Origin of the sequence: Granulicatella sp. 20925_1_28 (assembly GCF_041433575.1) — a bacterium.
Classification (GTDB): Bacteria; Bacillota; Bacilli; order Lactobacillales; family Aerococcaceae; genus Granulicatella.
This window is the reverse complement of sequence record NZ_JAPWBS010000007.1, coordinates 1-56404: the sequence shown is the minus strand read 5'-3', so window position 1 is coordinate 56404 and position 56404 is coordinate 1. Positions and strand designations below refer to the sequence as shown.

Here is a 56404-nt window from a genome sequence, read left to right as displayed (position 1 = left end):
ACATGCCAGCCTTCGTCTTAGCTCCTCTTTCTGGTATTTTAATGGGGGCTGCGACAGCTTCAACGACTGCCGGTTCAACGATTGCGTCTCAAACCTTCTCTGGTCCATTAACAGCAGCAGGTGTTCCAGCCGTTTCTGCAGCAGCGATGATTCACGCAGGGGCAACAGTGCTCGACTCACTTCCACACGGTTCATTCTTCCATGCGACAGGCGGTTCTGTCTTCATGGCGATTGAAGATCGTATGAAATTAATTCCTTATGAAGCCATCGTTGGTTTATCCAGCACGATTGTCGCAACCATCCTTTACTTAATCGGCTTCTAAAAAGAGAGTAGACTCAGTTTAAATGATTTCGGAGAATTCACGGATTCTATAGTAGCAGTAACGTGAATACGTATTAAAACGAGGGAGAAAGACAGAAATGCCATAGATACATTTGTATCTATGGCATTTCGTTTTCTTTCCCCCACAAAGTTGAATAGGAATGAGATAGCTGTTTACAGCGAAACTCATTCCATTCAACCACTGTGCTAAGAGGGCGTAGGATTTGTAATCCGTACGCCCTCTTTGAGGCTTTAGAGGTGAGAGACTTTGGCTCGAACCGGTACAACGTTACAGTTACTATGAAGTAATCCGTGAGGATTCGTAGAAATCATTTATACCGTCTACTCTTCTTTTTTTGATTCGTGCAATAAAAAAAGAGCCCTAAGACTCTTTTTGTTAAAATCCTGGATGTTCTTTGAGGAATGTTTCTTCTTCAGGAGTGGAAGTTCTTCCAAGTACACGATTCCTGTGCGGATAGCGTCCGAATCGTTCAATGATTTCACGGTGCATGAGTTCATACTTCTTACGACGCTCCAGCCCTGGTTCGTCAAACCATTTTGCCGCCCAATCATGCACGGCTAATGACTCCGAATGCATGAACGGCATCACGACAAAGCTACGTTCTTGAACAGAAAACTCATCCCAATCAGACAATGCCTCTTTGGCCAGTTCGACTGCGAATGCATCCGAAGCAAACGCCTTTGCATCATCCCTGAACATATTTCTAGAAAATTGGTCTAGCACGATAATTTCTGCTAGGCGGCCTTTTGCACTACGACGCCACTCGGCAGTTTCCCCTGCAACAATCGCTTCGTAAGTTTCTAGAAAACGCGAGCGAATTTCGTTATCGAATTCCTCTGATTTCTTAAACCAATCGGCAGTCTCACATTCCACAAACCAGAAATCGAGAACCTCTTGAGGAGTTACTATCATTATTCTACCGCTGCTTTCTTTGTCTTTTCGTCGAGTTGGTCATTCATACGGCCGTATTTATACCCTTGAAGATCCACTGTTACAAATAAGAATCCCAAGTCTTGCATCATCGCGTTAATTTCTTCATGATTTTTCACGAGCTTTTCAATTTGGTCTGCGCCGACTTCGATACGCGCCAAGTCTTGATGCACGCGTACACGTACTGGTTCGAAACCACGCTTCGTAAAGTATTCTTCTGCCTTGAAGACTGCTTCTACTTTTTCAGGAGTGATGCGTGTTCCGTATGGGAAACGAGACGCTAAGCTGCATGAAGGAGTTTTATTCCAATTGGTAACACCTGCGCGTTTGGCTAATTCACGAATTTCTGATTTATATAATCCCGCTTCTTGTAAGAGACTACGCACACCTTCTTCATTACGCGCCTTCACACCTGGGCGATAATCATTGATGTCGTCCATAATCAATCCGTCTGAAAGCACGGTAAATCCTTCGCCTTCGACATTCTTTTTAATCGTTTGGTAGAGCATTTTCTTACTATAGTACCAGCTGTTTGGTGTATTTGAGGCGATATGTGGATCAGAGAGTTCTTCCATTTCAAGCCCTAGCACACGCGCGCCCATTTCCGTTCCAAGGTCAATCGCTTCACTAAATTCACGGTCTGAGAACAACTCAGAGTTCACTACTGCTGCGATGACATTGTCACGGCCAAGTGTATCCACGGCGATTTTTAATAGGTAGCTACTATCAATCCCGCCAGAATATGGGACAACGATTTTCCCAACTTCCTTCAGCAATTCGCGTAATCGTGCTTCTTTTTCATCCATTCTCGATTCCTTCTTTCTTTATTAAAAGCTTTCGCGTCCTGTAAATTCTTCTAAATAAGCTTTGTCTAATACCACTAGTTTTTGGTTGTGGATTTTAACCACGCCTTCTTCTTTAAGATCATGAATAATGCGGTTCACGCTATTACGAGTAGAGATTCCACAAAATCCTGCGATATCCTCATTCGTAACGTTGAAATCAATCAAGATGCCGCCTTCTGCTTCTACCCCAAATTGATTGACTAATTTATATAGGAAAGAACATACTGCTCCTTTTTTCCCGTTCATTGTCATATATTGCAACGACTCGATGGTTTCAGATAATTTATTACGGTAATATTCACGCACGTAATCTTGCAACTTTTGGTCGTTTTTCACGTATTCCCAAAACTTAATACGAGGGATACGGTAGAACGTTGCTTCATCGCTTTCGATACGGACGTTAAACGGTGCAGATGTGTAGTTGGACACTTCATCACGTACCAATGAAACAATATCAACGGGAGTCACATAATCTAAATTAAACTCACGGCCATCATTCATAATGATACTTGTCTTTACAACTCCATCGATTAACACATACGTATATGCTTGTTCCAAACCACGGTAAGCCAAGTACATATGTTTTTTCTTCTTTATAATAGGGGTATTTTCTTTTTCTAAAAAATTGATTAAATATTCTTCGCTGTTCAAATTGAACACTCCTCTAACGCAAATTCCTATACACACTATTATCATCTTATCACAGAAAATGACGTTAACAAATGTTACTAACGTTTGAGACTTCCGAGTGCACTTTTTTATGTATACTTATAATCGTATTAAAATTTTAAGGAGATGTTATCATGGTTGAAATCAAACTACCTTATGACAAAAAATCTATTACTGCTGTAATTCCTGACAAAAACTTTGCTGGATTACTTGAATCAAAAGCTGAAAACTATCACAACCCACTTTCTGAACAAGAAACAGTGGAAAAATCAATGGATAACCCAATTGGTAGCCAAACTTTAGAAGAATTAGCAAAAGGTAAAAAAGATATCGTGTTAATCAGTTCTGACCATACACGTCCAGTTCCTTCACATATCATCACACCAATCATTTTACGTCGTATCCGTAGCGTAAACCCAGACGCTCGTATTCGTATTTTAGTTGCGACTGGTTTCCACCGTCCTTCAACTCGCGAAGAGTTAATTAACAAATACGGTCAAGAAATCGTGGACAACGAAGAAATCGTAATGCACATTTCTACAAACGACGAAGACATGGTTAAAATCGGTCAATTACCTTCAGGTGGTGACTGCATCATCAACCGTATCGCTGCTGAAGCAGACTTATTAATCGCTGAAGGATTTATCGAAAGCCACTTCTTCGCTGGATTCTCTGGTGGACGTAAATCAGTTCTTCCTGGGGTTGCTTCATATAAAACAATTATGGCAAACCACAGTGGTGACTTTATCGATTCAGAAAAATCACGTACTGGTAACTTAGACCACAACCCAATCCACGAAGATATGTTATACGCAGCACGTACTGCAAACTTAGCATTCATCGTAAACGTAGTATTAGATGGTGAAAAACATATCATCGGTTCATTTGCCGGAGACATGGTTGAAGCCCATAAAGTAGGTTGCGAATTCGTTCGTGAATTAGCTCATGTTACTAAAATCCCTTGCGACATCGCCGTTTCAACAAATGGTGGTTTCCCATTAGACCAAAACATCTACCAAGCCGTGAAAGGGATGACTGCTGCTGAAGCAACAAACAAAGAAGGCGGCGTAATCATCATGGTTGCTGGATGTCAAGATGGTCACGGTGGTGAAGGTTTCTACCGTAACTTAGCAGACGTTAAAGACCCTAAAGATTTCTTAGACCAAGCCATTAACACTCCAAGACTTGAAACAGTTCCGGACCAATGGACTTCACAAATCTTAGCACGTATCCTAGTACACCACCATGTAATCTTTGTATCTGACTTAGTTGAACCAAGTCTTATCACAAACATGCATATGGAATTAGCGAAAACATTTGACGAAGCTCTTGCACGTGCCTTCGAACTTCAAGGAGCAGACGCAAAAGTAACAGTTATCCGCGATGGATTATCTGTTATCGTTGAAGATAAATAATATGAAACAAGAAGAAATCCTACAACAAGTTAAAGATGGACGCCTCTCAATCGAAGAAGCGTCCACCCTTCTGAAAGGGATTGAAGACATTGGTTACGCGGCCATTGATCTTTCTCGCCAAAAGCGCAATGGATTTCCAGAAATCATCTATGGTGAAGGAAAAAACATTGAGCAATTAATTGGCATCATCACGGCAATGAATGAGCATAAAACAGCTATTCTTGCAACACGTGTCAACGCTGAAAAAGGTGAAGCTCTCTCCCTTGCTTTCCCTGAAGGGGTCTACGAACCGCTCGGACGTACCTTCGTCTTGAACCCGATTGCCCCAAAACATGAACACTACATCGCAGTCGTTACAGCTGGCACAAGCGACATTCCTGTTGCCGAAGAAGCGGCTGTCACTGCTGAAACATTCGGAAATCACGTCAAACGTATTTACGACGTTGGAGTTGCGGGAATTCACCGCCTTTTCAATCGCCTCGAAGACATCCAAGGCGCTAGCGTCGTGATTGTCATCGCCGGTATGGAAGGTGCTCTTGTCAGTGTCGTTGGCGGTTTAGTAGACGTTCCTGTGATTGCCGTTCCAACCAGCATCGGATATGGAACGAATCTTCAAGGCGTGACCACTCTTCTTAGCATGCTGACTTCTTGCGCAAGCGGTGTTACTGTCGTCAATATCGACAACGGCTTTGGCGCAGCGTATTCAGCAAGCATGATTAACAACATTCGAGGAGGACTCGCATGAGCACATTATATTTAGAACCATTTTCTGGGCTGAGCGGTGATATGCTAAATGCTCTTCTACTCGATTTAGGAGCCGACCGCAAACATCTTGAAGAAGCCCTTAAGACCATTTCCCTCGACGGTTATCATCTTCATGTAGACCGTATCGCGAAAAGCAGTATTTGGGGAACAGACTTCGATGTGCATATGGAACACGGCGAAAAAGACCATGGCATCGCTGGTGACTTTGATCATCACCATCATGAACATGACCACCACGAGCACGAACATCATCATCATGAACATGCTCACTCACACGATCATCATCATGAGCATACACATAGTCATCACCACCATCACGGAGAAGTTCGTGGGTTGAAAGAAATTGAAACGATTATTCTTTCAAGTGGCACAAGTGACTTTGTAAAAGAAAAAAGTTTGGAAGTATTCCGTGACATCGCACAAGCGGAAGCGAACGTACACCAAATGCCAGTGGAGGAAATTCACTTCCACGAGGTCGGCGCAACAGACTCTATCATCGACATCATGAGCTTCTTCATTTTGTGGGAAACACTCGACATCGATGCGGTATACAGCACTGCTGTCACTGAAGGTAGCGGTACGATTACCGTTGCACATGGAGTTATGCCTGTACCGGTTCCTGCCGTAATGCAATTAAGACTCGGAACAAGCATTCCAATCTTACAAGACTTTGACATTCATACAGAGCTTGTGACACCAACCGGTCTTGCTCTCTTTAAGGCCATTCACCCAGTATTTGCACAACCTTCAAACCTAACCGCTACTAAAGTGGGTTACGGTTTTGGAAAACGTGACACTGGTAAATTCAATGCGTTACGCGGAACACTCTTAGAGAAAACAACTCATTCTCATCAAGTCGTGACTTCCAATAACGATGAAATCATTCAAATCGATACAACCATCGATGATCAAAGTGGTGAAGAGCTTGGATACATCATGAGCCTTTTATTAGAAGAAGGCGCGCTTGATGTGCACTACACTTCCGTTTACACAAAGAAAAACCGTCCAGCAACCCATCTCACACTTCTCATTCAAGAAGGAGACCTCGAACGGTTTACAGCCATTTTATTCGAACAAACGTCAACCATTGGCTTTCGTTATCAAAACGTCCAACGTAAAGTCATGACTCGCACTTTCGAGACGAAACAAACGAGCCTTGGAACCGTAAAAGTAAAGAAAAACCAATATGGAACTGTTACAAAATCAACATTAGAATATGAAGACTGCGCCAGAATTGCCAAGGAAATAGGATTATCGATTCAAGCCGTCTATCAACAATTAACAAAAGAATTACATTAAGGAGAATCAACCAATGGATCAAACATCTATGCATTTATTATTGTCAGAATTTATGGGAACAGCCCTCATGATTATCTTCGGGGTCGGCGTACACTGTGATGACGTCTTGAAGAAAACAAAATACGCTGGAACAGGTCACTTATTCGCCATCACAACATGGGCATTCGGTATCACTGTTACTTTATTCATCTTCGGTGGTGTAAGTATCAACCCTGCTATGGCACTTGCTAAAGTAGTTTTAGGAGTACTTCCTGCAGAACAATTCATCCCTATTGCTATCGCTGAATTCTTAGGAGCATTCGCTGGTGCGGTGATCGTATGGTTCATGTACGCAGACCACTTCACAGCTTCTGAAGGTCAAGTAGACGGAATCGCAATCCGTAACATCTTCTCAACAAACCCTAACTTACGTAACTTACCACGTAACTACTTCGTCGAAGCATTCGCAACTTTCATTTTCTTAACAGCTATCTTAGCTACTGAAAATGTAAACAAAGAATTATTACCAATCGTGGTTGGTTTAATCGTATGGGCTGTCGGTATGGGTCTTGGAGGTACAACTGGATTCGCAATGAACCAAGCTCGTGACTTAGGACCTCGTCTTGCTTACCAATTATTACCAATCAAAAACAAAGTGAATAACGACTGGCAATATGGATTATTAGTACCTGGTACTGCTCCATTCATCGGCGCTGTATGTGCTGCATTCTTCGTTCGTTACTACTTAGGTTACTTTATTTAATATTTCAAAAAGAACTATTAAACCCGTGTGGATGTCTTCTACGTCATCCACACGGGTTTTTAATTGTCATCAATACTATTCTGTTTTTTCCTTCTCATACGCTTTTTGCGACGTTGGTTCTATTTTAAATTCTGAGAACACAAATGTATTAGTTTCCACTTTACCAGTGTAATAGCCTTCAGAGTCAATCTTATCAATTGTAATCTTAATATGAAGACCTTTCTTTCCAATATCATACGCTAATGTTGGTGCTAAAAATACTCTTTTCCCATCTTTTTTCATCTGAATATAGAAATTCCCAATCTTATCTGTATCCTTAGAAATCGTAACGGCCCCCTTCGTACGTGACTGTCCTCCAATTAATGTGATAGAAACGCGATCCGTTGCTCCAGTACTATCAGAATCTCGAAATTCACCAATAATAATTTCCTCAATTTCCTTATCCGTGTTATTAATAATCTCATAGCTAAATTCCGCATTGGCATTCTCATTCGTGAAAAAGACACGAACAGCTAGCCATGAACAGACTGCCATTAGCAGAATGATAGCTGCGCTTGTCGCTAATTTCCCTACGGACCATTGTTTTAGATTGTATGCCATCTTTTTTCTCTCCCTTCCAAACTAACTGCTTTCAATTCGAATTATACCTCTCCTTTTTTTAAATACAATCCTCTTTTATTAATATTTTACAAATACAAAAACAGCCGACTATTTCTAGTCAGCTGTGTCTTGTTTGCTTGCATCTATAATTTTCTTGCGGTAATCCTTGTTCCGTCTCAATGTGAAATAGTCTGGAACGGGATCTTGGCCACCTCTTATAAATGGATGGCATCTGCAAATGCGTCCGCATCCCATCAACATGCCTTTTAGCGCGCCATGCTTTTCAACTGCCTGAATCATATAGCTCGAGCAGGTTGGCCTGTAGATACATGAAGGCGGGAATAATGGAGAAATCCACTTTTGATATCCTCGCACGAGTGCAATCATGATTTTTTTCATCTCTATACTGCTTTCTTAATTAAATAATCTGAAGAAGGCTTGTACTCCTTCTGCTGCAATCAGTGTATAAACGTATAATGTGACTGGTTTTGCGATTAAACAAATGGTCACGAATTTCTTAAAGGTCATATGACTAAGTCCTGCGACCATACATAGGAAATCGTCTGGGAATCCAGGAAGAACCAGCGCCCAAAAGAAAATGCGCTCGAAGTGTTTTCCTTTGTCCAAATAACCGATGTATTTATTGTACGTATCATCATCTACGAACGCCTTCGCCAACGTCTCACCGTAGCGACGAGCTAACCAGAAGTTGATACAAGAACCAATCATGATTCCCACAAAATTATAAATCCAGCCGTAAAGAGGCCCGAATACGATATGCCCGATGACACAGGTTAAGCCTCCCGGAATAATCGGGTAGACTACTTGCGTAATTTGAATCAAGATAAAAATCAAAATCCCTACCCAACCAGAGTGGGCGATGCTTTCACGGAACGGTCCGTCTATAGCGAAATAATCATTCTTGGCCACGAGCCATCCTAAAATAATCGTTAAAATAATCCCGATAATCGTTACGATACGAATGATTTTACGATTGAGTTCTATTGCTTTTTGAGTGTCCACGATGTACTCCTTTTTTGTTGTTACATGCATTATAACAGAGATTGCTAAAAGTTCCTTAGCAACTTTCTTAGATTTTGTTTAAGATTCATTCTCTTCCAAATTCCAAGGCTTCACAACCGTGATATGTTCCATCAATGCTTCTTGTCGTCCAAGTTGCTCCAAGCGGGCCTTACGACGTTCTTCGTAGCCACTGCAGATGAATTTCTCTTCGTCGGTTTCTGGAACGATGGCATCCACTGTAAAATCACCTTCGCCTTCGCGAGGAAGTGCCACAAATGTCCAAAAGCTTGTCGCCGCTAAATAGCGTTCCCCGTTCAAGACATCTTCTCCGACCACTTTACAGAAGACTTCCACACTCTTCTTCCCTGTCCCTGAGATATACGTCTCCACGCAGACAGAATGTCCTAATGGAAGTGGTTTTAAATAGTTCATCGCGTCCACCGATGCCGTTACCGCAAGACGACGGCAATGGCGGGATACGGTAATCGACGCACAGTCATCAATAATTCGTGTTAAATTCCCTCCGAATAAGGTGTTATGCATATTCACATCGAATGGGAAAATTCTACGCGCTTGAATCGCACGTGTTTGACTACATGTTTTTGTACTCATTTGATTAGCTCCTTGGATAGTTTACTGTTTCATTCTAACACGAATCTAAAATGCGTTCAAAGACACCTAACTAGTTCTGATTTCCACGAATCTTTTAATAGCTGTAACGTTAGCCTCAAGTAGAAAAAAAGACCCACAATGTGAGTCCGGTTACCCCTGTTATTTTTTCTTTGCGCGTTTGGCTTCGTGGATTAGCTTTAACGCTCTCTTTCTTGTTTTGATATTTGGGCTCTTCATTTGACGATAAGCCGTTGCTAAATCTTGTTTCATTGACCTTACCTCCTTTTACCAGCTTGCTTTTTGAACGCCTGGAATCAATCCTTGATGCGCTAATTCTCTAAACTTAATACGAGACATTCCAAATTTACGCATCACTCCTCTTGGACGACCATCGATTTCATCTCTACGGTTGAGGCGGTTCGGATTGGAATCTTTAGGGAGTTTTCTTAGCCCTTCAATGTCTCCAGCTTGCTTTAATACATAGCGTTTTTCAGCGTAACGTTCGATGAGCGCTTGCTGTTTTTGATACTTTGCAATTTTAGATTTCTTTGCCATTTTCTTCTCTTCTTTCTAAATCGAAATAATTACGTTTTACATTGTATCAATTGTTCCTTTTAAAATCAAGTGGTTTAAACTCTCTTTTTTGACAAAAGAAAAAGCCTAGGCCAAACACCTAGACTTTTCTTCATTGCATTAAGCATTCATTTCTTTTTTCTTTGTCAAAACGATGAGCCCTGCAACTGTACTCATGACCGCTACGACGAGTGCTACAACTCCACTTTCTGTACCTGTATTTGGTAACTCCGGCTGTTTTGGTGTTGGAGGTACCTCTGTTGTGACAGGCGGTTCTTCAGTTGTTGTGACAGGCGGTTCTTCAGTTGTTGTGACAGGCGGTTCTTCAGTTGTTGTAACAGGTGGTTCTTCAGTTGTTGTCGTTGGCGGTGTATACGTATTTTGGAAGGCTTTCTCTTCTGGATACGCTACAGAGGCAACATAAGCATTTCCGTCTTGAGTGACTGTAATCGTCACTTCTTTTTGGGTTGAATCGTATTGAATCGTTTCATCGGTTCCTGCGACTTCCACGACTTTATACTTGTACGTTCCAGCTTTTTCAAATGTTACATCTTTAAATGTAATCGTTCCATTTGCTTGTGCTGTTGTTGTCGCTAGAACTTCTCCATCTCCATTCAACAAGTTGAAAGTGAATTCTCCATCGACGATTGAACGTCCTTCTAATTTCTTCGTGAAAATAAGGTCTACTTTCACTGGATCCACTAGATGGTTCGTAATTGTCGTTTTACCATCTTCCGTCTTCACTTCATTGTAATATCCAGCAGGCACTGAAATTTCATCCACTGTATATTCATACGCTTTACCATTAAGTGATTTTGGTAGTCCTGTAAAGGTATATTTCCAACCATTGGCTGCATTCAATGTCACTGGAGTACCGTAAGCCACTCCATTTTGTTTCAATTGAACCGTAATTGGAGCACGAAGACCTAATTTATCTTCGTTATCATTCCACGTTTTTTCTACAGTATGCTGCGTTTCCGCACGTTTATTCAAGACATAGAATCCTTGAGTCGATTTTTCTTGAGAGCCTTCGTAGTCATCACCGTAGTTTTCTGGTAATTTCTCACGAACTTTCCAATCCTTAATATTTGGATCGATGATGGTATCTTTGCTCGTCTTCTTCAACGTACCTTTCCAGCCGTTTTCTTCGTTTAACTCGATAGTGGCAACGACTTTATCTGGTTCAGACTCACGATACAATTCCATCGTAATACTTGTGACTTCTGAACTGCGATTTTTCCAGTCTTTTTTAACAAGGAAGTACTGAGGTAATTGGTTTTGAACCGTATTCGATACCCCAAAGTTTGTTAAATCTGCCGCGTCACGGTTGACGTAATACGTGTTAGAAGAAATCTTTCCGTTCAACTCTCCACTCTCTTCATAAGCTGGCGATTTCATCGGAACATCGAAGTTGATATCTTCTCCTGGTTCGATAACTTCTGGATTAACCATCACGATTTTCAGCGCGGTTACTTTGCTATAGTCGTCCACGTTTTCTACCCAGCCGTCTGCATTCACACCTTCTGCTGGATTGTCTGGTAAATCGGAACCAGTATTGTAATAGACTTTAAATCCGCTTGGTGCAACGACCGGTCCAGTCACAATATTGGCAAATCCATGAACATCGCCCTTCACTGGCAATTTGTCATAAAGCACAAAGTGACGGAAGGTCTCGTTCGTGTTATTCACCGTACGGAGACGGTACTTGAAGTTTTCTTCATAGTCCATCAATTGAAGCGTCTTGTTCCAAACCGTATCTGTATCTTTTTTGATTAATTTTTCAGAACGAATTTGAGTTGGTACTGTCACAATGGTGTTGGAACGAGCTCCTACAAGACGTTCTGTCTTATCTCCGTTGCCATTGACATCGTACTCATCCACTTCGCCCTTGCTATTTAACTGAATAAAGGTTTTATCATCAATACTTTCCTTATCGGTTACAAAGTAGACGCGGTTTTCATTTTTCTTGAATGTATCTACTGACGAAGGAGTTGCTTCTGCTGTGATACGCGCCTTGAACGTAATTTTTGGATAAGCGAGTTTTGTTGGCTCCACTTTTTCTTTCAATTTGAAAATAACAGCCTGACGATTCGAGTCATTATAGTTGTCAATCACTTCAACGTCTACTGGAATATTTGAGTTTTTCAACTCTTCAAACTTAATTCCTTCTGGTAATAAGTCGATAAAACGAGGATTCTCAAACTCAACAACTGAAGGAAGTGAGAAGAAGTCCGCTGAAATATTGTATTCAACCACTTCATCAACCGCTCCTGTATCGTTGCTTGTTGTTGTTTTTGCTAGTCCAATCTTGATCGCAAGTTCTTCTGCTTGAATCTTCCCGATATGTTCTGAATTAAATGGAATTTCTTTACCTTCTGTCGTCAGAAGCTTTCCTGTAAACTTCGCTGTATTTGGGAAGTCTTTATTTAATAAAGAAGCATTGTCATAAAGGACTCCTGTAGAAACATGCATACGGAAAGTAAAGCCTTCGTTTGGATCAATTTGTTTCCCATCTTTTAGACGGATGATAATTTTCTTAATCGTTTGTTGTGTTTGTGGGGCTTGTTCTTTCGTGATTTCTCCAGATTGTACTTTGGCTGCCGTATCTTTATTTTGTTGAACAGCTGCCTTATCCACCACTTCTTCAGGTGCAATTTCTGTTTCGTTACCATCTTTATCCACTGCAAAGAATTGCACTTTTTCAGCTGGGCCATATAACGCCTTAATGCTGTAGAAGAACAATTGTGGATCAAGATCTTTATCTTCAATCGTTAATTCCGTAATTGGGTATGGTGTTTGGTTGTTCATTTCAATCAAATACGTACCCATACTATTTTTCGTCATGTCGTGGTTTGAACCTTCGCGAATCTTCAACTTGTTCTCTCCACGTTTCACCGTGAAATTCCCTGGAAAAAGATTTGGACGTAGGCGAATCGTTACATCATCTTCTGCTGATTTTTGGTCCGCTGGCGTTTCATTAAATGGATGCCAATCTACTTTCACATGATTCAAGTAGTAGTCCTTATCACCTGTTTTAGCTCCTGGGAATTTTAAATACAATTCTAGTTTTGCTAATTGATTCAGCGCATTGGCTTCTTGCATATTGTCTGCTGTGATGGTATACGAAACCGTACCATCCCCATTATCCGTCCACCCTGGATTTTTAGATGCATCAAATTGTGCCGTTCTCGTATTTCCTTGTTCATCCGTATAGGTTGGAAGTGTATCCGTCACGACAATCTTTTCCATGAGTCGGTTTCTTTGATGCCAAGTTCCTTCATGGTTAAAGTCTGCACGGAATTTGAAAAGAACATATTCCGGATTATCGATATGGCCATTTGCATTCGATGTTCCGCCGTATTGTCTAGTGCCATCATAGGAATAGTAATCATTTCCTGGAAGCTTCAACACGTTCATATCCAATGTTTTCACACGGAAAGTTGCGTCTCCTGTTGCTTCTTTGATCACTGTACCGTCTTGATCTTTCCACGACACATTCGCACTGACTTCATATCCTTTAGGAGTCAATCCTTTTTTGAAGTTCATTGTATAAGAGAACGTTACAGAAGTAGTTGAATCGAGCTCTTTCAAATGCACACGAGCAATTCTGTCATTTCCTTCTGTTAAATATTCGACATCTTTAATAAAGCTAGCATTCCCAACTTTAAAAGTATCGATATATTTCCCTTCATAACGAATATCAATGTATGAATCTGTCAGAGTTCCTGTTAACCCTTGCGCGTCTAATGCAACTTCTCCCACACGCATCGATAGTGGCCAGTCTTCTGCTCCCGTTGAAGTGGAGATTTTAACGGAGTTTTTTCCTACTGCTGAAGTGTCCCGTTTGCCACGGACACGAGCGACTTCTGTTGTATTCGCCGTACCTTCTGGCGCTACCGTCGTTTCAGATACCTGTTCTGTTGATTGCGACGTTTCAGTAGTAGCTTCCGTACTTGCAGTTGTTGTCTCTTGAGAGGTAGTCGATTCTAACTGTTCTACCGCGACTACACTTGCCGGTAGAGCACTTGCAAGGAATAAGTTCATTAACATCACTAAATGAACAATTCTTGTATATGTTTTTTTCATAGTTTTCTCCTTTAAATTTCGCATTTTAACTCGATTCTATTATAACAATAAAGTTAACATTTGTTAATTTATTTTAAGAATTCTTGTATCCACAAGGTTTGAAGCGACACATCTCATTTTCCCCAATTTCGTTTTCAATCTCCAACAACAAAAAAGAGAGCTTTTTCAAAGCTCTCTTTCCTTATCGTTTATTCTAAAATTAGTCAATTCCAACTTCTTTGCGAACAACATCCGCGATACGTGTTACGTAATCGTGAACCAGTTCATCTGTTGGCGCTTCAACCATGACACGAACAAGCGGCTCTGTACCACTTGGACGTACAAGAACGCGGCCGTTTCCTGCCATCTCTGCTTCTACAGCATCGATGACTTCTTTAATCGCTGGAACTTCCATCACACCGTTTTTATCGCTCACACGGATGTTCACTAATTCTTGTGGGTATGTTGGCACTTCACTTGCTAATTCGCTTAATGATTTACCAGTTTGTTTCATTACATTCATTAATTGAATTCCTGAAAGTAAGCCGTCCCCTGTTGTGTTCAAATCAAGGATAACGATATGTCCTGATTGTTCTCCACCGAAGTTGTAGTTGTTTTTACGCATTTCTTCAACAACATAACGGTCACCTACAGCTGTTTGAAGGGCAACCATGCCTTCAGCTTCTACCGCTTTATGGAATCCTAAGTTACTCATCACCGTTGATACGATTGTATCTTTGCTGAGCGTTCCTTGGTTCTTGAAGTGTTTACCAAGGATGAACATGATTTTATCGCCATCAACGATTTCGCCATTTTCATCCACTGCGATACAGCGGTCGCCGTCTCCATCGAAGCTTAATCCAAGGTCTGCGCCTGTTTCTTTCACGAATGCCACTAACGCTTCTGGATGTGTTGATCCAACGCCATCGTTAATGTTCACGCCGTTTGGTTTGTCACCCATTGTGTGGAATTCTGTGTCTAAATCAGCGAATAGACGCGTTAACATTGAAGCCGTTGCTCCATTCGCTCCGTCTAGTGCTACTTTAATTCCAGATAATGAATCCACTGTATTTTGTAGGAATTGGCTGTATTTCAATGTTCCTTCTAAATACTCATCCACTGTTCCTAATGCATCTGTGGAAGGGCGTGGTAATGTATCTTCTTTAGCATCTAATAATGCTTCGATTTGTGCTTCCGTTTCATCCGTTAATTTGAACCCGTCTGAACCGAAGAATTTAATTCCGTTATCTTGTGCTGGGTTGTGTGACGCTGAAATCATAACCCCAGCTACAGCCCCTTGCATACGTGTTAAGTACGCAACACCTGGAGTTGGAATGACTCCAAGTTGCATTACTTCAATCCCTACAGAAAGTAATCCTGCGATTAAAGCATGCTCTAATAATTGGCCTGAAATACGAGTGTCACGCCCCACTAATACGCGTGGATGTGCGTTTCCTTCCGCTTGTTGCAATAAAACGTAACCGCCGTAACGACCTAGTTTAAATGCTAATTCAGGTGTTAATTCTGCATTCGCTACTCCGCGAACGCCATCTGTTCCAAAATATTTCCCCATAGTGTTGTTCTCCTTCACCCGTTATTGGGCTTGTGTTGTTTGTTCTTTTGTGGTTTCTGTCGGTTCTTCTGTTGTCACAGTTTGTGTGGTCGACGCCTCTGTCGCCGTTAGACTGTTCCTTGTCACCGTAATTGTAACCTCGATGGTTTCAGGTGAAATGCTATGCACCCCTGAAGGCAGCGTCAACGTAATTGTTTTAGTTGTCGACTGCGTAATATTGCTCACGTCCACCAATACAGGTATTGCCTTGATTTGGTCTAAGCTCGACTGAGCTCCTAAAATTGTAACTTGCTTAGTAGTAGAATTCAATAAATATGAATAGTTCGATGAAGATCCTGTTGTCGTTAAGACTAATGGAACGGTCTTTTGACTCGATGAAATTGACACGCGAACTTGTACGCGTTCTGGATCAATTTTCACCGCTACCGGTTTTCCTGTTGCATCTAATGCTTGTAATTGAGCCGTAGTCGTATAGTCTGTTTTTGTTCCTTCAGGAATCGCAACATTTGCGACTACTTTATCGACTTGGTTCACGATAGATGTTGCTGCTTTCACCGTTACAGTTGCTGGTGAAGCGACTCCTTCGCCGACTTGATAACCATTTCCAATACTTGAAGCATCAGCCTTCACGACAACTGGAACTTCCTTCGTCGTAATCTTTTCGATGTTAATTTCTACTGTTTCTGGAGACACGATTCCATGAACTCCTGTCGGTAATCCTGTCACTTCCAACGTAATCGTATGTTTTCCTTCTCCTAATTCTGTTAAGTTAGGAGTTTTCACACGATAAGTTCCATTTCCTGTTGTGCTTAAAATTAAGCTATTTGGGCCTTCCAGACGTAGCGCAACAGAATCCGGTAATCCTGTTACGGCATATTCATCACTATTGATATCCACATAGATGGGTACATTCGTAATCGTATTTGAACTTGATTGTGGATTTAATGATGATGAACGCAAGCCTCCATTCGCGTCGGTTGCTAACGCGAATAGGAAGATGGTTAAAATAAACGACATCACTAGTAAGAATGATTTACGATTCATCCATTCAGCCATTTGAACGACCTCCTTTGAAGAAGTCACGTACCCAACGAACAATCGTTGGCTCTGCATCTCCTTGGTCTTCAACCACTAGTTGTTCAGATAGAACCGCTACTAATTCGCTTGAACTTAACTCACGGTGTAATTTCTCACGAATCGCAACGCTGACTTTCCCTGTTTCTTCAGAAATGATAATTGTAATCGCATCGCTCACTTCACTCAGTCCGATAGCGGCACGGTGACGCGTTCCTAATTCTTTCGGAATCATCTTATTCTCAGAGAGTGGCAAGTAGCACGCTGCTGCGGCAATCTTGTAGTCACGAATAATTACTGCCCCATCGTGAAGCGGTGTGTTTGGAATGAAAATATTCGTGATTAACTGATTTGAGATATCTGAATGAATCGGAATCCCTGTATTGATAAACTCTTCCAAGGAGTTCCCTTGTTCAATCGAAATCAACGCCCCGATACGACGTTTCGCCATATATTGAATCGCTGTATTCAATTCGGAAATCATGACTTCTGCTTCGTTCGCACTTTCGTATTTACGAGAGAAGAAGTTTGAACGACCGATGTGCTCTAACCCACGACGAATTTCTGGTTGGAAAACGATTAGCGCCGCTACAACTCCCCATTGAATCACGAAGTTCATAATCCAGTCCAAGGTGTTTAAGCCAAGGAAGAAACTGATAAACTTAATCGCTGCGATTACCGCAATTCCCTTCATTAGGTTAATCGCACGAGTTCCTTTAATAATGACTAAAATATTATAGAGTATATACCACACAATCAGAATATCAATCAGATTGCGAAAACTCCCCCATGAAAATAAACTGTCCCAATTTATTTGCATAAAGTTAACCTCTCTTCCACCAATATGTACCTTTCTATTATAGCACAGATAGCCCCTAAACTAAAAAGTGCACGATTATTAATATAACAATAAAAATCAAGTGAGTTAAAACGAAAATGTTCTTACAGAATTCGGAAAATAATCATTTACAAAAACGCTTACATATGTTAGTCTAAGCTTGAAATAGCACTACAAAATAACATCCATTCAAAAGGAGGAACTATCATGAAAGACGATCGTAAGGGATATTTTATTGCTGGAGTTTTAGGTTTACTCACTTATTTTGTAGGAAGCACCATTTACTATTTATTAACTCATTAATAATTTTGTACAACAGATATTTACAACAAGCGCGAGGTTCTAGAAACTTTTTAACCGAAATGGAACTAGCATTGGTCCCTATGATATGTATGGAAATTACCTAAGACCGTAACAGGAGGTCAACTATGTCAGTTTTTACTCTAGGAAATTATACAGTGCATCTAGGCACAGATTTACTTGGGTTTCAGTTACCTGAAGGGTTAAAGATTTTATCTTCTCGCACTCTTCAAACTTACTTATTTATCCTATATAACTCTGACACAGACAGCTGTGATATTATCAATGGTGGTAACTCATCTTACATGATTCAACACCATCAAATTTTCGTCGAAATAGCGTTCCCTGATGAATTTCAATACATCCTTCACCCTGATTTTGAAGGACACAGTCATCATTTAGGGGGGATAGAATGACATTCCAAAATTTTTTCATTGGAGATTATACAGTTCAAATTCCGCTTTCTTTTGAAGTGATTCATCAAGAAAACGAAGAGCTAATAGTATTAACTCCACCTACTTATCACAGCACTGCACGTATATATATCTGCCCAGAAACTAAACAATTACACTTCACGAATCTCGGGTTGATGAAAGTAAGAATTGCGGAAGAAAACATTCAAATAATTCCGTTAAAAAAAGAAGATTATTCTTTTCTGAATCTGAATCGTGATTCTATTGATTTAATGGAGGAGTAAAAATGGAGACAATAAAATTAGGAACTTATTCTATTCATATCTCACCTAACATCGACACAGTAATGGATATCAGTAATAAAAAATTATTGCTTTGTCATAAGAGTGCGTTAAATACGATTGGATTGCTCACTTATAATGAGCAAACTGACACTATAAAATTTAACTGTCGATGGGCTATCGACTTTGAAATGCATGAAAAAGACATTACAGTCGTGCTGCCAGAAGGACTAGACTAAAATAAAATAAAAAAACAAGCTTTCATCTTTTTTAAAATGAAAGCTTATTTTCTTTTATGCTGCTTCAACATTTGCAATGTAGTAAGAATAACCACCCGTCACTGCGATTAAAATAATCATAATCATCGTTGCGACAAGAATGGCAACATTATTTCCCATGAAGATTCCTGTAAGCATCATGAGGACACCTGCCACTACAGAGGCAATTCCGAAGAATCGTTGTGTTTTACGGAAGGCTGCGTCATTGTTTTTAAGCCATGAAGCACGGAATCCGAAGTGTTTTGAATTCTCTTTGATTTTTGGCGCTAGATTTCCGATAAGGATAAAGAATACCCCTAGAATAAATGTGAGGAAGCGGCTCATTTGCGCACCTGCTGTCATTCCACCTAGGTATAACCAGAATTGGAAGTAAGCAATGACGTTCAATAACAATAAGAGAATCCAGCTAATTGAACGAGCCGTTCTTACATTGCCCCCTGTTAGTTTTGGAGATGAGCTTGCAACACGAATCGCAAACCCAAGAATCGCTACAAGAATTGGGAAGAGAAAGATTGAGAATCTACTTGCCGTTGCCGTCACATTTCCCGCCAAGTCCATGCGCGATACGATGGTTTCTGGTAAGAACCATACCACAAAGAGTGATACAACGAGTGGTGCAAACATCAATGCGAGATAGGCATATTTTTTAAATTGTTTTACTTGTTCCATGTTATTTTCCCCCAATAATTTGATTGATCCATACAATGGCTTCATCCAGTACGGTCAAATTCAATTCATAATAAATAAAGTTTTTATAGCGTGTTTCATAGATTAAATCAGCGTTTTTTAGCTTTCTAAGGTGATAGGATAAGGCTTGCGGCGTCATCCCAATCATCGTGGCAAGGTCACCGGTGTTGGTCTTCCCTTTTCGCAGGATTTCCAAAATCTGGCGACGCGTCTCATCAGAAAGAGCGGCCATTACTTCGTTCACTGCCATGATCTCATCTTCTTTCTATTTAAATTTATCTTTAATTAGAGTATACTCCTGCGATTCGTAAAAAGCAATAGTTATTTAAAAATATTTTTTAATAACTTTGCATATTAAAGATGATACCTTTCGTTACTTACGGATTGCTTCATCATCGCGGTAATGATAGACTCCGTAAGTTCCTTCGGTATCATCTTCTTAAATTTGTTATTCTTCTGAGTTATATTTCCACCACTAAAGTGCGTCGCTTAAGCGGGCGAACTCTTCAATCGTCAGTGTTTCGGCACGTCTAGATGGGTCAATACCTGCAGCTTCTAATGCAGCGGCTAAGCTTTCTTTTGTATGGCCATTCCCAACGTAAGCTTTGGCTAAATTATTCCAGAGCGTTTTACGACGTTGCACGAAGCTGTTTTTCACGAGCGCGAAGAATTTCGCTTCGTCTTTTACTTCCACGAGTGGGTTTTCGCGACGTTTCAATACTAAAATCGCAGAATCCACATTCGGAGCTGGATTGAAGACCGTCTTCGGCACGATAAATCCAATGCTTGCCTCGCAGAAATATTGAATCGCAATCGTAAGTGATCCATATACCTTCGAATTTGGCTCAGCCGTCATTCGTTGCGCCACTTCTTTTTGCATCATCATCGCAAACCCATCGATTGGCAATTTCGATTCCAATAAGTTCATAATGATTGGCGTTGTAATATAGTACGGCAAGTTGGCCACGACTAATAATGGCTCGTTAATGTCGAAATGCTCTCCGATGACTTGCTCTAAGTCGACGTCCAAGATGTCGCTATGAACCACTGTTACATTATCGTATGGGGCCAATGTTTCATCGAGCACTGGTAACAAACGGCCATCGATTTCAAACGCCAGCACTTGTTTAGCTTCTCTTGCTAGACGTTCGGTCAACGCACCAATCCCTGGTCCGATTTCAATAACGTTTGTCGTTTTGTCGACTCCCGCCACTTCTAGCATACGCGTTAAAATATTCGGTTCAATTAGGAAGTTTTGCCCTAGACTCTTTTTTACCGTTAGTCCATGACGTTCCATAATCTCGCGCGTTCTTTTCGGCGTCGCGATATCCTTTATTTCATTCATGTTTGTCCTCATTTTCTAAGACAGCCTCAAGTGCCGCCCTTAATTGTTCTTCTGTAATACCAAATAATTGTAATCTTTTCGCGAACTGTTTTCCATTCGTATGGCCAATTTTTAGAAAATCCGCCACCTTTTGACGTCTCGTTGCTGAATCCGGTCGTCCGATAAACCCAAGCGCCATCAGTGTTGCTTGTGAAATCACTGGCTCTCCTGCTTCTGTTGAAATCTCATGCACCGATTCGAGTGCTCGCTGGATGGCTTCGGTACTCGCGTGTTCCACCCCAAGGCTCTTATGATTGTCTTTTCTGACGGCTTCTGCGCGTTCGATAAAGGCATGTTTCACGCCTGGTACGCGCTCTTGAATGATGTTGCGAATACGAGTTCCAGGATAATCAGGGTCCGTAAACACAATCACTTCACGCGTTTGCAACGCCTTTTGAATGAGCGCAATCGTTTCTTCGTCAATCGCAGAACCGTTTGTTTCAATCGTCTCGATATCCGGATAGATTTCTCTCAAGCGTCTTGTATCGTCTCGCCCTTCTACGACAATGACTGGATTCATAACAAGCCTCTTTCTTCCATACGGAATAGCTTGATGGCATTTTGTGTCGTTTGGGCCGCCACTTCTTCCCAAGATATGCCACGTTCTTTGGCGATTGTCTCAACCACATAGCGCGTATAGCCGGGTTCGTTTCTCTTTCCACGGAAAGGCACAGGGGCTAAATACGGCGCATCGGTTTCCACTAACATACGGTCGAATGCGACTAATTTGGCACATTCACGAACTTGCGGTGCATTTTTGAACGTCGTCACCCCGCTAAAGGAAATATGCATGCCTAAGTCTAAGAAACGTTTCATAAATTCCACATCTCCATTATAACTATGCATAATGCCCCCGATGTCTTGAATGCCTTCTTCTTTTAGAATCTTGTAGCAATCTTCTGTCGCATCACGGTTATGAATCACAATCGGCAATTTCATTTCTTTGGCAATCGCGATTTGGCGACGGAACACTTTGTCCTGTTCCTCGGGCGTTGAATCTTTCCAATAATAATCCAGTCCCATTTCCCCCATCGCTACTACTTGCGGATGCGTCAGACGTTGCTGTAGCCATTCTTCGATTTCTTTATGATAGCGGTAAGCTTCAGTTGGATGCCATCCGATAATCGAAACCACTTCTTTGAACTCTTCGCTAAGCTCCAGACTTCGCGTAATTGTATCCGTATCGAATCCCACCACCGCAAAACGCGTCACTGCTAGTTCCTTTGCACGCGCGATGACCTCTTTTTCTTCTCCTTCAAACGCAGATACATTTAAATGCGTATGCGTATCAAAAATCATAATTTCGCCTCTTATCTTGTTGCGCCATTTAAGAATGGGTTTGTCGCAATTTCATCTTTTAGCGTTGTTGGTTCCCCGTGTCCTGGGAAAATCACTGTTTCAGCAGGTAATGGCAATAAGTATTTGTGGATGCCTTCCATTAACTCTTTATGACTTCCGTATGGGAAATCACTACGTCCAACACTACCTTTAAACATCACGTCTCCACCGATGACGAATCCATTTTCTCTAAAAATAAAGATCGTTCCACCAGGTGAGTGCCCTGGAATGTGTGCTAATTCTGGTTCAAAGCTTCCGATTTTCCATTTACCCATTTCTTTAGGGAAATAACCATCCGCTGGCTTCACGGTAATATTTTCGCCAGAGTAGTATGAACGGTTCAATTCTGGATCGTCTAAGAACACTTTCTCCAACTCGTTCATATACATTGGAATATTGTACTCTTCACGAAGCGCGTCCACGGCTCCGATATGGTCTCCGTGTGCATGCGTTAAAACAATCGCAACTGGCTTCAATCCTTCTTCTTTAATCAGCTCTTTGATGTCCTCGGCTTGTGCACCTGGGTCAAAAATCACTGTTTCTTTATTATCATCAATTAAAAAGTAGACATTTTCTTCCAAACGTCCTACTGGAATGCTTAATAACTCCATTTGTATTCCTCCTTTAGGTCTCCTCTTAACTCTACATAAAATAGTGAGTTCTTGCAATCAAAAAACGCCCAAGCATCACGCTCGGACGTCTGTTGATTAATCATTGATTAATTTTTTCAAATCGATGGCTTTGTTTAATGCCGTCATCAACGGAACACCCGCTAATAATACGACGATTTCACCAAAGAATGTTTCGCCATAGCTTAACCAGAATGGTAATTCTAGCGCTAAGTTCAATTCAATCGCTACTAAGAAGATCATCACACTGAAGACACCTGCTAAAACAAACATACGTGTTTTAACGTCTTTCACTGATTTAAAGATCAATGCGCTGATAGCGAATGAAACAATAGAATGTCCTAGTCCGAATACTAAGTCATACCAACCTAGACCAGATGCTGACATAAATACTGAGTTGACAAGTAATACACCGGCAACCACACCGATTCCGTATTTTTTGTCAAAAGCGAATAAGTGGTTCAACATTTCCGCGATACGGAATTGAATATTTCCAAATGCCATAAATGCTGTTAATGATGTAACGACCACATATAGCGCTGCGACGATTGCGTTAATCACAATCAATTTTGTTTTTTTATTTTGCATGTTACTGCCTCCTAGTTTTTTTATTGAGGGATGGTTTCGAACCTCATCGGCAAAAAATCGCCACGTGCTATTGTACTACAAACCGTTTCAGATTGGTAGTCATAGCATTAAAAATAACTAGCAAAATAAATTTATCTACTTTTAACATCACCCTTCTCCAATATAGTCTTTGAATTTCTTCTTGCACCGCTTGTGAGCTCCCTTGATGGACGTGACCGATTTATCGAAATGGTCCGCCATCTCCTCAAAGGTCGCACCATCCAATACTCCTAAAAATACATCTCTTTCAAAGCGGGAAAGGTGGTGGAAATATTCCTCCGCCTCTTCATGCAAAAGCACTTGCCGCTCGCACGAATCTACCGATGCCGAGAGCAATGCGAGTTCCGCCTTTTCTCCGCGAACGACTAACTCGTGTGGAATGAGCCGCTGCCGATGTTCCCTACGCAGGCACTCCACTGCTAGATTTTTCAAGCAGCGCTGGTAATAGCCGGCAAATGAGACGGCATGATTCTCATCATACTTATGCACCGCCCGAAGCATCATGATACGGGCTTCCTGCGCAAAATCGTCTTGATCCATTTCATGAAAAAAATAATGGTGATGAATGCTCATAATCAATGGATCAAAACGCCGCAATAATTCGGTGATTGCTTCCTCTTCATCCTCCTTTGCAAAATGGACAACCTCCGCTAACCCTTTTTCTTCCATAATTTATCCCCCTAATTTAGTGTCAGCTCTAGTATATCCGCGTAAATACACAAAAAACCTTGTCTTTCTCATAGAAAAACAAAGTTAAAGATGAATTGTTCGAATCGTTTGTTTTGAAAAGCCAACGTCGGATAAATTCCTGCCTCCTGTACAAAGAGCAATAGTCCCTATTCCTTTTCTCCGACCTTCTTGAAATAATGAACGCCATACATTTGGAAGAAATCGACTTTCAATTGTACAAATCGTTTCAAATCGCGTAATAACTGATATAACTGCGCACGTTTTTCGAAATCACAACGCGTTTGTGGCAGTGGTCGTTCGCGAAAATGTTCCAACAAGTCTTCAATGTCATCGATTAATTGACTCGCCGTATTTTGTTCCGCTAACTGCTGTGCGGTCTGTTTAAACATCCCCGACAGAATCGCCATCTCTTCTCCGTCCCAGCAGAACTCGTTTAAGTTAGCAGCCATGATTTCCAAGAGCTTGCTTTGATCGCGGCGCATTTCGAAATATTGATAATCGTAAGTCACTTCTTTGGTTAAATGATTTTCCTCTTCGAGTCGTACATATTCGCGTGCCTCGCTCAACTTTTCCTTCAACAACTGAAGCACTTCGCCATCATTTCTTCCATTTCCAATCGTCAGGAATCCTGACATCTTCAAGAGAACTTCACGCATTTTATCTTCAATTTCCTCTCGGACACGTTCGATTTCTTGGCGATACGATGGCATATACCAGTTCAGTAAAATCGCCACACCAGCCCCAATGGTGACAAGCAAGAGTTCATTGACGAAGAGGCTGAAAGTAAGTTGTTGCTGCGTCCAAAGGTGAATCACAAGGACGGTACTCGGAGCCACGCCGATATCCACTTTTAAGAGATACGCTAAAGGAATGTAGCAAAGAAGATACAACCCGAAACTCGTCACGTCAAATCCAAAAACAGCGAATATTCCCATTCCGATTACAAGCGCCAAAACGGCTGCCGCGAGCCTTTGCCCTGTAGCCGCAAGCGAAACTTTCTTCGTGTCCATGACACTGAGAATCGCAATAATGGCTGCCGCGGATGGCGTCGTTAAGTTCAGTGCCTGTGCCACGAGTAGCGCCACAAACGCCGATACAATGACCTTTGCAATTTTAAGCTTCATGCCTTTCTCCTTTCGACACTTTGTCTTTTGTGATGCGATGCCCCTCAAGAGCAAGCAGCGCGCGTTTTCGCTCCACACCTCCTGCATAGCCTGTTAATGCTCCTGTTGTAGCTACGACGCGGTGGCATGGTACAAAGAGACTGATTGGATTTCTTCCGATGGCTGTCCCCACCGCTCGCGAGGAAGTCTTTCGCCCTAGCTTTTCCTCGACACGTTCGGCCACGTCTTTATACGTCCACACGGTTTGATAGGGGATTTCTGTCAAGACGTCCCATACCGCTTTTTGGAAGGCTGTCCCTCCTACAAATGCAATTGGCACGGCAGAAGTTACATCGCCCACTCCTTGGAAATAGTCCTCCAGCGCCTGTTTCACAGTCTTCCACAACGGCAACGAATCGTCCCATACTGCGTCTTCCACAAAGGCGCACTCGTATTTTTGCCCTGCAAACCATAATCCCGTCAACGACTGCCCGTCACTAGATACAATTACGGTTCCTAATGGTGTTTCTATCTTCGTTAAAACCGCCATGGCGCACTCCCCTCGTTTTTCATTACAAATCTATTTTTCTATTATATAATATTTTCTATCGAATGAAATAGGAAAGGAGCACATTCATGCTCATTAACGAAGCCGTTTTACATATTTTAGATAAAAATTCAGGAAACTTACTCTTATCACAGGCGCCACTGCAACTGGGCGACCCATTTCTCATTGAATACATCACAAAACTCGTAGATAAAATCAAAAAAGGCGACCCACATATCGGTCAATTAGCTTCTAGCGAACCGCTTCTTGGGTATCTGGCAGATGAAAGCATTTCTTTCTTAGAAAAGACGCAACAGTTAGCCGATAAGCTCTTTGCTCTTATTGCTCCAGCAGAAGAAATCGGACCAGCGGATTACTTATTCTTTACAGGAACAAGCGATACAGGTGGTACACTATTTGGAATGATTCGCCTCGATTACAGTTCAAAAGTCACTCACTTTGTCGATTATGAAGGCGAAGCCGTTAGCAATACGATTTTACAAAATCACGCCATCTTACCAAACGCGACGCAAAAACCTTCGGAAGCTTTTATCGTGGATTTATCAAACGGAAACTACCACTTAATCGAGAAAAAAGTAGTGATGGAAGGCCAAAAGACTGCCTATTTCTCTGAAAAATTCTTAGAAATCACGGTACCAGTCACAACGAAAGAACAAATCAAGGAAATCAAAAAAACGGTCACTCATATCGCGAAAAAACACGACGAGGAACCGTACAAAGCGCTAGCAACGACGCAACAAGCCATCTTCCACCAGCTGGAAGAACAGGACGAAATCGATGCCGCAGCCATCTTCGATAAGGTGTTCGAGGAAAAACCACTCGCACGTGAAGCCGCACAGTTAGCCATCACCGAAGAACGCGTTCCAGAAAAAATTGCCGTAACGAACGTGCCAAAATACGAACGCAAATATAGCAAGCAAAAATTCAAACTGGACAACGGAATCGAAATTACCATTCCAAGTGAAATCTATGAAAACAAGGAAATGGTGGAATTCATTAACAATCCAGACGGCTCTGTTTCAGTACTGATAAAAAATATCGAAAGTATCTTAAATAAATTTAACGCGTAATACTATCTAACCTTAAACAAGAAACCTCCTAGAAAATTTCTAGGAGGTTTTCGCTTATAACGGCTTCTTCAATGGAAGGCCTGGTTTTCTTGGATATTTATTCGGTGTTTCCTTCGTCTTTAAAATCGTGACAACGTGACGGTTTCCGCCTTCATATGGCAAGTCGAAAGAGACATCCCCTTCTACTTTTCCGCCAAGAATCGCGATCGCTTTTTTCGCTTCTTCCAACTCTACTTCTGTATGCGCCGCTTTTAATGCAAGGAAATACCCATGCTTTTTCACGAGCGGCATGCAAAATTCGCTCAATACACTAAGTTTGGCAACAGCACGAGCAGTCACCACATCAAACGATGCGCGGAACTCCTTGTTTTGCCCAAAAGTTTCAGCGCGGTCATGGAAACATTGCACGTCTTTTAGCCCAAGCGTCTCCACTAATGTATTCAAGAAGATAATGCGTTTATTCAATGAATCCACAATCGTCACTTTCAAGTCTGGGAAGACGATTTTTAACGGAATACTTGGAAATCCTGCACCCGCCCCCACGTCGCAAAGCGTTTGGTCGGTCAATTCATGATGGAATCCAAGCGCCAATGAATCGTAGAAATGCTTCAAGTACACGCCCTCTTCATCCGTAATCGCCGTCAAATTCATCTTCTCATTCCATTCCACTAATAGATGGAAATATTGATCGAACTGCTTCTTTTGCTCGTCCGATAATGTAATCCCATGCACTTCTTGGAGTCTTTGATAAAATTCTTCTGGTTTCATACGCGCCTCCTTATTCTTGTACTTTAGCAATCTTGCCTTGTTCGATATAGACCATCAAGATCGATACGTCGGCTGGGTTCACCCCACTAATACGGCTCGCTTGCGCAATCGTTTCTGGTTGAATCAATTTCAAACGTTGACGCGCTTCGGTCGCAAGCCCATTAATCGCATCATAGTCGATATTGGCTGGAATACGTTTTGCTTCCATGCGTTTTAATTTCTCAACTTTTTCAATCGCTTTGGCAATATAGCCTTCATATTTAATCGAGATTTCTACTTGTTCTTTCACTTCACGAGAGACTTCCACCGTTTCACCAGCAAAGCCTACTAATTCGTCATAGCTTAATTCTGGACGTTTCAACAAGTCGCTTAAAAGGATGCCGTCTTTCAATTCTGCAGATCCTTTTTCGGCCAAGAACGCTTGTAATTCGGCAGTTGGTTTCAAGCGAATCGATTGCATGCGTTTGATTTCGGCTTCAATCGCTTCTTGTTTTGCTTGGAAGGCGGCGTAACGTTCGTCGTCAATCAATCCAAGCTCGCGTCCTTTTTCTGTTAAACGTAAATCGGCATTGTCATGACGAAGTAAGAGACGATATTCCGCACGAGAGGTCAATAGACGGTAAGGTTCTGTCGTTCCTTTTGTAACCAAGTCGTCCACCAATACGCCGATATACGCATCGCTTCGGCCAAGAATAAATGGCTCTTCTCCACGAATCTTACGTACGGCATTAATCCCAGCGTAGAGCCCTTGCCCCGCTGCTTCTTCATATCCACTCGTTCCGTTCATTTGTCCGGCAGTGAATAAGTTTTGGATAAGTTTTGTTTCAAATGTATTTTTCAATTGGTGTGGCACAACCACATCGTACTCGATGGCGTAACCCGTACGCATCATCTCCGCATTTTCCAACCCTTCCACGCTACGAATCATCTTGATTTGCACGTCTTCTGGAAGCGAAGTCGATAACCCTTGAATGTAGACTTCTTCCGTATTTTCCCCTTCTGGCTCTAGGAAAATTTGGTGACGAGGCTTGTCGCTGAAACGAACGATTTTATCTTCAATCGATGGGCAGTAACGCGCGCCGACCCCTTCGACAATCCCTGTAAACATCGGTGCACGGTGTAAGTTCTCACGAATCGTTTCATGAGTCCCTTCATTCGTATACGTTAACCAGCAAGGAATTTGGTCATAACGGTAATCTTCGTCTTTGGATGTAAAACTAAATAAGTTGGGCTTGTCATCCCCTGGTTGAATTTCTGTTTTACTGTAATCAATCGATGAGCCTTTGATACGTGGCGGAGTTCCTGTTTTGAAACGCGCCAATTCAAAGCCTAATTCGAGTAAGTTCTCTGATAATTTAATCGATGGTTGTGAGTTATTGGCACCCGATGAATATTTCAATTCCCCGATAATAATTTGACCACGAGAAGACGTTCCGGCTGTTAGAACAACCGCTTTTGAACGATAGATGGCACCTGTATTCGTGATAACCCCTTTACATAGGCCATCTTCAACAATCAATTCTTCCGCAATTCCTTGGCGTAAATCCAAGTTCTCTTGCTTCTCGATTGTCTTTTTCATTTCTTGCGCGTATAAATGCTTATCCGCTTGCGCACGTAAGGCACGTACGGCAGGGCCTTTCCCTGTATTTAGCATACGCATTTGAATATACGTTTTATCGATATTGCGACCCATCTCGCCCCCAAGAGCGTCGATTTCACGTACGACAACCCCTTTTGCAGGTCCTCCTACAGATGGGTTACATGGCATGAAGGCCACCATTTCTAAGTTCATTGTGAGTAATAATGTTTTTGCGCCCATACGTGCACTTGCTAGCGCCGCTTCACTGCCGGCATGACCTGCACCGACGACAACTACATCATAATTTCCAGCTTCGTAAGTTGTTACCATAGTCTCTCCTTTACTTTCTTTCTCCATAAAATTCTACATTGTGACTGACATATTCTCCCGCTTCATAGATGAATTTCGCAGAAAAGAACGGTTCATCCCCTAGAATCCACTCTAGGAAAATGCGGTCCCCTTCCCAAGACGGTTTCTGGAGGATTTCATCATACGGAACCCATTCCAGCGTCCCTTCTGGCGAATCAATCAACTCTCCTGAAAACTCCGTCACACGAAACACATACGTATACCAATCGTGCCCTGGGGTAAATTCCGGGAAGGTGATGATTCCTTTCATCTCCATCTTCGTAGCAGTCAGTCCTGTTTCTTCAAAAATCTCACGCACGGCACATTCTTCTGGAGTCTCTGCTGCTTCGAGCTTGCCACCAACGCCAATGTACTTGCCCTCATGGACATCGTTTGGCTTTTTGTTGCGTAATAACAGTAAAAATTCTTTGCCATTATCCAAATAACAAATGGTTGCTAGCATCGTCATCAGCATTTCCTCCTTGTGCCTTTTACTTCTATCGATGCGCCCGATCCTTTGGGAACATCACACGCTCGAATGAGGAGCGTTCAATCGTTCAGTCGTTCAGTCGTTCTCTCTTTATGAAAGAGAGAAAACGGAAATTCTTACGGATTCATTAGTAGCAGTAATGGGGAATAGCAACCAATGTGAATTACTGACTCTAGGGTTGTAACCCGTAGAGTCAGTTTGAAGCTTGGTAGGAATTGAGACGTAAGGCTCAATCCGATGCCCCATTACCGCTACTATGAAGAGTTCCGTAAAGAATTGAAGTTTGATCTCTTATTTCCCTAAACAGAACTGGCTGAACAATTGTGTTAACAGCTCGTCTTGAACAGTATCGCCTGTGATTTCGCCTAAGAGATCCCAAGCGCGGGTAAAATCGATCTGGATTAAATCGACAGGCATGCCCATATCGACCCCGTTCGCCACTTCTTGTAGCGCTTGTTCTGCCTTTTCAAGAAGCGCAATATGACGCGTGTTCGATAAGTACGTTGCGTCGCGTTCGTTCATTTGCCCTTGGAAGAAGTAATCGGCAATCTTTTCTTCCAATTGGTTGATGCCCTCTTTTTTGAGCATGGACGTTGTGATAATCTCGCTGTCTGTCGCGAATTCTTTGACCTTATCCATGTCAATTTTCGTTGGTAGGTCTGTCTTGTTTAATAAAATAATGCGTTTGAAGTCTTTCGTTTGTTCTAATAAGCGGAGATCTTCATCCATTAACTCTTCGCTTTGATTTAAAATCAAGAGCACGAAATCCGCTTCATTTAATGCTTTGCGGCTTCGTTCCACCCCGATTCGTTCAACAACGTCATCCGTTTCACGAATTCCCGCCGTATCAATCAGCTGGAGCGGCACGCCTCGAACATTCACGTACTCTTCGATTGTGTCACGAGTCGTTCCAGCGATATCCGTTACGATGGCTTTTTCTTCGCGTAATAACACGTTCAACAGACTCGATTTCCCTACATTTGGACGTCCAACAATAGCGGTCTTCAATCCGTCACGCAAGATTTTTCCTTGGCTTGCCGTGTTTAGCAAAGCGCGAATCCCTTGTGAGACTTGCTGCGTCTTCTCACGCAACAGTTGTAAGGTCATTTCTTCCACGTCATCGTATTCCGGATAGTCGATATTCACTTCCACTTGCGCTAAGGTGTTTAAGATTTCTTGTCGTAAATTCTGAATTAACTTCGAGAGTTCTCCGTCGAGTTGGCGCATCGCCATTTGCATCGATTTATCCGTTTTAGCACGAATTAAATCCATTACGGCTTCTGCTTGCGACAAGTCGATACGTCCATTCAAGAAGGCGCGTTTTGTAAATTCACCAGGCTCCGCCAGGCGTGCTCCCATGCGAAGAACGAGTTGTAAGATGCGGTTAATCGCCACAATCCCACCGTGACAGTTGATTTCCACAACATCCTCACGCGTAAAAGTCTTTGGTGCGCGAAGCACCGTCACCATCACTTCATCAATGACTTCATCGTTCTTTGGATCCACGATATGCCCATAGTGAATCGTATGACTTGGCTGTTCTTTTAATCGTTTGTCTTTCAATCGATACACTTCGTCAGCAATGCGAATCGCATCATCCCCACTAATACGAACAATCCCGATAGCCCCTTCGCCAGGCGCTGTTGAAATCGCCGCAATGGTATCAAATTCTGTCTGCATACTATCCCTCACTTCCGTTTCATTGCACAAAAAAAGTGCACACTCCACCCCTTCCTCTTCTAGGGTGGCTCGCACTTTGACTGCTAACCGATATTCTCAAAGAGATTATACACTATTTTCCTTAGAATTCATAGGCAGAAAGATAGATTGGATAAATTTCCAGCATTTTTTATTTTCTTTGTAAAATTCTATAGTTCTCGTTGCACTCTTTCTCAAAACAAGATACAATTTCCCTATGAATAAAAAGGAGGATTCCTATGACAGTAGAACATCCATTTAACAAAATCGTAGAAGGTATTGGAGTTTCTGATATTCGTCAATTCGACGCAGAAGTTTCTTCGATTCCTGGCATTATCAAATTAACACTTGGAGAACCAAACTTTGACACACCTGAGCATATTAAAGAGGCGGCTATCCAAGCGATTAAAGACAACCACTCACACTACACACCAAACTCAGGGATTCCTGAACTGAGACAAGCTGCGGCTGATTATTACAACAAGAAATTTAATTTCAATTACACTGGAGACCAAGTCATCACAACCATCGGAGCCACAGAAGGGATTGCGGCAAGCTTACAAGCCATCTTAAACCCTGGCGACACAGTCATCGTGCCAACACCAGTCTTCCCACTCTACTTGCCAATCACGTTGGTAAACCAAGGAAACTTCATTACGGTGGACACAAGTAACGACGGCTTTGTTTTAACAGCGGATAAATTACGCGAAACCATCGAAGCAAACCCAGATAAAAATTTCAAAGCGGTGGTTCTAGTATACCCAAGTAACCCAACAGGCGTGACTTACTCTAAAGAACAATTAGAAGACTTAGCCGAAGTCATTAAAGAGCACCAACTATGGGCGCTTTGCGATGAAGTATACGCTGAATTAACATACGACAAGACTCACTACTCTCTTGCGAACATTTTACCGGACCAAACGATTGTCATCACTGGTTTATCAAAATCACACGCAATGACAGGATGGCGTATCGGATTCATCTTAGGGCCAACACACTTCATGAACGAAGTCGTAAAAACTCACCAATACATGGTGACAGCTCCAACAAGCTTTGCGCAATACGGAGCGCTTGCGGCGATGTTACACGGCCAAGATGACTGCGCGAAAATGATGGTGGAATATAGCGAACGTCGTGACTATCTTGCGGCTGAGTTGAAGAAACTTGGCTTCGAAGTAGCAAGTCCTGACGGAGCATTCTACTTATTCGCTAAAATTCCTGCAAAATGCGGCACTGACTCATGGGCATTCGTTCGTGACCTTGCTCCAAAGGCAAAAGTAGCGCTCATTCCAGGAGTATCTTTCGGACCTGGTGGCGAAAGCTATGTTCGTTTCAGTTACGCTGCTTCAATGGAAAACTTAAAAGAAGTTGTTGCTCGTTTAACAACTTACTTAGCAAATATCTAAAACTATGAAAGGCGAAAAAGACCATATATGGTCTTTTTCGCCTTTATAGCTTATATACTATATCGTTTTTATTTTAAAAAATGCAGAGGAAGAACACGCAATTACCATATATGGTAATTGCGTGTTCTTTCTTTCTGAAACTTTTTTCATTTCCTATTGTAATAAACTATTCGACTTGATAAAAACTGTACTTAGCATTCGATGGTGAATCAAATAAAAGAGCTAAAAATTATCATATATGATAATTTTAGCTCTTTTCCTTATTTCCAAATACTGTCGATAAAAGTGTCGCGACCTGAAAGTCCGCGGTAACGTTTATAATGTTCTGGATCCTTCTTGTAGAAATCTTGATGATATTCTTCTGCAGGATAGAAAGTGCTTGCAGGCTCGATTTTTGTTACGATATCTTTTTTGAATCGTCCGCTCGCTTGCAAGGCTGCTTTTGAAGCTTCCGCAATCTTTCTTTGTTCCTCGGAATGATAGAAGATAACTGGGCGGTATGAATCTCCACGGTCCACGAATTGTCCCATTGCATCCGTTGGGTCCGTTTGTTGCCAGTAGACTTCTACGAGTTTTTCATAAGGGAATACTTCTGGGTCGAACGTGATTTGCACGGCCTCTGTATGTCCTGTTGTTCCGCTACACACTTCCTTGTATGTCGGATTTTCTTTGTGGCCGCCTGTGTATCCTGAGACAACAGACTCGATTCCTGGTTGGCTGTCAAATGGCTTCACCATGCACCAGAAACAACCTCCTGCAAATGTAGCAATTTCTTTTGCCATGTGTATTCCTCCTACTCTTGTTCCGGGTTCAACGAAACATCTTCCCCGAAAATGCGCATCTTAATCGCGACACCTGTTCTTGTGCCTGCCAATCCACCGAGTCCCGTTTCACGGAGTTCTCGTGGCATTCTCACCCCGATACTGCGCATCGCTTCGATGGTTTCATCGGCTGGAATCACGTTTGTAATTCCCGCAAGCGCCATGTCTGCGGCAATCAAGGCATTTCCTGCACCAATCGCGTTCCGCTTCACGCACGGTACCTCTACAAGACCGGCTACAGGGTCACAAACGAGTCCTAGTAAGTTTCCGAGCGCTGTCGCAAAGGCTTCGGAACTCTCTTGCGGCGTTCCACCAGCTGCTTCAACGGCTGCAGCTGCGGCCATCGCGCTGGCACTTCCGACTTCGGCTTGGCATCCACCTGTCGCCCCGGCAATCATCGCGTTATTGGCTACGACCATCCCAAAGGCTGCCGAAGTAAAGAGGAATCGAACTTGTTGTTCATGGTTCAAGTTCATTGTATCGGCAATCGAGAACACAACGCCCGGTAAGGTTCCACTCGCTCCTGCTGTTGGAGTCGCACACACAAGACCCATTGCTGCGTTCACTTCATTTGTTCCAAGCGCGTATTGTACCCCCGCTAGAATACTATCGCCCGACAATGTTTTCCCACGTTCACGATATTTCTTCATCTTCAACGCATCGCCACCCGTTAAGCCTGTTGGAGAGAACACACCCTCTCCTTCCACGCTTCGTTCAACGGCGTTCTTCATCGTTTGTAAGTTTTTTTCCATTTTCTCCCAGATGTACTCACGACTTTGCTGGGTCATTTCCATTTCTTGTTCAATCATGATTTCCGAAATGGGCTTCTTTTGTTCTGTTGCTAATGCTACCAATTCTTTAATGGTCGAAAACATTGCAAACTTCCTTCCTTATCATCACGCAAACATATAGATGTCATGCGTTTTTCTTAATGTTTGTATTTGTTCTTTTAATTCTGGGGATAATAAATCAGCAAGCTCATATCCCATCATTTGGCTATCTTCTGTCATTTCCACTCGTTGTTTTGAAATGGTAATGCCATGCTCATGTAGTAAATTGTAGAGAACAGGCATTTCCCCGAGAGAAACCACTTCAAGTAAAACCGGAAGCGGACCTGAAAGATCCATCTTAAAGCCATCCACCTCGATGTACTTCACTTCCACTGCTCCGCCACCAACAGAGGTCCCAATGAGGCGAATCGTACGTTTCTCGTCGCTCAAGGTCAAATCCGCAGTATTGGCGTGATTCACAGGGCTTGGTTCTTTTCGCTCGACAAATTCAATATGCATCCCTTGGGATACAGCAATCTCAACGGCACGCGGCACGCGCTCGTCATCTGTCGTAAAGCCTAAAATTCCGCTAATAATCGCAAAATCCGTTCCGTGTCCCTTATGCGTTTCGGAGAATGATTCGTAATAGTCGCATCGCACATTCTTTGGTGTGCCTCCGAACAATTGTCTCGCAAGAGCACCGATTGCAATCGCTCCAGCTGTATGTGAAGAAGAAGGGCCCACCATAATCGGACCAATAATATCAAAACAACTCTTATAATTTTGTACTTTATTTCCTTCCATGTCGGCTATCCTTTCTTTGCTTTACTATCGTATCAGTATCCGCCTTTAATGTAAATTATTTTTGGCCGGCAACTCGTATAGCGTATGCATCGAGTAAGATTCTGCTGATGACTTGTAGTGGCAAACGCGAGCGTACTTCATAGTCTGGGAAATACGAACTCTCAGATTTATAGCCAACAAACGTGATATCACTGAGTCTTGCTAGAGGACTCGCTCCATTTGCGGTCAGTAAAATAACCGGCACTTCATTTTGTTGGCAAACACGCGCTGCTTCCACCAATTCTTCGGTATGCCCATTTAACGAGATAATAATCGCCACATCTTGGGCATTTAAACGGTGGCTGATGGTTCGGATAATATTTGGATCCACATACTGTTCGCAAGTACGTTCCAAAAGGTGCAATTTAATTTCCATTTCGCTGGCAATCATTTCGCTGAGTCCTCGAGAAAATAGAAATACTCGTTGTGCCCCAAAAATCGCTTGAACAGCATCCTCAATCGTTTTACTGTCCAGCTGTTCAATCGTCCGACGCACTTCCTGCTCGTTTTTCACAACAACTGCTTGAATTTTTTTGTCAACAGCTTCCAAACTGTTGAAGGTGGATAACTCTTCATTTGTAAAACGGTATTGTTTTTTTAAATCATGTTTAAAACTCGTAAAACCGTCATATCCTAGTTTCTTCATGGTTCGCACAATAGACGCAGTAGAAACATTTGCATCCTGACTCAACTTCACGATGGAAATAGAAGGGATCTCTTCTAGATGTTCCTCGATATAAGCGAGTAGATATTTTTCCGTATTCGTTAAACCTTGCGTGTTGAACATGCGAACTCCTCCATTTTGTAAAGATTTACAAATGTTAACCTCATTTTAGAAAACATTTACAACCTGACGTATGTAATAATAAGTATAGCAAAAAAAGCTTGGAGGTGAAATGATGATTTATACGTGCACGATGAATTTAGCCATCGATTTGTTCATTAAAACTGCGCAAATGCTACCGTCTGAAGTGAACCGAACCGACGAGGCTGTTTACATGCCAAATGGAAAAGGCGTAAACGTCAGCTTCATCTTAAAGGAACTCGGAATTGATAGCACCGCCACTGGTTTTAAAGCAGGTTTTACTGGCCAATTTATCGAGGAAGAACTGCAAAAGGCAGGTATCCAAACACAATTCGTCACGGTGGACGGAATTACTCGCATCAATGTGTTCACGCAAGTTGTGGCCACAAACGAAGAATTCAAACTCGTCAACCAAGGCCCAAGTGTAACACCCAAACAAGAAGCGTCCCTTCTTGCTATTGTGGAAAACATGAACGCAGACGATATTTTGTTTGTTTCTGGAAGTCATCCTGAAGGTATCACACGTGCCACTTACGAGAACATCGCAAAAGCGTCGCAGCAACGTGGCTTTAAGTTTATTCTCGACACTTCCGCTAGTTTTGTACCTGAATTATTAGGCTATAAACCATATCTCATCAAACCAAATGATGAAGAATTAGCTGAATGGTTTGGCTTGAAAGACATTAGTCTGGAGGAAATTAAAGACTGTGGTCGTAAACTCCTCGAGCAAGGTGCTCAAAACGTTATCGTTTCTTTAGGAGACAAGGGAGCCATTCTCTTCACACCAACTGAAACGATTCATGTCACAGCACCAAACGGCGAAGTTGTCAATACTGCCTGTGCAGGAGATACACTTCTTGCAACCTTCGTAGGAAGCCAGTTGCAAGGTTTATCCGATGAAGAAGCACTGATCAAAGCCGTCGCAGCGGGAAGCTCAACCGCGTTTAGACCTGGTTTGACAGACTTCAAGGACGTTCCTACATTAATGCAACAAATCAAACGAGTATCCTAACTCGGGAAAATAAAGGAGGAAATACAATGACAAAATATGATATTATCGCTGCCACTGGGTGTCCGACAGGAATTGCGCACACTTATATGGCACAAGAAGCGCTCGAGCAAGCCGCTAAAAAAGCAGGAGTAACAATTAAAGTCGAAACACACGGACAAATCGGTGTCGAAAACGAATTGACTCCAGAAGAAATCGCAAATGCAAAAGCAGTCATCATCGCTGCTGACAAGGACGTTCAACCACAACGTTTCGTAAACAAAAAGATTATCGACGTTTCAGTTGGACAAGGAATTAAAAATGCCGACGAATTAGTCGCACAAGCTCTTCGCGGAGAAGGTGTTGTGAAATACCACTCTGACGATGCAGCTGTTGAAGCTTCAGAAGCTCCACAATCTTCTAACGTTGGTAAGAGCTCTATTGGTCGTGAAATTTACAAGCACTTGATGAACGGTGTATCTCACATGCTTCCATTCGTTGTTGGTGGTGGGGTTCTAATCGCGATTTCATTTGCCGTATTCGGAATTTACTCATTCGATCCAAATCACGAAACATACAATGCCTTTTCTGCTCAATTAAAAGAAATTGGTGGATTAGCAATGGGCTTGATGACTCCGGTTCTTGCAGCCTACATTGCACAAAGCATTGGGAACCGTCCTGCTTTAGTGAGCGGTTTTGTCGCAGGTTTAATGGCAAGTAACGGGGGCGCCGGATTCCTTGGCGGTATCGTCGGTGGTTTCTTCGCAGGTTACTTAGTGGTTCTTTTAGAAAAATTATTCAAAGGACTACCAAAAACATTAGATGGTCTTAAAGCTATTTTCTTATATCCTTTATTAGGCGTATTCATTACTGGTTTATTTATGAGTGTCATTGTTAGTCCAATGGCTGGTATCAACCAATCATTAATGGACTTCTTAAAAGGATTCCAAGATTCAAACCCAGTTCTTTTAGGTCTTGTAATCGGATGTATGTGTGCCTTTGATATGGGTGGCCCAGTAAACAAAGCCGCATACGTTACAGGTACAGTTCTTCTTGGTGAAGGAAATACAGCATTCATGGCTGGGGTTTCTGCAGCATGTATCGCTCCTCCACTTATCACAACTGTTGCCGTATTATTATTCAAAAACCGTTTCGATACAAACGAACGTAATGCTGGTTTAGTTAACTTCATCTTAGGCTCAACTCACATTACTGAAGGGGCTATTCCTTTCGTTGCCAAAGATCCACTTCGCGCAATGCCTTCAATGATGTTAGGTTCTTCAATCGCTGCAATCTTAACTTACTTATTCGGCGTACAAGTACCTGCTCCTCACGGTGGATTCTTAGTATTACCAGTTGTAACACATCCATTCTTATGGGTATTAGCCATTGCAATTGGTTCTGTTGTCGGCGGTCTTGTTCTTGGAGCAACTCGTAAACCACTTTCTGAATAATCGAATTTTAGAAAGAACTTAGGAGGTTGAAAATGTTAATTAGTAAAGAATCTATTTTCTTAAATGAAAATCTTACTTCTCAAGAAGAAGTATTTCACTTCATCGCTCAAAAAGCCGTAGCACTAGGTGTTTCAGCAGACGAAAACGCCGTGTACAACGGACTTGTAGAGCGTGAACAACAAGGAACAACAGGAATGATGGACGGATTTGCAATTCCACATGCGAAATCAAGCGCCATCACGAGTCCAAAAATCGTCATTGTTCGCCTTAATGATGGAATTGACTGGAACAGCATGGATGGAAAACCAACTTCATTCATCTTCAGCTTATTAATTCCAGATGGCGAAGCAGGAACGACTCACCTTAAATTATTAGCAACCGTAGCTCGAATGCTCATGAAAGCTGATGTCAAAGAAGCTTTATTAGGTGCTACAACTGCTGAACAGCTTGAAGAAGTATTAAATAGTCATTTAGCAGGCTAACCCACTCTCCAGGAGAGAAAGCACAAAACAGCTCTCTCCTGGTATTTTTATTTCATTCCCCGAAATTCAGTTGAAACTCCGCATAATCCCTCTATTTTTCGCCAAACGCTATTGACGAATGCACTAAAAAATCTTACAATGGTATTAACTGGTAGTGACCAGTTGTAGAAGAGTTTTTTACGAAAGGAGGAACCGATATGGTAGCCAAACCTTCTCCACTCTACTCAACACTGAGTTTAGCGTTGATCGACTTCATTAAGACCAAGGGAAAAGCACACGAAAAAATGCTTTCGGAGCGCGAAATTACAAAGGTCTATAATGTCAGTCGCACCACCGTTCGAACAGCGTTGAAGGAATTGGAGACGCTTGGATATATTTATAAGCGTCATGGAAAAGGCACGTTCATTTCAACGCAATGGAAAGAACGCCAAAACTTGCTGGAAGGCTACAGTTTCACGGAACAGATGAAGGAACTCGGCAAAGTCCCTTCCACGAAAATTACTTCGCTGGATTGTTACGAAGCCGATGAATTTATCGCTCCACTCGTTGGAATCGAAGCTGGCGACAAGCTCTTTCGTCTGAAACGCATTCGGTATGCAGATAGCATTCCACTCATGAAAGAAACAACTTTCTTACCATACGACGTCTTCAAAACCTTAACGAAGACCCAGTTAGAAGGCCAATCTTTATATGAAGTGTTTGCGAATGATTTTAATCAGCAAATCCACTACGCCGACGAAGAATTCTCAGCGAGCATTCTCACGCCGGAAGAAGCGGAAGTCTTGGATGTGGATCCGCACAGCGCTTGTTTACGGTTTATGCGAACCACATTAAATCCTGAAAATCGCATCATCGAATATACGATCAGTGTTGCCAGAAGCGACCAATTCTTCTACAAAGTAAGACACTATCGCACAAACAACTAAAAAAATATTTGGAGGGTATTATGTTTCAATTTTCAACAAGTCAATTAGAAGCGTTATCTGCAGAAATTACAACGCGCGAAATTCGCCAACAACCAGAATTGTGGAAAGAAGCTTTTGATTACTACAAAGCAAACTTAGAACGCATTACTGCTTTCTTAAACAACTTACCTGAAGGTCGCCTTCGCGTGATTTTCGCAGGTGCGGGTACATCACAATATGTGGGAGATACAATTCTTCCTTACTTAAAACGTACAGGAAATGAAGACCGTTTTGATTTCCAATCTGTCGGAACAACAAACCTTGTAAGCAATCCACATGACTACTTCAAAGCAGAAATTCCTACAGTGCTTGTTTCATTTGCACGTAGCGGTAACTCACCAGAAAGTCTTGCCAGTGTGCAACTTGGCCAACAAATCGTGCGCGACTTCTATCAAATCACGATTACTTGTGCGCCAGAAGGAAAATTAGCCGTTGCTGCCAAAGACGACACAAACAACTTACTCTTAATGATGCCAGACCGCTCTAACGACGCTGGTTTTGCGATGACAGGAAGCTTCACATGTATGACTCTTACAGCCCTTCTTGTTTTCGACGAAGCACACTCACTTGAAGAAAAAGAAGGTTTCGTGAAAGCCATCCGTCAAATGGGTACAAGCGTTCTAGAACGTGAAGACGTGATTCAACATTACGTGAACTTAGACTACAACCGCGTGATTTACTTAGGTTCTGGTTCTCTCAGCGGCCTTGCTCGCGAAGTTCAATTGAAGATTCTTGAATTGACTGCTGGACAAATCGCAACAGCCTTCGATTCTTCAATGGGATTCCGTCACGGTCCTAAATCATTTGTAAACGCCTCTTCTCTAGCCTTCGTATTCGTATCAAACGACGACTATACTCGTCAATACGACATCGACATCTTAAACGAATTACATGGTGACCAAATCGCACGCCTCGTTCTTGCGGTTGGAGTGGACGCAGAAAGTGACTTTGAAGGTCTATCATTCAACTTCGATAAAGAATATCGTTTCGTTCCAGATGCTTACCTTGCACTTCCATATGCAGTATTTGGACAAACAGTTTCTCTTCTTTCTTCTATCAAAGTTGGAAATAAACCAGACACTCCTTCACCAACAGGCACTGTAAACCGTGTCGTTAAAGGAGTAACGATTCACCCATTAGAAGCATAAATAACTTTATTGAAAAGAGATGATCCTATGACAACTTATATTTATGCCAAAGCATTTTATTTTGAAGACGAAGTGAAAGGCCCAGGGTACCTACCAATCTTAGATAATGGAACTTTCGGAGCCTTCCAAACCGAAAAACCAGAAAGCGGCGCTAGCGTCATTGACTACGGCAACTATCAAATTGCCCCAGGTCTTGTAGATACACATATCCACGGATTCAAAGGCGCTGACGTAATGGATAACGACGTAGAAGCACTTCGCACCATTTCAGAAGGACTTCCTTCATGCGGGGTTACTTCATACTTACCAACAACTTTAACCGCATCTCGCGAATTATTAGCGGATGTCTGCCAAACAATTGGCGATAACGCCACAACACTTGGCGGCGCTAAAATCAGAGGGATTTTCCTAGAAGGTCCATTCTTCTGTGAAAAATACAAAGGCGCGCAAAACCCTAAATACATGGGCGACCCTAAATCTGAAATTTTGGATGAATGGCAAGAACGCGCTGGCGGTTGGGTGAAGAAAATCGCGATTGCGCCTGAACGTAAAGGTGCCGTTGATTTCATCAAACACGCGAAAACAAAAGACATCTATGTTGCTCTTGCACATACAGATGGTACTTACGAAGATTGTAAAAACGCCGTTGAAGCCGGTGCAAACATCTTCGTTCACACATACAATGGAATGCGCGGCTTACACCACCGCGAACCAGGTGTTGTCGGTGCGGCACTCACATTGCCAAACGTATTCGACGAACTCATCTGCGACGGCCACCACGTTAACCCAGTGAGTGCAAGTATCGTGATGAAATGTTGCGGTCACGACCATGTAGCCCTTATTACAGACTGCATGCGTGCGGGCGGTATGGGCGAATGCGAATCGATGCTTGGAGAATTCCCTGTTATCGTGAAAGACGGTACGGCTCGCTTGAAAGACGGCGGTAGCCTTGCTGGAAGTATCTTAGAACTCATCCAAGGGGTTCAAAACGTTGTGAAATGGGGCATTGCGACTCCACACGAAGCAATTACAATGGCTAGCCTTGTCCCTGCAAAATCAGTCGGTATCGACGACGTTTGCGGACGCATCGACCCAGGGTATGCAGCGGACTTCATCGTATTAGACGATGAGTTACAACTCAAAGCGACTTACTTAGACGGTAAGCCATATTTCGAAGCTTAATAAAACAAAAACAACTTAAGGAGTGTTATTATGTCAAAATTAGTATTAACAAAAGGAAAATATGATCACTTAGTAAAACTTTCAAACAACAACCATGTCATCGGTGCTTTAGCGATTGACCAACGTGGTTCATTGAAAAAAATGATTGCTGCAGGAAACCCAAATGTAAAAGGTGACGAAGGCATCATCCGCTTCAAAGAATTAATTTCTGAAGAATTAACAAAATTCTCTTCTTCAATTCTTTTGGACCCAGAATATGGTCTTCCAGCTGCAAAATTACGCCACGAAGACTGCGGACTTTTAATCTCTTACGAAAAAACTGGTTACGATGCAACTGAAATCGGCCGCTTACCAGACTTACTTCCAATCTGGTCTGCAAAACGTATTAAAGAGTTAGGCGCTGACGCTGTGAAAGTTCTTTTATACTATGATATTGACGAAGATCCAGCCATCAACGACATCAAACATGCATGGGTGGAACGTGTTGGTAGCGAATGTGTGGCAGAAGATATTCCATTCTTCTTAGAAATTGTTTCTTACGAAGCAAGTGACGACGATGTGAAATCAGCGGCATACGCTAAAGTAAAACCTCATAAAGTAAACGACGCAATGAAAGTCTTCTCTGACCCACGTTACAACGTTGACGTATTAAAAGTGGAAGTTCCAGTAAACATGAACTTCGTAGAAGGCTTCACTAAAGAAGGCGTTGAACCTGTTTATACTCGCGAAGAAGCGTTACGTTTATTCAAAGAACAATCTGAAATCACTCACTTACCATTCATCTTCTTAAGTGCTGGTGTTTCTGCTGAATTATTCCAAGAAACACTACGCTTTGCGAAAGAAGCTGGTTCTACTTTCAATGGTGTGTTATGTGGTCGTGCAACATGGAAAGATTCTGTAGCTGTGTTTGCGTCTGAAGGGGAAGAAGCTGGTCGTGCGTGGTTGGCAAATCAAGGACGTAAGAACATCGAGGACCTTAATGTTGTTCTAGATGAAACTGCAACTCCATGGTTAGATCGTGCAGAAGTAAAATAAACAAACCAATGAATAAATAAGAGCGTTGCTCTTAAACACCTAGGATTTTCTCATACGAGTAGTAATGGCTGTACCGGTCTGAGCCAAGGTCTCAGACCTCTCGAGCCTCAAACAGACTCTAGGAAATTTCATTTCCTGAGTCTGTAATTCGCATCGAGTACACTCGCGACTACTACTCGTATAGAATCCTAGGTGTTTTTTTCGCAACGCTCTACTTTTTTACTTCTTCTAACCATGGATTGCGGAGAAGGATGAAAGATAAGAAAAAGGCCGGGCGAAAAAAATCGCTCGGCCTTTTTGGGGTTGATTATTTTTTGATGCTGTATTTTGTGCCTTCGAGGGATGCTTGTAATGCGTCGACGCTTGCGTCTCCTTCGACTGTGGCTACTTTTGTTTCTAGGCTCACTTCAACGTTTGTTACGCCTGGGACGTTTGAGAAGCGTTCTTTTACTGTGTTAGCACATCCTGCGCATTTGATTCCTTCTAAATTGTATTCTTTTTTCATAAAAAATCTCTCCTTTATCGTTATGCTTTCCAGCGTTTTAATCTTAGGGCGTTGAGGACAACGGATACGGAACTGAAGCTCATTGCGGCTCCGGCAATCATTGGGTTGAGGAGTGGTCCGCCAAAGAGGTGAAGAACTCCCATCGCAAATGGAATTCCGATAACGTTGTAGGCAAATGCCCAAAATAGATTTTCTTTAATATTACGGATGGTTGCGCGGCTAAGTTTTAACATCGCTGGCACATCCATCAAGTCGCTCTTCATTAAGACGGCGTCTGCAGATTCGATGGCTACGTCTGTTCCGGTACCGATTGCGATACCAACTTGTGCTTGTGCAAGAGCTGGGGCATCATTGATACCATCCCCCACCATCGCCACAATATAGCCTTCTTCTTGTAATTTTGAGACATAATTCGCCTTATCTTGCGGTAAAACTTCACTAAATACGCGGTCAATCCCCACTTCAGCAGCAATCGCTTGTGCAGTACGTTCGTGGTCCCCTGTCATCATGGCTACTTGAATGCCCATTTCATGTAGGGTTTGGATGGCACGCGCGCTGCTTTCTTTTACAGTATCCGCTACAACAATCAAGCCTTGTACGGCATCGTTATAGCCGATATAGAGCGGTGTTTTTCCTTGTTCGGCAAAATGATTGGCTTTGTCGTTCATCTCAACATTGGCAAGACCATTTTCTCGCATCCATTTTTCATTACCAAGGAAGACGAGTGTTTCACCAACGTGGCCTTTAATCCCAAAACCAGGAATGGCTTCGAAGTTCGTCACTTCATCAAATGCAGCCCCTTGTTCTTTGGCTTTGGCAACAATCGCTTCACCAAGAGGGTGTTCTGACGCCACTTCAAGGCTAGCAGCTAGGCGAATGAGGGCATCTGCATCGGTAGAATCGGCAGTGACCACATCTGTGACAACAGGAGTTCCGTTTGTGATGGTTCCTGTTTTGTCGAAAACAACCATATTCACGTGGTTAGCTTCTTCCAACGCTTCCCCGCTCTTAAGAAGGATTCCATTTTCGGCCCCTTTACCAGTCCCAACCATGATAGCAGTTGGTGTCGCAAGTCCTAATGCACATGGGCAGGCGATGACGAGGACTGAGATAGTAATCGTGAGGGCAAATACCCATGATTCTTGTCCAAGGAAATACCAAGCAAGTCCAGAAACAAGAGCTAATCCAATGACGATTGGAACGAATACTCCAGAAACCTTGTCGGCCAGTTTTGCAATCGGCGCTTTAGATCCTTGTGCTTGTTCGACTAACTGAATGATTTGAGAAAGGGCTGTGTCTTTCCCGATTTTTGTTGCTTTTAGAATGAAAGAACCTGTCTTGTTTAAACTTGCCCCAATCACTTCATCGCCAACTGCTTTCGATACTGGAATACTTTCCCCTGTTAACATCGATTCGTCAACGGTTGAGTTTCCTTCTGTCACGACGCCATCGACTGGAACTTTTTCACCCGGTTTGACACGAATGAGGTCGCCCACTTGCACTTCTTCTACAGGAACTGCTACTTCTTGTCCGTCGCGTAAAACCGTCGCCATTTTAGGAGCAAGGCCTACGAGCGTTTGAATCGCCATGGATGTTTTCCCTTTTGACACGTCTTCGAAGTATTTTCCAAGTGTGATTAAGGTTAAAATAACGCCGGCTGATTCGTAGTAAAGGTTCATCGCAAAATGCGCATGGCCTTCTAATACGTGGTACGTTCCGTAAAGGCTATAAAGGAACGCAGCGCTTGTTCCAAGTGCGACTAAGCTGTCCATGTTCGGATGTCCTTTAGACAAGGCCTTAAATCCATCCACGAAGAAACGACGTCCGAGCCAGATAATTGGGAGAGAGAGCGCCAATTGAATCAACGCGTAGCTAACTGGACTTTGCATTGGGCTTAGAAAGGCTGGCATTGGAATTCCAACCATATCCGCCATTGCGATAAAGAGAAGTGGCACGGTGAAAATCGCTGAAATGGTTAGGTTTCGCTTCATTTCTCTTAAGTGCGCTTCTTTCTTTTCGTTCTTTTCTTCGAGTTCTTCTTCCACTGATTTGCCACGAGGGCGAGCGCCGTATCCCACACCATCGACCACTTTGGCGATGTCTTCAGGGGTCACGCTATCGTTTGCTTCAACAGTCATGATCTCGGTTGCCAAGTTGACGCTAGCTTTAGCAACGCCTGGAATTTTGCTGACGGCATTCTCGATCGTCATGGCACATGAAGCACAACTCATTCCTTCAATAATGTACTCTTTTTGTTTGCTCATTACTTTCACCGCTTTCGTTTACATTTGTAATTTACATTGTTAGTTTACACCAGTAATCTACAAATGTCAACAAGAAAGTTTGAAAAAATTTTTTTGAATAAAAAAACTCAAGCCAACAGCGATTCTGCCAGCTTGAGTTTGGGTGTAATCTATTTATTTTGCTGAAGATAAAATTTCTTCTATCGTAGTTTCTCTCTCTTCGATTAAATCGTAAAAGCCAACATGAACACCCTCTTCATATAGCCAACATAAATCTGTCCCATACGGTGCTTCGAAAATCTCAAACATTACTGGAGCAATCTCATAAATGGAATCGGCTCCTAGAATTTTGAAATTGGCTGCATCTGAAAGATACTCTTCATCATCTTCAATGGATAGTAGATTCCATCCGTTCAATGGTGGGGTTATAGATTGATCACGAAAAGTATATCGAATCGGCTTGCCCTCAAGAATATTATTCGAAACAATAAAACCACCAAAATCACTATTATTAATCATTGTACGCCTCCATTCAATTAGGAATTAACAACATTGATGCAAAAACCAAGTTGAAGATTCCATATACTTCTTCAATAAAATCTATCCTAGTTTCCTTACCTCAGACTATTCTCTTTTTTTCTAAGGAAGAAGTTATTTGCTACTCTGTGGCATCATCCCAGAGGGGGGGATGGATATTGAGGAGCCCAACCATTGGAAATATAGTACTTGTTTCTTGAAACAGTATGTTCTAATAACTCCATAAATTTTTCTTTTGCTTCTTTAAAATTAGTATACTCAAAAATCTTTCCTTTCTCAGCTCGATCCCTTGTTAGATATACCTCATATTTTTCAGTTTCATTATTGAACTCAATTCGCGTTTCCCATTCTGAGAGACCATGCTCATTAAAAACTGAGTATCGTAAACTTTCATAACCTAATTCTTTAATTTCTTTCAGAATATTTTCTCTAAGTAATTCCATCTTTTTCATCTCTTCACCTTATTGAGACTAAACTTGCTGGCTGCTGAGGAGGATGCATACCCTCCTATCAGGTTCCCTAAAAAGTTTGCAATTTGAGCATCCTCTTCGCTTCCACCTACAAGCTTGGTCCCATGATAGGCAACCTGACCCGTTGTATAGAGATTCATTACTCTTAGAATACAACATAATTATACAAAGTCTAATTGAATAGTTTGATTGCTCTCCATTTTTTTAGCTGTATTAATAATATTTTCTATTTCTCTTTGAGTTATCGGAAGATTCTCATGAGGTGGCTCCCATTGTGTCATACTATCTTTATAAACAACAAATTTTTTATTGATCAGCAATTCTCCTTGTGCTTTTAAGAGGAAACCATTCTCTAAATCAAAAGTAATTGTTGATCTTGTTCCTGTAATTTTCATTTCTACCTCTCGAATATAATTTTTTCTACTTATTCATCTTCAATCCTCTATCATCAGTGGAAAAGTATCTTCCCCTCTGTGCATTCTATCTTCTATTTCTTTCCACTCTAAAACCAATTTATAAAGCTCATTTGTAGGAATAAGACATGGATTGCCTAATATTTCTTCCTCAAATTGAAAGTAAACTTCTGTTATTTCTTTTCCAATTTCAAGCCCTAACAAATTACCATCAAAAGCATATTCTTCCATATTCCCAGAAATTACACTCTCCAAAGCTTCTCGAACATACAGATAAAAATCCGTGACTTCTGTAATCATAAAGGTTGTTATAATTTCATAATCTTCTCTATCATACAACACCGTAAGTGCATTTCTGTCTTTATTGATTTTTTCTTTGAGTTTAATCTGAGACTGTTTCTATGAAAAGAAGCCCGTCTTCATTTTTAATAACAATCGAATAATAATAACCACGATTACTATTACTTCCGACTAGAGAAACACTCAGCGAATCCGAGTCCCCTAACCCTAAAAAAGAATTGATGATTTCATTTGTTACTTTATAGCGTAGTTCAAAATCACCATTCATCATACTATAGGACTTTTCTTGTAAGTCTAGCTTTGATAATACATCCCGATTTAAGGTCAATTTCTCAAATAAGAAACCTTGGTACGGCCAATATGCTTCATCACTCTCATTTGCAAATTGATACTTCCCATCTTGATACTGAAAGTTTGTTTCAAAGATTTTTTCTCTACTTTTGTTTTCAATCTTTGAGATAGTGCTAATAATAGGCTCACCTTTATTTGTAGCTACTAATTCAACATGTATGATATAAGCTTCATCTTTAAAAGATTGTTTTATCTTAAATCCATCAGGAAATTGCTCAAACAAATCCTCTAATCTTTCTGTTGGATACACGCGGCTCATTTCTGTTCCGATACGCTTTTCTAAATACGCACGATTATTTCTTGGATTGCATCCAAATGATAGAAAGAAAATTCCACCCAGTATACATGCGTATATTAATTTCTTAAAATTCATCCTTAATCCTCACTTTATGAGCTCTTAACTATTGTTAGCTAAATTATATCATTTGCAGTTCATTCATTCGATAGTTTTCCTAACAAAAACAGCTCAAAAGCGTTCTAACTTCTGAGCTGCCCTGTATTTTTTCTAACTGAAGCTGATTAGCCTCTTAATTTGCCGTTTTGGCCAAGGTTTTCTGCTTTAATTTCTTGGATAATGATATGAATGTGTTCTGTTGGCGCGCCAGTGTGTTTAGAGACCACTTCTGTCACTTCTTTGACAAGGGCTTCTTTTTGTTCACGGCTTCTTCCTTCGATCATTTCAACATGAATAAATGGCATGGTTGTGCCTCCTTTCGTTTTGAACTAGCTTATATAGTTGCACTTTGATTCTATTCTACTCCTAAATGGGTGGGAATACTAGGCGTGGTGCTGGAAAGGCCTCACACCCTGTGTAGTCGGGTTCGAATCACACCCTGTGTAGTTGAATTCGGGCTCACAGGACTGCAAAACTTCGCACTGTGAAGTTTTGCTTCCCGAAATATCCGCACGACTTGTGCCAAGTCCCTTGCGTTACTCCGGTCCAGTGTTTCAGTCCTGAGCGTTCGCCCTCACACCCTGTGTAGTCGGGTTCGGCTTCGCAGAAATGGCGTGCGTTTCCCCAAACGTACGCACGACTCGTTCCGAGTCCTTTGCGTCGTTCGGGTCCAACGTTCCATTTCTGAGCGCGAAGCCTTACACCCTATATTTCTCTATTAAAGTTTTCATGGTTTTGTTTGAAAAGAGCACGGTTAGGACGGCGGTATTCAATGGGAGTGTGATCATATTTTTCAGGATTCGCAGTGGCATGAAGGCGGCGAAGGCTTTTTGCGTCATCATATACACCCAGATTGAATTCAGTCCGAGGTTACAAACGATGGTGACGAGCAATACTGTCATGAAGATTTGTTCCCATCTGAGTGGTCTCTTATATAAGAAGTATCCGTAGATAAGTCCTCCGACAAGGGCTGTGAAGGTGTATCCGATGAAGAATTGTCCACTCTCTCCGCGGAAGAAGTTCCCGAGGATATCGACTAGGATTCCCACAAGTGCTGCACGCCACGGTCCCAGCATCACCCCTGCGATGGCTGCTCCGATAAACCCGAAGCCGATTTGTACGTAGAGGCCGAATTTAATTGTCGGCAACATTTCCATCACAAGACGAATGGCTACGACCATCGCCATCACTGTAATATCCAGTGTTCTTTTTCGATTGTATTTCTTTGTATTTTCCATATTAGCATCTCCTTTAATTGTAAAGAGTTGCTCCATTTAACTACTTCTATTTCTAGTGTTGTGTAAATGCAGCGAATGCGACTAAATTACCGCAATGTTTCCATTTTCGTCCCAGTGGCAACATTCCATCCGCCGGGCACTTAACGCAATAAAGTCTACTCTGATTATAGGTTCTAGAAAATTTAGTTCCTACTTTCCATGAATCTCCTTTCTTACTCTTGGTTAGAATACCTGTCCTTTCTGGTTGCGTCAAGCAAACATGATTCTTCTTCTTTTAAACCGTTCAAACCTGAATGAAAACCTGCTTCCAATAATTTTCATAACTGTTATTAAATATTTCACTTAAAATTTATATAACGTTTAAGATTGATACCGTTTTCCCTAACGTGTATAATATTCTTAACTCTCTTTAGAAATAGAAAGGTTAGACAATGAGCAATGAACGTTATTTAATGATGGAATCCGATATTAAGAGCTTATCGTTTCAATTGGAATCTATCACAAAATCTAAATATGACAGCGACTGGCATAGTACGCTCCATACGCACCCTTTTACGGAATTATTTTACGTTGTAGACGGAAAAGGCGAGTTTAATATTCAAGGTCAACGTTTTCCTGTAAAACCAAACGACTTTGTCATTATCAATCCGCAAGTAGAACATACAGAATTATCTTCTCCAGATGAACCGCTGGAATATATTGTGTTAGGCATTAATGGGCTCTCTTTCTCAAACTTAACGCCTGTCTCGGAAGGTGGACATCCATTTTCATTCTTCAACTTGCGAGATGAGCAAAAAGACATCTTGCGTTATTTGAATGCGATGGTACAAGAGGCCACTTCCCAATCGATGAGCTATGAATTAGTATGCCACAACTTATTAGAAATCTTATTAATCAAAATCTTACGTCACCAACACTTCGACCTTGAAGTCGGCAAACAAAGCAAGGCGACAAAGGATATTTCGTTTATCAAGCACTACTTAGAAACGTACTATCACGAAAGTATCCAGCTAGAAGACCTCGCTTCGATGACGCACTTGAGTCGTTTCTATATTTCACACAGCTTCAAGAAAGAAATCGGCATGTCTCCGATGGAATATTTAATTGCCATCCGTATTAAGGAAAGTAAAATTTTACTACGAACAACGAATTACTCGATTTCACAGGTGGCGGATATTGTTGGGTTTACCACTCCAACGTATTTCTCAAAACAATTCCGTAAGAGCACGGGAATTTCGCCAACGGATTATCGGGAACAATTTCAAGGAGTACAGCAATGATTCGACAACCTAAGCGCGATGAGCGACGACAAATCATCCCTCTGATTGAACTGATTATGCAAGATATGGAACTGCCGATTCTGGAACATACGAGCCCAGAAATGCTCTACGCGATGCTAGAAGAAGCCATGCTCGACGATCAGTTTCGCTACGGGCTAAAGAACACGCTCGTCTATATTCATGACGGAAAAGTTGCCGGGGCCATCTTTGGCTACCACGGACACTTAGAAGACGCGATTGACGACCCGTTCCACCGATTGTACGAGGATTACAATACCCCGCATCAACTCCCGCTCTACGAGGATAAGGAGACGATGCCTGGCGAATGGTACATCGATATTTTAGCGGTCTATCCCAAATATCGTCGCATTGGAATCGGCCGTAAATTATTGGTCGAAGTAGAAAACTTAGCGCGCCAACAAGGGGCCACAAAAATCGCCCTCAACTGCGAGAAGGAGAATACGAAGGCCTATAAATTATACGAAAAACTAGGCTACACGCCTGAGAGCGAACGCATCTTAAGTGGTCATCCGTATTACCATATGACAAAAGCCTTATAAAAAATCCCTCTTTGGACAAAATCGTTCAAAGAGAGAATTGTTAAAATGTAACTTATATATTACATTTTGCTTTTTTACAAAACGAAAAAGAGACTCGAAATTTTTCGAGTCTCTTATTTTTGCTTCTATGATTATTTTACAGAGGCTTGACGGAGGTTAATTGTACGTCCGAATGGAAGTACTTCGAATCCTTCTACGTTTTCAGCAAGTAAGTAGCTTTGGCTTGCTTGGTAGATTGGAGCGATAGCCACATCATCCATCACGATTTTTTCAGCCGCAATCATTTGTTTGTAACGTTCTGCTGGCTTCGTTGCGTAAGTTGTTTTCACTTCAGCAACAGCTTTATCGTAGGCTTCGCTAGAGTAGTTCGCGAAGTTAATTCCGCCACCTGTTACGTATTGTTCTAAGAAGTTTACTGGGTCTTGATAGTCAGGTGCCCATGTTCCGAAGAAGAAGTCGAAATCATCTGCACGTTGTAATTCAAGACGGTTTTTCAATGGCACTGATTTAATGTTCAATGTCACGCCTGGTAAGTTCTTTTGGATTTGCGCCTGTAAATATTCGCCGACCACTTTCGCACTACCTGCATCTGACGTTAATAATGTTACTTCAATCGTGTCCATGCCTAACTCTTGTTTCGCAAGAGCTAATTCTTTTTGCGCTTCTTCTACATTGTAGCTGAGTAAGTCGCCACGGTCTTCCACGTAATCTTTACCTGTTTCTGGGTTTTCAGCAAAACCTTTTGGAACAAGACCATTTGAAACGATTGAGCCGTCTTTTAATACGTTGTTTACAAGAGCCGCTTTATCGTATGCCATCGCAATCGCACGACGGAAGTGTTTGTTTCCTGTAATCTTACGTTCTACGTTGAAACTCATGTATCCCATTGTTGCTTTTGGAATCGCGTGGTACGTTGGTTGCGTTTTGTATTGATCAACGAATTGTTCGCTGATTGTTGTGTATTGTACTTGTTTTCCGTCAAATAATTGAACAGAAGTCGCTACTTCTTTCGATACGTTCACAGTGACGTTTTGTAATTGAACGTTTGCTGCATCCCAGTAGCCGTCATTCTTCACAAGTTTCCAAGAAAGTTCAGAACCTGTCCATCCTTCTAATTTGAACGGTCCGTTTGTCACGATTGAATCTGCTGAAGAACCGTATCCTTCGCCTTTTTCTTTCGCCACTTTTTCAGATTGTGGTAAGAAACGTGATCCTGTTAATAATTTTGGTAAATATGGAGCAGGATTTTCAAGCGTGATTTCTAATGTTTTATCATCAATCGCTTTAACTCCTAATTCTTCTGTAGATAATTCCCCTGAACGAATTTTCTTCGCGTTTTTGAACACATCTGCTGATTGCGCCACATGTCCTTCTTTAGGGTCTACTAATTTACGGTAAGTGAAAACGAAGTCGCCTGCTGTTACAGGAGTTCCGTCAGACCATTTTGCATCACGTAATTTGAACGTATATACAAGGCCGTCCGCGCTCACAGTTGGCTCTTCTGCTGCCATTCCTAATTCAACTTTATTGTCTTTAGCGACACGATATAATCCTTCGAAAATTTGCCCTAACATATCTGAGCTCGGAACATCATCGTAGTCCGCGCTATCTAATGTTGCTAATTCTCCAAATGTTGTAATCGTTAAACTTTGTTGATTACTTGATGTCGATGTTGAATTGCCACCACATGCAGCCAAACCTAACGAAATAAGTAGTGTCGTCATTAATAATTTGGTTGATTTTTTCATAACAATTCTCCTTTATTGGTTAATCCATCGCCTTTGCGATAACAACATGATAGCACGGATACCCTACCCACCAAAATTTAATGCCTATGATACGAGAAAAAGCGGTCAGAAACGAATCACTGGAAAATCCTTCACAGTGCGAAGGATTTGGGTGTGGGCATTACAATTTGCATAAAAGTATAAATACCATAAGACATTGCCATATACATTTTTTAAGTTTCGACTCTTAACTCGAGTACTCAACACCAACTCCCCCCTTGCCTTTCTCTCCCATCTCCATTACCATAGAACTAACAAGAAAAAGGAGTTTTCCATATGCACAAAAATCGCGTTCGTGGTTATAATAAACGTTTTTATCCCGGGGTGGCTTTAATCGTGGCGGCTATGCTTTGCCTTGTTTTTGCATTGACAAGACTAAACGTTCCATTATTACAACTGCAAAATAAATATTTTAACCTCAATGATATCGTAAAAAATGAAGATTCTATCTTAAAGGTGAACGGTATCGACAAGCACTCCGTCCAAAACTCGGACTTTGGAAAATGGTCGCTTTATATCGTCTCTTATTTAGAAAAAGATTCTCATGGAAACGAAACGACACAGTACATCGGCCTGGAACTAGATAAAGACACTGCGCAACAATTAATCGATAAGAGAAATACCTTAAGAGATCATCCTGAAAAAATTGCGGGTACCTTTGTTGAGCCAGAATTTCACGATAAGAAAGTGATGGATTATAGCTATCGTACCCAAGATGCGATGAAAAAATACATCAAATTCCCAATTTCACGTCGTTATCAAAACTATGTATCGATTAAACCAGGAAAGGAAACACAAAAACTCTTCCTAATCATCTCTCTCGTCCTCTTGGTTCCAGGACTAGCACTCGTATATTTAGCGGAAAAACATCATCAATTTGCGACGTACTACAATAGTCTATTTGCAGGATATAAGAACACAGAAGCGTTAGTGGAAAGTCATCCAGAGTTGAAAGGCAAACGTTTATCTACATTATTAAATAAATCCGATTATATCGATGATACCTTAGGAGTGTATATCTATAAAAACTTTTTCTGCTCCACTGTAAAAGGCTTAGAGATTTATGATTTAAACAAAACGAAGAGCCTACACCATTTCGAGAAAACATTTTACCCTGAAGAAGGTGGCAGCTTTATGAAGTCGTACCTTGTGTTCGCAACAAGTGATCCAGACGCCGTGGTTCGCAGTACGAAAGTTCAAATTAAAAATATCGGCGAAGAGACCGATTCACATCTACAGCCATTCTTTGACAAATTACGTCAAGATTTCCCAACGATTGAGATTGAGGCGAAAAAAGAAAGTAAGAGATAAGGAGTCCATTAGGATTCCTTATTTTTTTCGACACGAAATTATCATATATGATAATTACCATATATGATAATTGCAGACTTCGAATAAAGCAACTTGCAAAATATGCTATTCTAGTGTACTATAGATGTATTATATATATATTATCGAAAAGAGGTTTATATCATATGACAGAAAATCGTAATCACGGCTTTAGAATTCGTTTTTACTTCGGACTTATTTTAATTATTGCCGCTTGCGTCGTCGGATTTTTCAACTTCCAAAAACCAGACGCTAAAAAAATCTATGAAGATGGAAAAGCTCTTCCCTTCAGTTCAAGCAATGACGATAAAGAATCAGCTCTAAAAATTACTGATATCTCAAAAGAACCCGTCATCGAAGTAGATAAAGGAAAAACCTATATCTACATTGTTGAATATGAAAAAGCAGGTACTTCAAAAGGAAAAGAACCTGGTTATATCGGTCTTGAATTAACAAAAGAAGATGCTGCAAAATTAGTCGCAAAAGCTGATACAATGCAAGACAATCCAGAATATGTTTACGGTACAATCATTTATTCATACCGTAATAAACATGCGATTCAAAACTACAGCGACTTAATTACTCAAGCGTTCAAAAACTATAACCTTCTACAAGCTGGTGCAGATACACAATTCTACTTCTCTCAAACAGAAGCTAGCTCTGCAAAAAAAGGTGGATTAATGGTTGCGGCAGGTCTTACACTCGCAGGGCTTGTATTTATCGGTTTAGCGTTCTTGAAACGTAAAAAAGTTGGTGCGGCTTACGACGAAATGTACGCTGCTTACCCAGAATTACGTGGCAACTTAGATTTACTACGTACAAACGCTACTTATGCGGATGACGAAACATATGTATACATCTACAAAAACCACTTCTTCACTACTTGGAGCGGATTAGAAGTATATGACATCACAAAAGCAAAACGCGTTTACCACTATCAGTTATCACACAAGAGATACGGAATCACAACGAACATTGAATCATTCCTAATCTTCTTGTCAGACGACAGATCATACAAAGGTAAGAAGAAGAAAATTGAAATTAAGAATGTCGGTGAAGAAACAGATGACTTCTTACAACCATTCTTCCGTGCAGTTGTTGAAGAATTCCCTAACACAGCTGTGGGGTATGAAAATAATAGACCGTTCTAATTAAAGGATACGAGAAAAGGCGCTAAGAAACGAATCACTGGACCAGAATAACGCAAGGGACTGCTTGCAGTCGTGCGGCTATTCTGGGAAGTGGACGTCGTTTCTGCCTTTTCGAGTTCAACTACAGGATGTGAGTAAGAGCTCAACTTCATAGGATGCGAAACATCGCTCACCTAAACAAAATAACAGAAACTATAACGGACTCGCAGTGCGAGTCCGTTTTTAGTTCATTTTCATTAAGAATCAACTTGCAAAAAATCATTATCTAGAGTACTGTTAATTTAAATAATATTATTGCAAAGGAGTTTTTATTTTATGACAGAAAATCG

62 protein-coding genes and 2 riboswitches (1 of these 64 cut by a window edge) are annotated in these 56404 nt (G+C 41.7%); of the genes, 21 read left to right on the top strand and 41 right to left on the bottom strand.

Annotated elements, in window-relative coordinates:
• Positions 1 to 323, top strand: partial view of a GntP family permease gene (locus O3793_RS05110; protein ID WP_371446124.1) — the 3' end only. The gene continues 943 nt to the left of window position 1, outside the view; only the last 323 of its 1266 coding nucleotides appear in the window; its start codon lies beyond the left edge, outside the window; it ends in the stop codon at positions 321 to 323.
• A 396-nt stretch (positions 324 to 719) separates the two neighbouring features.
• Here O3793_RS05110 and O3793_RS05105 read toward each other — a convergent pair whose 3' ends face one another.
• Genes O3793_RS05105 through O3793_RS05095 form a run of 3 tightly spaced genes read right to left on the bottom strand, consistent with a single transcriptional unit; the run spans position 720 to position 2815 of the window.
• Positions 720 to 1256 carry a DUF924 family protein gene (locus O3793_RS05105; RefSeq protein WP_371446123.1) on the bottom strand — a complete coding sequence of 179 codons (537 nt, stop codon included), beginning with the start codon at positions 1254 to 1256 and terminating at the stop codon, positions 720 to 722.
• Entirely contained in the window at positions 1256 to 2080 is an 825-nt protein-coding gene (gene larE, locus O3793_RS05100) for an ATP-dependent sacrificial sulfur transferase LarE (RefSeq protein ID WP_285251604.1), read from the bottom strand. Before larE ends, O3793_RS05105 begins: the two co-directional genes overlap by 1 nt.
• Before the next feature lie 21 nt (positions 2081 to 2101).
• Positions 2102 to 2815: a Crp/Fnr family transcriptional regulator gene (locus O3793_RS05095; RefSeq protein WP_371446122.1), complete on the bottom strand. Its 714-nt coding sequence runs from the start codon at positions 2813 to 2815 to the stop codon at positions 2102 to 2104.
• 107 nt (positions 2816 to 2922) lie between these two features.
• Here O3793_RS05095 and larA point away from each other — a divergent pair, with 107 nt between their 5' ends.
• From larA to larD, 4 genes are read left to right on the top strand one after another with little or no spacing between them, the layout of a single operon-like run.
• Positions 2923 to 4203, top strand: a complete 1281-nt coding sequence (larA, locus tag O3793_RS05090; protein ID WP_371446121.1) for a nickel-dependent lactate racemase — start codon at positions 2923 to 2925, stop codon at positions 4201 to 4203.
• A 1-nt stretch (position 4204) separates the two neighbouring features.
• Positions 4205 to 4948, top strand: a complete 744-nt coding sequence (larB, locus tag O3793_RS05085) for a nickel pincer cofactor biosynthesis protein LarB (RefSeq protein WP_371446120.1) — start codon at positions 4205 to 4207, stop codon at positions 4946 to 4948.
• On the top strand, positions 4945 to 6267 hold the full coding sequence (larC, locus tag O3793_RS05080) for a nickel pincer cofactor biosynthesis protein LarC (RefSeq protein WP_371446119.1): 1323 nt from the start codon (positions 4945 to 4947) through the stop codon (positions 6265 to 6267). Before larB ends, larC begins: the two co-directional genes overlap by 4 nt.
• A gap of 13 nt (positions 6268 to 6280) precedes the next feature.
• Entirely contained in the window at positions 6281 to 7009 is a 729-nt protein-coding gene (larD, locus tag O3793_RS05075) for a D/L-lactic acid transporter LarD (RefSeq protein WP_371446118.1), read from the top strand.
• 75 nt (positions 7010 to 7084) lie between these two features.
• On the opposite strand, the gene O3793_RS05070 is transcribed toward larD, so the two are convergent.
• The 10 genes from O3793_RS05070 to cdaA all read right to left on the bottom strand — a co-directional run bounded on the left by O3793_RS05070 (position 7085) and on the right by cdaA (position 17349).
• Entirely contained in the window at positions 7085 to 7609 is a 525-nt protein-coding gene (locus tag O3793_RS05070; protein WP_371446117.1) for a hypothetical protein, read from the bottom strand.
• A 114-nt stretch (positions 7610 to 7723) separates the two neighbouring features.
• Positions 7724 to 8008, bottom strand: coding sequence for a membrane protein insertion efficiency factor YidD (gene yidD / locus O3793_RS05065; protein ID WP_371446116.1), 285 nt, complete (start codon positions 8006 to 8008; stop codon positions 7724 to 7726).
• Between the two features lie 15 nt (positions 8009 to 8023).
• On the bottom strand, positions 8024 to 8632 hold the full coding sequence (locus O3793_RS05060; RefSeq protein WP_371446115.1) for a TVP38/TMEM64 family protein: 609 nt from the start codon (positions 8630 to 8632) through the stop codon (positions 8024 to 8026).
• Between the two features lie 78 nt (positions 8633 to 8710).
• Entirely contained in the window at positions 8711 to 9244 is a 534-nt protein-coding gene (locus O3793_RS05055) for an acyl-CoA thioesterase (protein ID WP_371446114.1), read from the bottom strand.
• Positions 9245 to 9403: 159 nt separating this feature from the next.
• Positions 9404 to 9514, bottom strand: a complete 111-nt coding sequence (locus O3793_RS05050; protein ID WP_168160678.1) for a putative metal homeostasis protein — start codon at positions 9512 to 9514, stop codon at positions 9404 to 9406.
• Between the two features lie 15 nt (positions 9515 to 9529).
• On the bottom strand, positions 9530 to 9799 hold the full coding sequence (gene rpsN / locus O3793_RS05045; protein WP_371446113.1) for a 30S ribosomal protein S14: 270 nt from the start codon (positions 9797 to 9799) through the stop codon (positions 9530 to 9532).
• A 138-nt stretch (positions 9800 to 9937) separates the two neighbouring features.
• Entirely contained in the window at positions 9938 to 13903 is a 3966-nt protein-coding gene (locus O3793_RS05040; protein WP_371446112.1) for a Cna B-type domain-containing protein, read from the bottom strand.
• Between the two features lie 199 nt (positions 13904 to 14102).
• Positions 14103 to 15455, bottom strand: coding sequence for a phosphoglucosamine mutase (gene glmM / locus O3793_RS05035; protein ID WP_371446111.1), 1353 nt, complete (start codon positions 15453 to 15455; stop codon positions 14103 to 14105).
• A 21-nt stretch (positions 15456 to 15476) separates the two neighbouring features.
• Positions 15477 to 16511: a YbbR-like domain-containing protein gene (locus O3793_RS05030; RefSeq protein ID WP_371446110.1), complete on the bottom strand. Its 1035-nt coding sequence runs from the start codon at positions 16509 to 16511 to the stop codon at positions 15477 to 15479.
• Positions 16504 to 17349, bottom strand: a complete 846-nt coding sequence (cdaA, locus tag O3793_RS05025) for a diadenylate cyclase CdaA (protein WP_371446109.1) — start codon at positions 17347 to 17349, stop codon at positions 16504 to 16506. Before cdaA ends, O3793_RS05030 begins: the two co-directional genes overlap by 8 nt.
• Before the next feature lie 446 nt (positions 17350 to 17795).
• On the opposite strand from cdaA, the gene O3793_RS05020 reads away from it, so the two are divergent.
• From O3793_RS05020 to O3793_RS05010, 3 genes are read left to right on the top strand one after another with little or no spacing between them, the layout of a single operon-like run.
• Complete coding sequence (locus O3793_RS05020; protein WP_371446108.1) at positions 17796 to 18083, top strand: hypothetical protein; 288 nt, start codon at positions 17796 to 17798, stop codon at positions 18081 to 18083.
• Entirely contained in the window at positions 18080 to 18364 is a 285-nt protein-coding gene (locus tag O3793_RS05015) for a hypothetical protein (RefSeq protein ID WP_371446107.1), read from the top strand. The genes O3793_RS05020 and O3793_RS05015 overlap by 4 nt, the downstream gene beginning before the upstream one ends.
• 2 nt (positions 18365 to 18366) lie before the next feature.
• On the top strand, positions 18367 to 18600 hold the full coding sequence (locus tag O3793_RS05010; RefSeq protein ID WP_371446106.1) for a hypothetical protein: 234 nt from the start codon (positions 18367 to 18369) through the stop codon (positions 18598 to 18600).
• A gap of 54 nt (positions 18601 to 18654) precedes the next feature.
• On the opposite strand, the gene O3793_RS05005 is transcribed toward O3793_RS05010, so the two are convergent.
• From O3793_RS05005 to O3793_RS04960, 10 genes are all read right to left on the bottom strand, one after another.
• Positions 18655 to 19308 (bottom strand): SdpI family protein, encoded by a 654-nt coding sequence (locus O3793_RS05005; RefSeq protein WP_371446105.1) that lies wholly within the window; start codon positions 19306 to 19308, stop codon positions 18655 to 18657.
• 1 nt (position 19309) lies between these two features.
• Entirely contained in the window at positions 19310 to 19576 is a 267-nt protein-coding gene (locus O3793_RS05000; RefSeq protein ID WP_048711185.1) for a metalloregulator ArsR/SmtB family transcription factor, read from the bottom strand.
• A gap of 225 nt (positions 19577 to 19801) precedes the next feature.
• Entirely contained in the window at positions 19802 to 20671 is an 870-nt protein-coding gene (rsmA, locus tag O3793_RS04995; protein ID WP_371446104.1) for a 16S rRNA (adenine(1518)-N(6)/adenine(1519)-N(6))-dimethyltransferase RsmA, read from the bottom strand.
• The gene (gene rnmV / locus O3793_RS04990; protein WP_371446103.1) at positions 20664 to 21230 is read right to left on the bottom strand and encodes a ribonuclease M5; all 567 of its coding nucleotides are present in this window, start codon (positions 21228 to 21230) and stop codon (positions 20664 to 20666) included. The genes rsmA and rnmV overlap by 8 nt, the downstream gene beginning before the upstream one ends.
• On the bottom strand, positions 21227 to 22009 hold the full coding sequence (locus O3793_RS04985; protein ID WP_371446102.1) for a TatD family hydrolase: 783 nt from the start codon (positions 22007 to 22009) through the stop codon (positions 21227 to 21229). The genes rnmV and O3793_RS04985 overlap by 4 nt, the downstream gene beginning before the upstream one ends.
• Before the next feature lie 11 nt (positions 22010 to 22020).
• Positions 22021 to 22659, bottom strand: a complete 639-nt coding sequence (locus O3793_RS04980; RefSeq protein ID WP_371446101.1) for an MBL fold metallo-hydrolase — start codon at positions 22657 to 22659, stop codon at positions 22021 to 22023.
• A 96-nt stretch (positions 22660 to 22755) separates the two neighbouring features.
• Entirely contained in the window at positions 22756 to 23265 is a 510-nt protein-coding gene (locus O3793_RS04975) for a QueT transporter family protein (RefSeq protein ID WP_371446100.1), read from the bottom strand.
• A 5-nt stretch (positions 23266 to 23270) separates the two neighbouring features.
• A riboswitch (PreQ1 riboswitch) is annotated at positions 23271 to 23316 on the bottom strand.
• Positions 23317 to 23412: 96 nt separating this feature from the next.
• On the bottom strand, positions 23413 to 23973 hold the full coding sequence (locus O3793_RS04970; protein ID WP_371446099.1) for a sigma-70 family RNA polymerase sigma factor: 561 nt from the start codon (positions 23971 to 23973) through the stop codon (positions 23413 to 23415).
• Positions 23974 to 24140: 167 nt separating this feature from the next.
• Positions 24141 to 25118 (bottom strand): aromatic acid exporter family protein, encoded by a 978-nt coding sequence (locus O3793_RS04965; RefSeq protein WP_371446098.1) that lies wholly within the window; start codon positions 25116 to 25118, stop codon positions 24141 to 24143.
• Positions 25108 to 25647 carry a methylated-DNA--[protein]-cysteine S-methyltransferase gene (locus O3793_RS04960; RefSeq protein WP_371446097.1) on the bottom strand — a complete coding sequence of 180 codons (540 nt, stop codon included), beginning with the start codon at positions 25645 to 25647 and terminating at the stop codon, positions 25108 to 25110. The genes O3793_RS04965 and O3793_RS04960 overlap by 11 nt, the downstream gene beginning before the upstream one ends.
• Before the next feature lie 86 nt (positions 25648 to 25733).
• Here O3793_RS04960 and O3793_RS04955 point away from each other — a divergent pair, with 86 nt between their 5' ends.
• A complete protein-coding gene (locus O3793_RS04955; protein ID WP_371446096.1) occupies positions 25734 to 26735 on the top strand; it encodes a nucleoid-associated protein in 1002 nt (333 codons plus the stop codon).
• Positions 26736 to 26789: 54 nt separating this feature from the next.
• Here the strand turns inward: O3793_RS04955 and rsmG are convergent, their stop codons facing one another.
• From rsmG to mnmE, 4 genes are all read right to left on the bottom strand, one after another.
• Positions 26790 to 27503: a 16S rRNA (guanine(527)-N(7))-methyltransferase RsmG gene (gene rsmG, locus O3793_RS04950; protein ID WP_371446095.1), complete on the bottom strand. Its 714-nt coding sequence runs from the start codon at positions 27501 to 27503 to the stop codon at positions 26790 to 26792.
• Between the two features lie 10 nt (positions 27504 to 27513).
• The gene (mnmG, locus tag O3793_RS04945; protein ID WP_371446094.1) at positions 27514 to 29412 is read right to left on the bottom strand and encodes a tRNA uridine-5-carboxymethylaminomethyl(34) synthesis enzyme MnmG; all 1899 of its coding nucleotides are present in this window, start codon (positions 29410 to 29412) and stop codon (positions 27514 to 27516) included.
• 10 nt (positions 29413 to 29422) lie between these two features.
• Entirely contained in the window at positions 29423 to 29899 is a 477-nt protein-coding gene (locus tag O3793_RS04940; RefSeq protein ID WP_371446093.1) for an NUDIX domain-containing protein, read from the bottom strand.
• Positions 29900 to 30211: 312 nt separating this feature from the next.
• The gene (gene mnmE, locus O3793_RS04935) at positions 30212 to 31600 is read right to left on the bottom strand and encodes a tRNA uridine-5-carboxymethylaminomethyl(34) synthesis GTPase MnmE (RefSeq protein WP_371446092.1); all 1389 of its coding nucleotides are present in this window, start codon (positions 31598 to 31600) and stop codon (positions 30212 to 30214) included.
• A gap of 257 nt (positions 31601 to 31857) precedes the next feature.
• On the opposite strand from mnmE, the gene O3793_RS04930 reads away from it, so the two are divergent.
• Entirely contained in the window at positions 31858 to 33024 is a 1167-nt protein-coding gene (locus tag O3793_RS04930) for an aminotransferase class I/II-fold pyridoxal phosphate-dependent enzyme (RefSeq protein ID WP_371446091.1), read from the top strand.
• A 260-nt stretch (positions 33025 to 33284) separates the two neighbouring features.
• Here the strand turns inward: O3793_RS04930 and msrA are convergent, their stop codons facing one another.
• Genes msrA through O3793_RS04910 form a run of 4 tightly spaced genes read right to left on the bottom strand, consistent with a single transcriptional unit; the run spans position 33285 to position 36245 of the window.
• Positions 33285 to 33806, bottom strand: coding sequence for a peptide-methionine (S)-S-oxide reductase MsrA (msrA, locus tag O3793_RS04925; protein WP_285252143.1), 522 nt, complete (start codon positions 33804 to 33806; stop codon positions 33285 to 33287).
• An 11-nt stretch (positions 33807 to 33817) separates the two neighbouring features.
• A complete protein-coding gene (sdaAA, locus tag O3793_RS04920; protein ID WP_371446090.1) occupies positions 33818 to 34720 on the bottom strand; it encodes an L-serine ammonia-lyase, iron-sulfur-dependent, subunit alpha in 903 nt (300 codons plus the stop codon).
• A gap of 21 nt (positions 34721 to 34741) precedes the next feature.
• Entirely contained in the window at positions 34742 to 35419 is a 678-nt protein-coding gene (sdaAB, locus tag O3793_RS04915) for an L-serine ammonia-lyase, iron-sulfur-dependent subunit beta (RefSeq protein WP_371446089.1), read from the bottom strand.
• Positions 35420 to 35474: 55 nt separating this feature from the next.
• Positions 35475 to 36245 carry a MurR/RpiR family transcriptional regulator gene (locus O3793_RS04910; RefSeq protein WP_371446088.1) on the bottom strand — a complete coding sequence of 257 codons (771 nt, stop codon included), beginning with the start codon at positions 36243 to 36245 and terminating at the stop codon, positions 35475 to 35477.
• Between the two features lie 109 nt (positions 36246 to 36354).
• Here O3793_RS04910 and pfkB point away from each other — a divergent pair, with 109 nt between their 5' ends.
• The 7 genes from pfkB to lacD all read left to right on the top strand — a co-directional run bounded on the left by pfkB (position 36355) and on the right by lacD (position 43517).
• A complete protein-coding gene (gene pfkB / locus O3793_RS04905; RefSeq protein WP_371446087.1) occupies positions 36355 to 37275 on the top strand; it encodes a 1-phosphofructokinase in 921 nt (306 codons plus the stop codon).
• Between the two features lie 26 nt (positions 37276 to 37301).
• The gene (locus O3793_RS04900; RefSeq protein WP_371446086.1) at positions 37302 to 38705 is read left to right on the top strand and encodes a PTS fructose transporter subunit IIC; all 1404 of its coding nucleotides are present in this window, start codon (positions 37302 to 37304) and stop codon (positions 38703 to 38705) included.
• Between the two features lie 32 nt (positions 38706 to 38737).
• Positions 38738 to 39187: a PTS sugar transporter subunit IIA gene (locus tag O3793_RS04895; RefSeq protein WP_371446085.1), complete on the top strand. Its 450-nt coding sequence runs from the start codon at positions 38738 to 38740 to the stop codon at positions 39185 to 39187.
• A 197-nt stretch (positions 39188 to 39384) separates the two neighbouring features.
• A complete protein-coding gene (locus O3793_RS04890; RefSeq protein ID WP_371446084.1) occupies positions 39385 to 40113 on the top strand; it encodes a GntR family transcriptional regulator in 729 nt (242 codons plus the stop codon).
• A gap of 20 nt (positions 40114 to 40133) precedes the next feature.
• Positions 40134 to 41300, top strand: coding sequence for a tagatose-6-phosphate ketose isomerase (gene agaS / locus O3793_RS04885; RefSeq protein ID WP_371446082.1), 1167 nt, complete (start codon positions 40134 to 40136; stop codon positions 41298 to 41300).
• Positions 41301 to 41327: 27 nt separating this feature from the next.
• A complete protein-coding gene (gene nagA / locus O3793_RS04880; RefSeq protein WP_285252134.1) occupies positions 41328 to 42482 on the top strand; it encodes an N-acetylglucosamine-6-phosphate deacetylase in 1155 nt (384 codons plus the stop codon).
• Positions 42483 to 42512: 30 nt separating this feature from the next.
• Positions 42513 to 43517: a tagatose-bisphosphate aldolase gene (gene lacD, locus O3793_RS04875; protein WP_371446080.1), complete on the top strand. Its 1005-nt coding sequence runs from the start codon at positions 42513 to 42515 to the stop codon at positions 43515 to 43517.
• 307 nt (positions 43518 to 43824) lie between these two features.
• Here the strand turns inward: lacD and O3793_RS04870 are convergent, their stop codons facing one another.
• The 9 genes from O3793_RS04870 to O3793_RS04830 form a co-directional block, all read right to left on the bottom strand.
• On the bottom strand, positions 43825 to 44022 hold the full coding sequence (locus O3793_RS04870; RefSeq protein WP_371446079.1) for a heavy-metal-associated domain-containing protein: 198 nt from the start codon (positions 44020 to 44022) through the stop codon (positions 43825 to 43827).
• A 20-nt stretch (positions 44023 to 44042) separates the two neighbouring features.
• Positions 44043 to 46286 carry a heavy metal translocating P-type ATPase gene (locus tag O3793_RS04865; protein WP_371446078.1) on the bottom strand — a complete coding sequence of 748 codons (2244 nt, stop codon included), beginning with the start codon at positions 46284 to 46286 and terminating at the stop codon, positions 44043 to 44045.
• 153 nt (positions 46287 to 46439) lie between these two features.
• The gene (locus O3793_RS04860) at positions 46440 to 46784 is read right to left on the bottom strand and encodes a DUF2185 domain-containing protein (RefSeq protein WP_371446076.1); all 345 of its coding nucleotides are present in this window, start codon (positions 46782 to 46784) and stop codon (positions 46440 to 46442) included.
• 152 nt (positions 46785 to 46936) lie between these two features.
• Positions 46937 to 47245: an Imm59 family immunity protein gene (locus O3793_RS04855; protein ID WP_371446074.1), complete on the bottom strand. Its 309-nt coding sequence runs from the start codon at positions 47243 to 47245 to the stop codon at positions 46937 to 46939.
• 188 nt (positions 47246 to 47433) lie between these two features.
• The gene (locus O3793_RS04850; RefSeq protein ID WP_003007814.1) at positions 47434 to 47667 is read right to left on the bottom strand and encodes an Imm74 family immunity protein; all 234 of its coding nucleotides are present in this window, start codon (positions 47665 to 47667) and stop codon (positions 47434 to 47436) included.
• Positions 47668 to 47706: 39 nt separating this feature from the next.
• Positions 47707 to 47985, bottom strand: a complete 279-nt coding sequence (locus O3793_RS04845; protein WP_371446145.1) for a hypothetical protein — start codon at positions 47983 to 47985, stop codon at positions 47707 to 47709.
• Between the two features lie 82 nt (positions 47986 to 48067).
• Entirely contained in the window at positions 48068 to 48709 is a 642-nt protein-coding gene (locus O3793_RS04840; protein WP_371446072.1) for a hypothetical protein, read from the bottom strand.
• A 146-nt stretch (positions 48710 to 48855) separates the two neighbouring features.
• Complete coding sequence (locus O3793_RS04835; RefSeq protein ID WP_005606505.1) at positions 48856 to 49035, bottom strand: 2-hydroxymuconate tautomerase; 180 nt, start codon at positions 49033 to 49035, stop codon at positions 48856 to 48858.
• 393 nt (positions 49036 to 49428) lie between these two features.
• A complete protein-coding gene (locus tag O3793_RS04830; protein WP_371446070.1) occupies positions 49429 to 49968 on the bottom strand; it encodes a folate family ECF transporter S component in 540 nt (179 codons plus the stop codon).
• Between the two features lie 67 nt (positions 49969 to 50035).
• Positions 50036 to 50133, bottom strand: a riboswitch (THF riboswitch).
• Positions 50134 to 50399: 266 nt separating this feature from the next.
• Between O3793_RS04830 and O3793_RS04825 the strand changes: the two genes are divergently transcribed.
• Both O3793_RS04825 and O3793_RS04820 read left to right on the top strand, forming a co-directional pair.
• Complete coding sequence (locus tag O3793_RS04825) at positions 50400 to 51248, top strand: helix-turn-helix domain-containing protein (protein ID WP_371446068.1); 849 nt, start codon at positions 50400 to 50402, stop codon at positions 51246 to 51248.
• A complete protein-coding gene (locus tag O3793_RS04820; protein WP_371446066.1) occupies positions 51245 to 51808 on the top strand; it encodes a GNAT family N-acetyltransferase in 564 nt (187 codons plus the stop codon). Before O3793_RS04825 ends, O3793_RS04820 begins: the two co-directional genes overlap by 4 nt.
• Positions 51809 to 51939: 131 nt before the next feature.
• Here O3793_RS04820 and O3793_RS04815 read toward each other — a convergent pair whose 3' ends face one another.
• The gene (locus O3793_RS04815) at positions 51940 to 53556 is read right to left on the bottom strand and encodes a peptide ABC transporter substrate-binding protein (protein ID WP_371446064.1); all 1617 of its coding nucleotides are present in this window, start codon (positions 53554 to 53556) and stop codon (positions 51940 to 51942) included.
• 315 nt (positions 53557 to 53871) lie between these two features.
• On the opposite strand from O3793_RS04815, the gene O3793_RS04810 reads away from it, so the two are divergent.
• Positions 53872 to 54906, top strand: a complete 1035-nt coding sequence (locus tag O3793_RS04810) for a hypothetical protein (RefSeq protein WP_371446062.1) — start codon at positions 53872 to 53874, stop codon at positions 54904 to 54906.
• A gap of 164 nt (positions 54907 to 55070) precedes the next feature.
• On the top strand, positions 55071 to 56075 hold the full coding sequence (locus tag O3793_RS04805) for a hypothetical protein (protein ID WP_371446060.1): 1005 nt from the start codon (positions 55071 to 55073) through the stop codon (positions 56073 to 56075).
• Positions 56076 to 56404 lie beyond the last annotated feature (329 nt).

Excerpts from the sequence above, each read along its gene's own strand:
- O3793_RS04860 (WP_371446076.1), bottom strand. The coding sequence starts at position 46,784 with ATGATTAATAATAGTGATTTTGGTGGTTTTATTGTTTCGAATAATATT.
- O3793_RS04985 (WP_371446102.1), bottom strand. The coding sequence starts at position 22,009 with ATGATTTTTGATACGCATACGCATTTAAATGTATCTGCGTTTGAAGGA.
- mnmG (WP_371446094.1), bottom strand. The coding sequence starts at position 29,412 with ATGGTAACAACTTACGAAGCTGGAAATTATGATGTAGTTGTCGTCGGT.
- O3793_RS04815 (WP_371446064.1), bottom strand. The coding sequence starts at position 53,556 with ATGAAAAAATCAACCAAATTATTAATGACGACACTACTTATTTCGTTA.
- O3793_RS05050 (WP_168160678.1), bottom strand. The coding sequence starts at position 9,514 with ATGAAACAAGATTTAGCAACGGCTTATCGTCAAATGAAGAGCCCAAAT.
- O3793_RS04970 (WP_371446099.1), bottom strand. The coding sequence starts at position 23,973 with ATGGAAGAAAAAGGGTTAGCGGAGGTTGTCCATTTTGCAAAGGAGGAT.
- O3793_RS04845 (WP_371446145.1), bottom strand. The coding sequence starts at position 47,985 with ATGATTACAGAAGTCACGGATTTTTATCTGTATGTTCGAGAAGCTTTG.
- msrA (WP_285252143.1), bottom strand. The coding sequence starts at position 33,806 with ATGGCAAAAGAAATTGCTACATTTGCAGGAGGTTGTTTCTGGTGCATG.
- O3793_RS04930 (WP_371446091.1), top strand. The coding sequence starts at position 31,858 with ATGACAGTAGAACATCCATTTAACAAAATCGTAGAAGGTATTGGAGTT.
- O3793_RS05055 (WP_371446114.1), bottom strand. The coding sequence starts at position 9,244 with ATGAGTACAAAAACATGTAGTCAAACACGTGCGATTCAAGCGCGTAGA.
- glmM (WP_371446111.1), bottom strand. The coding sequence starts at position 15,455 with ATGGGGAAATATTTTGGAACAGATGGCGTTCGCGGAGTAGCGAATGCA.
- O3793_RS05000 (WP_048711185.1), bottom strand. The coding sequence starts at position 19,576 with ATGGCAGTGAACGAAGTAATGGCCGCTCTTTCTGATGAGACGCGTCGC.
- larC (WP_371446119.1), top strand. The coding sequence starts at position 4,945 with ATGAGCACATTATATTTAGAACCATTTTCTGGGCTGAGCGGTGATATG.
- sdaAA (WP_371446090.1), bottom strand. The coding sequence starts at position 34,720 with ATGTTTTCGACCATTAAAGAATTGGTAGCATTAGCAACAGAACAAAAG.
- O3793_RS04955 (WP_371446096.1), top strand. The coding sequence starts at position 25,734 with ATGCTCATTAACGAAGCCGTTTTACATATTTTAGATAAAAATTCAGGA.
- O3793_RS04965 (WP_371446098.1), bottom strand. The coding sequence starts at position 25,118 with ATGAAGCTTAAAATTGCAAAGGTCATTGTATCGGCGTTTGTGGCGCTA.
- O3793_RS04960 (WP_371446097.1), bottom strand. The coding sequence starts at position 25,647 with ATGGCGGTTTTAACGAAGATAGAAACACCATTAGGAACCGTAATTGTA.
- O3793_RS04910 (WP_371446088.1), bottom strand. The coding sequence starts at position 36,245 with ATGTTCAACACGCAAGGTTTAACGAATACGGAAAAATATCTACTCGCT.
- larA (WP_371446121.1), top strand. The coding sequence starts at position 2,923 with ATGGTTGAAATCAAACTACCTTATGACAAAAAATCTATTACTGCTGTA.
- rpsN (WP_371446113.1), bottom strand. The coding sequence starts at position 9,799 with ATGGCAAAGAAATCTAAAATTGCAAAGTATCAAAAACAGCAAGCGCTC.
- O3793_RS05030 (WP_371446110.1), bottom strand. The coding sequence starts at position 16,511 with ATGGCTGAATGGATGAATCGTAAATCATTCTTACTAGTGATGTCGTTT.
- rnmV (WP_371446103.1), bottom strand. The coding sequence starts at position 21,230 with ATGAATCCAGTCATTGTCGTAGAAGGGCGAGACGATACAAGACGCTTG.
- O3793_RS05095 (WP_371446122.1), bottom strand. The coding sequence starts at position 2,815 with ATGATAATAGTGTGTATAGGAATTTGCGTTAGAGGAGTGTTCAATTTG.
- O3793_RS04895 (WP_371446085.1), top strand. The coding sequence starts at position 38,738 with ATGTTAATTAGTAAAGAATCTATTTTCTTAAATGAAAATCTTACTTCT.
- O3793_RS04820 (WP_371446066.1), top strand. The coding sequence starts at position 51,245 with ATGATTCGACAACCTAAGCGCGATGAGCGACGACAAATCATCCCTCTG.
- O3793_RS04825 (WP_371446068.1), top strand. The coding sequence starts at position 50,400 with ATGAGCAATGAACGTTATTTAATGATGGAATCCGATATTAAGAGCTTA.
- rsmG (WP_371446095.1), bottom strand. The coding sequence starts at position 27,503 with ATGAAACCAGAAGAATTTTATCAAAGACTCCAAGAAGTGCATGGGATT.
- O3793_RS05040 (WP_371446112.1), bottom strand. The coding sequence starts at position 13,903 with ATGAAAAAAACATATACAAGAATTGTTCATTTAGTGATGTTAATGAAC.
- O3793_RS04850 (WP_003007814.1), bottom strand. The coding sequence starts at position 47,667 with ATGAAAATTACAGGAACAAGATCAACAATTACTTTTGATTTAGAGAAT.
- O3793_RS05070 (WP_371446117.1), bottom strand. The coding sequence starts at position 7,609 with ATGGCATACAATCTAAAACAATGGTCCGTAGGGAAATTAGCGACAAGC.
- O3793_RS05010 (WP_371446106.1), top strand. The coding sequence starts at position 18,367 with ATGGAGACAATAAAATTAGGAACTTATTCTATTCATATCTCACCTAAC.
- sdaAB (WP_371446089.1), bottom strand. The coding sequence starts at position 35,419 with ATGGAAGGAAATAAAGTACAAAATTATAAGAGTTGTTTTGATATTATT.
- O3793_RS04870 (WP_371446079.1), bottom strand. The coding sequence starts at position 44,022 with ATGAAAAAAGAATACAATTTAGAAGGAATCAAATGCGCAGGATGTGCT.
- rsmA (WP_371446104.1), bottom strand. The coding sequence starts at position 20,671 with ATGAATGAAATAAAGGATATCGCGACGCCGAAAAGAACGCGCGAGATT.
- larE (WP_285251604.1), bottom strand. The coding sequence starts at position 2,080 with ATGGATGAAAAAGAAGCACGATTACGCGAATTGCTGAAGGAAGTTGGG.
- cdaA (WP_371446109.1), bottom strand. The coding sequence starts at position 17,349 with ATGCAAATAAATTGGGACAGTTTATTTTCATGGGGGAGTTTTCGCAAT.
- O3793_RS04940 (WP_371446093.1), bottom strand. The coding sequence starts at position 29,899 with ATGACGATGCTAGCAACCATTTGTTATTTGGATAATGGCAAAGAATTT.
- O3793_RS05020 (WP_371446108.1), top strand. The coding sequence starts at position 17,796 with ATGTCAGTTTTTACTCTAGGAAATTATACAGTGCATCTAGGCACAGAT.
- O3793_RS05105 (WP_371446123.1), bottom strand. The coding sequence starts at position 1,256 with ATGATAGTAACTCCTCAAGAGGTTCTCGATTTCTGGTTTGTGGAATGT.
- nagA (WP_285252134.1), top strand. The coding sequence starts at position 41,328 with ATGACAACTTATATTTATGCCAAAGCATTTTATTTTGAAGACGAAGTG.
- pfkB (WP_371446087.1), top strand. The coding sequence starts at position 36,355 with ATGATGATTTATACGTGCACGATGAATTTAGCCATCGATTTGTTCATT.
- O3793_RS04975 (WP_371446100.1), bottom strand. The coding sequence starts at position 23,265 with ATGCAAAATAAAAAAACAAAATTGATTGTGATTAACGCAATCGTCGCA.
- yidD (WP_371446116.1), bottom strand. The coding sequence starts at position 8,008 with ATGAAAAAAATCATGATTGCACTCGTGCGAGGATATCAAAAGTGGATT.
- larB (WP_371446120.1), top strand. The coding sequence starts at position 4,205 with ATGAAACAAGAAGAAATCCTACAACAAGTTAAAGATGGACGCCTCTCA.
- O3793_RS04830 (WP_371446070.1), bottom strand. The coding sequence starts at position 49,968 with ATGGAAAATACAAAGAAATACAATCGAAAAAGAACACTGGATATTACA.
- O3793_RS05015 (WP_371446107.1), top strand. The coding sequence starts at position 18,080 with ATGACATTCCAAAATTTTTTCATTGGAGATTATACAGTTCAAATTCCG.
- O3793_RS04980 (WP_371446101.1), bottom strand. The coding sequence starts at position 22,659 with ATGGAGTTATTAAGCATTCCAGTAGGACGTTTGGAAGAAAATGTCTAC.
- O3793_RS04835 (WP_005606505.1), bottom strand. The coding sequence starts at position 49,035 with ATGCCATTTATTCATGTTGAAATGATCGAAGGAAGAAGCCGTGAACAA.
- agaS (WP_371446082.1), top strand. The coding sequence starts at position 40,134 with ATGTTTCAATTTTCAACAAGTCAATTAGAAGCGTTATCTGCAGAAATT.
- O3793_RS04805 (WP_371446060.1), top strand. The coding sequence starts at position 55,071 with ATGACAGAAAATCGTAATCACGGCTTTAGAATTCGTTTTTACTTCGGA.
- lacD (WP_371446080.1), top strand. The coding sequence starts at position 42,513 with ATGTCAAAATTAGTATTAACAAAAGGAAAATATGATCACTTAGTAAAA.
- larD (WP_371446118.1), top strand. The coding sequence starts at position 6,281 with ATGGATCAAACATCTATGCATTTATTATTGTCAGAATTTATGGGAACA.
- O3793_RS04855 (WP_371446074.1), bottom strand. The coding sequence starts at position 47,245 with ATGGAATTACTTAGAGAAAATATTCTGAAAGAAATTAAAGAATTAGGT.
- O3793_RS04900 (WP_371446086.1), top strand. The coding sequence starts at position 37,302 with ATGACAAAATATGATATTATCGCTGCCACTGGGTGTCCGACAGGAATT.
- O3793_RS05005 (WP_371446105.1), bottom strand. The coding sequence starts at position 19,308 with ATGGAACAAGTAAAACAATTTAAAAAATATGCCTATCTCGCATTGATG.
- O3793_RS04840 (WP_371446072.1), bottom strand. The coding sequence starts at position 48,709 with ATGAATTTTAAGAAATTAATATACGCATGTATACTGGGTGGAATTTTC.
- mnmE (WP_371446092.1), bottom strand. The coding sequence starts at position 31,600 with ATGCAGACAGAATTTGATACCATTGCGGCGATTTCAACAGCGCCTGGC.
- O3793_RS04810 (WP_371446062.1), top strand. The coding sequence starts at position 53,872 with ATGCACAAAAATCGCGTTCGTGGTTATAATAAACGTTTTTATCCCGGG.
- O3793_RS04865 (WP_371446078.1), bottom strand. The coding sequence starts at position 46,286 with ATGAGCAAACAAAAAGAGTACATTATTGAAGGAATGAGTTGTGCTTCA.
- O3793_RS04890 (WP_371446084.1), top strand. The coding sequence starts at position 39,385 with ATGGTAGCCAAACCTTCTCCACTCTACTCAACACTGAGTTTAGCGTTG.